Genomic DNA, 56,033 nt, shown 5'->3' on the forward strand with positions numbered 1-56,033 from the left:
AAGTTCGGCCATCGGCCCCGATGCCGTGCGCATCCCGTGGGAAAGCGGCGCGAAATCAAGCGGCTGCACCACCGTACGCGGGCGAACTCCTGTCGTGAAAGCCTGCTCCATCATGGTCAGCGCCCGCAGCGCGGTCGCGTCCATATCGACATGCGGATACGTATGGTACGCGGAGAGGATATCGACCGAACGGGTCAACGCCGGGTCCAGGCAGGCGTGCAGGTCGAAACTGACGGCCAGCAGCGGCTCCGGCCCGATCGCGTCACGCACCTTGGCGAGGAAGCTGTAGTCCGGCGAAAGATCATCCTCCGCCACCATCGCGCCGTGCAGCGAGAGGTAGACCCCGTCCCAGGGCTGCCCGGCCAGATCGGCGAGGATCTCGCCGGTGATGGTGTCGATCGCCTCCGCGGTCACCGGCCCCAGCGGCGGCGCGGAGGTGCAGCGCGAGACGGTGACCTCCCAGTCGGGATGGCTGTCCAGGAAGCTGACCAGCCCGCCGATCTCCGTCGCCGTGCCGCGCCCCGCCTCCAGTGCCGCAGGGCCCCGCGTCCACTCCCGCCGCTGGAAATCCTCCAGCGTGGTTTTCACCGGGTTGAAGGAATTGGCCTCGTGCCAGATGCGGGCAACGGCGATGCGACGGCGGGTCATGGGGCTCTCCGGACTGGGGGCGGTCAGAACCGCCGCTTGGGTATCTCGTTGGCGTAGATGTCGAGGCTCTGCAGGTGGCGGTCTGCCTCCTGCAGCGCGCGCACGGCGGCCTCCCGGTCCCGGTCGGCCAGCAGGCCGCAGAGCACCTCGGACACCGCGAGCGCGGGGGTCAGCGTATGGAAGAAGGTCGCGCTGTCGGTTGCGCAGATCACCACCTCGTCTGAGACGTTGCTGAGCGGCGAGACCTCGCTGTCGGTGATCGCGACCACGCCCATGCCCTTTTCCCGGGCCAGCCCGACGAGTTCGAGGGTCTGCTTGGCGTAGGGGCTGATGGAGATCACCAGCATCACGTCCCCAGGCCCCGCGCGGCGCATCCCGTCCACCCCGGTGCCTGCAGGCCCGTCGAGGTGCACCGTCTTCTCGCCCAGCAGGGTCATCACGTAGTGGAAGTGCCAGGCCACGGAATGACAGGAGCGCAGGCCAAGGACATAGATGCGCCCCGCGGCGGCCAGCGTGTCGGCCACCCGCTCAAGGCGGGCGAGGGACTCGGGCGCGTTCAGCCGGGCGATCTGCGCCGAGAGTGTCTGCACCATCCCATGCGCCAGGCCGCTGCCACTGGGGCCGTCCACGTCCCGGGCCTGCGCCCGTGCGGCAAAGCCATCGGCCTGCGACCGCAGCGCCTGGGAATACTGCGCCCGGATGTCGTCGTATCCGGGCAGGTCAAGGAACTTCGCCAGCCGGGTCATGGTCGCGGGCTGCACCCCGGCGTTGCGGGCCAGTTCCCGCATCGAGATCAGAGCCACCTCCTGCCCGTTCTCGAGGATATAGCGCGCGGCCTTCTGTAGCTGCGGCGACATCTCGTCGAACCGTGAGACGATCCGCTCCTTCAGCCCCTCATCCTGCAACATATGTTTCACCCTTCTGCCTCGGCTCTTTGCTTCACTCCTGCGTCACAACCGGGGAAGACGCAATATTTTCGACGCAAATTCGCATCTCGAACCGTCGGCGATTAAGATTTGGCCGTTTCACAAGAGATCGTAAAGCCCCAATCGTTTCGCCAACAAAATTTTTGAAACAGTTGTTGCATCGACTCGCCTCCTGGCTCTATCCACGGATCAGCCCGGGGCGACCCGGCGATTCTCAGGAACGACGAGACGCACCCATGACACGCCTTCTTCATCGCACCATCGGTTCCGACCTGCCCCGCGCCGTGGCTGGCCAGGGGGTCACCATCACCGACGCCGAAGGGCGCGTCTACATCGACGGCTCCGGCGGCGCCGCGGTGAGCTGCCTTGGCCACAACGACGCCGAGGTCATCGCCGCGATGACTGCCCAGATGGAGCGGATCTGCTACGCCCATACCTCGTTCTTCACCACCGACGCGGCGGAAAGCCTCGCCCTGCGCCTGACCTCCCATGCGCCCGACCCGCTCAACCACCTCTACATGGTGTCCGGCGGGTCCGAGGCGGTCGAGGCAGCGCTGAAGATGGCGCGGCAGTATTTCGTCGAGATCGGGCAACCCCAGCGGCGCCACATCATCGCGCGTCGGCAGAGCTACCACGGCAACACGCTGGGCGCGCTCGCCACCGGCGGCAACGCCATGCGCCGGGTCCAGTTCCAGCCGATCCTGCCGGAGACACACCATGTCTCGCCGGTTTACGCCTACCGTGATCAGCACGAGGGTGAGAGCCCCGAGACCTATGCCGCCCGTCTGGCCGATGAACTGGAGGCGAAGATCGTGGCGCTGGGCGCGGATCAGGTGATGGCCTTCGTGGCCGAGCCGGTGGTGGGCGCGACGCTGGGCGCGGTGCCGCCCGTCGCGGATTACTTCCAGCGGGTGCGCGAGATCTGCGACCGCTACGGCGTGCTGCTGATCCTCGACGAGGTGATGTGCGGCATGGGCCGGACCGGCAGCCTCTTCGCCTTCGAGCAGGAGGGCATCGTGCCCGACCTCGTGACCGTGGCCAAGGGTCTCGGCGGGGGCTTCCAGCCGGTGGGCGGCGTGCTGCTGGCCGACAGGATCTTCGAGGCCTTCCGCGACGGCTCGGGCCTGTTCCAGCATGGCCACACCTATATCGCGCATCCCATCGCCGCCGCCGCCGCCGACAAGGTGGTGGAGATCCTCACCCGTCCCGGGCTGATGACGCAGGTGCAGCGCCTTGGCGAGCGGCTGCAATCGGGGCTGGAAGAGCGCCTTGGCCAGTCGGCCTTTGTCGGGGACATCCGCGGCCGCGGGCTCTTCCGCGGGATCGAGATCGTGGCCGACCGGGACAGCAAGACGCCCTTCGATCCTGCCCTCAAGACCCACGCCCGGATCAAGAAGGCCGCCATGGCGCGCGGGCTGCTCTCCTATCCGATGGGCGGGACGATCGACGGCATCCACGGCGATCACGTGCTGCTGGCGCCGCCCTATATCTGCTCCGAGACGGAGATCGACCAGATCGCCGACCGGATTTCCGACGCGATCCTCGCGGTGACCGCCGACGTGGCGCGGGAGGCCTGAGCCATGCGCCGCATCGCCTTCGCCGGGTTCAACCTCGAGTCCGTCACCGCCGTGCCGCAGGTCTCCACCCGCGCCGATTTCGAGCGCGTGACCTATCGCGGGGCCGAGATCCCGGCGCAGTTCCGGGGCACCAACACGGTCGCGGGCGGTACGCTCAAGGTGCTGGAGGCCGCCGGGGCCGAGATGGTGCCCCTCTCCCATGCGCTGCTCGGCGCGCTTGGCCCTGCGGCGGACGACGCCATCACCGCCTTCGCGGATGAACTGGAGGCGGGGCTGAAGGCGAACGGGCCGCTCGACGGGCTGGTGCTCTACCTGCACGGCGCCTGCTGGGCCCCGGGCTTCGAGGATGTGGAACGCTACGTGATCGAACGTGCCCGCGCCGCCGCCCCCGATCTGCCCATTGCCGTGCCGCTGGACTATCACGGCAACGTGGATGCGCGGACCTTCGCGGCGGCGGATATCGCCGTGGCCTATCGCCATTCGCCCCATATCGACATGGGCGAGACCGGGGAGCGGGCGGCGACCGCCCTGCTGCGGCGGATCGAGACCGGCGTGAAACCGGGGCTCGCCGTGGCGCGTCCGGGCGTGGTGATCCCCTCGATCATGTCCGCCACCCGTCTGGAGCCGCTGGCCGGGATCATTGCCGCGGCCCGCGCGACGGAGGCTGCGGGCGATTGCGATATCTCGGTCATGGGGGGCTTTGCCTATGCCGACAGCCCCAACACCGGCATGTCGGTGATCTGCCTCGACTGGGACGGTCAGGCCGCCGCCGAGGCCAAGGCCGCCGCCCTGTCGGACCGGCTGTGGCAGGCTCGCGCGGCTCTGACGCAGGCGATCCCGGTCTGGTCCATGGAGGCCGCGCTGGAGCAGGCGGCGCAGGCGCGGGGCACCGGACGTCCCGTGGTGGTTCTCGAACACGCGGACCGGATGAACGACAGCACCCACCTGCTGCGCGCCATGCTGGCGCCCGCCATGGCGCCGAGGCTGGGCCGGGTCATGGTGCCCTTCCTCCTCGATCCCGAAAGCGCCGCCGCCGCCCATGCGGCCGGTGCGGGCGCCGAGATCCCCCTGAGCCTCGCAGGCAAAAGCGCACCGGAAACCGGCGGGCCGCTGGAGATCACCGCCCGTGTGCTCTGGACCGGCGATAAGCAGTTCGCGGTCTCGGGGCGCTACCAGCAGGGTGCGCCCGTGGACCTTGGCCTCACCGCGCTGATCGAGGTCGGCGACATCCGCATCTCGGTGGTCAGCCACTTCGCCTTCGCGGTGGACGGCGACCCCTTCTACATCTTCGGCGAGCGCCCCGAGGACTACGACGTGATCCTGCTGCGCTCGAAAACCCACTTCCGCGATTTCTACGAACCGGTGGCGGCGGAGATCCTCGTCACCGACACGCCCGACCTCGGGCCCGCCGACGTGCGCCTGATCCCCTTCGCCCAACTCGACACGGCCCGCGCCTACCCGTGGTGCGCGGATCCCGCGGCCTGAGCCGCCCTGAAAACCAACCAAGAAACGATCCTGAGACCGACAAGGAGACACCAATGAAACTGTTCAATATCAAGGCTCTCGGCGCTGCGGCGCTGCTGGCCAGCTCTGTCGCCGCCCTGCCCGCCTGGGCCGAGACGACCCTGACCGCCGTCATGCAGGCGCCGCTGCGCTCGCTCGACCCGCACCTGAGCACCGCGCAGATCGTGCGGACCCATGGCTTCATGGTCTTCGAGACCCTGCTGGGCATGGACGACCAGTACCAGCCGCAGCCGCAGATGGCCGACTACACCGTCTCGGATGACATGCTGACCTACACGCTGACCCTGCGCGACGGGCTGATGTGGCACGACGGCACCCCCGTCACCGCCGAGGATTGCGTCGCCTCGCTGAACCGCTGGTCGCAGCAGGACGGCTCCGCCAAGACGATGATGAAATATGTCGACAGCATCGAGGCGACCTCCGACAAGGAACTGGTCATCCACATGAAGTCGCCCTTCGGCCCGGTGCTGGAGCTGCTGGCGAAACCCTCGCCGATCCCCGCCTTCATGATGCCCAAGCGCCTCGCCGAGACCCCCATCGGCACCCAGATCCCCGAGGTCATCGGCTCCGGCCCGTTCAAGTTCGTGGCCGACGAATACCGCCCCGGCGATCAGGCGGTCTATGTGAAGAACGAGGATTACATCCCGCGCGACGAACCCGCCAGCTGGACGGCCGGCGCCAAGGTGGTGAACGTGGACAAGGTCGTCTGGCAGGCGATGCCCGACATGCAGACCTCGATCAACGCGATCCAGTCCGGCGACGTGGACCTGATCGAACAGGTCACCATCGACCTGCTGCCGCTGCTGGCGATGAACGAGGAGGTCGAGACCGGGATCCTGAACCCGCTCGGCGCGCAGGTCACCGGGCGCTTCAACCACCGGCTGCCGCCCTTCGATGATCCGCAGGTCCGCAAGGCGGTGATGTACGCGCTGGATCAGGAAACCATCATGCAGACGGCGATCGGCAACCCCGATTACTTCCAGCTCTGCGCCTCGATCTACGGCTGCGAAGTGCCGCTGGCCTCCGACGTGGGCGCCGAGTACCTCGAAGGCACCGCCGAGGAGCGCATGGCCAAGGCCAAGGAGATCCTCGCGGCCTCCGACTACGACGGCACCCCCGTCCTGATGATGCAGCCAACCGACCTGACCGTGCTGACCACCCAGCCCATCGTCGCCGCCGAACGGATGCGCGAGGCGGGCTTCACCGTCGAAGTGGCCTCGATGGACTGGTCCACGCTGCAATCGCGCAAGAACGGCTGGCAGCCGGTGAGCGAGGGCGGCTGGAACTTCTTCTTCACCTACTGGGGTGTCGCCGGGATCTGGAACCCGCTGGTGCATTCGCTGATCAACGGCTCGGGCGAGGACAACACCTGGGCCGGCTGGCCGGTGAACGCGCGGATGGAAGAGCTGCGCGCCGCCTACCTGACCGCGGGCACCGCCGAGGAGCAGAAGCAGATCGCCGAGGAGATCCAGCAGATCGCCTGGGACGACTCCTTCTACTTCAACGCGGGCGAGTTCAAGTCCGTCGCCGCATGGCGGACCGAGCTGCACGACATCCAGTCGGGCCCGATCACCCTCTTCTGGGGCGTGAGCAAGTAAACGCACCCGGATGACGCGGGCGGGCGGCTCCCCCTTCAGCCGCCCGCCCGTGCCCGTTTCCGACCCGCGCCCCGTTTCCGGCGGCGCCAAGAACCCAGCGGCGCAGTCCGCGCCCCTTCCACGCTCCCTCCGGAGACAGCGATGCTCACCTACTTCCTGCGCAGGCTGCTGATGGCCATCCCCGTGATGTTCTTCGTCGCGGTCTTCGTCTTCCTGCTGCTGCGCCTCACGCCGGGCGACCCGGCACAGGCCGTTGCCGGCGATCAGGCCTCCCTCGACCAGCTTGAACAGATCCGTGAAACCCTCGGCCTCAATGAACCGCTCTCGGTCCAGTTCCTGACCTGGATCGGCAACATGGCGCAGGGCGATTTCGGTCGTTCCCTGATCTCCGACCGCCCGGTGCTGGAGATGATCGGTCAACGCCTCGGGCCGACCGTGGCACTTGCGCTCGTGGCCATGGGGCTGACCCTGATCATCGCGCTGCCGATGGGCGTGCTGGCGGCCTGGCGCCACGGCGGGATGACCGACCGGCTCGTCATGGCGGTCTCGGTCATCGGCTTCTCGGTCCCGATCTTCGTCATCGGCTATATCCTGATCGGCATCTTCGCGGTGAACCTGCGGTGGTTCCCGGTGCAGGGCTACAAGGCGCTTGCCGACGGGCTCTGGCCCTTCGTGCACCGGATCTTCCTGCCCGGCCTCGCGCTTGCCTCGATCTACATCGCCCTGATCTCGCGGATGACGCGCGCCTCGATGCTGGAGGTCCTGCGCGAGGATTATGTCCGCACCGCCCGGGCCAAGGGCCTGCCGGAGAGCCTCGTCCTCTTCCGCCACGCGCTGCGCAATGCCGCGATCCCGATCCTGACCGTGGTGGGCACCGGCTTTGCCATGATGATCTCGGGGGTGGTGGTGACGGAAACCGTGTTCAACATTCCCGGTCTCGGGCGCCTCGTGGTCGACGCGGTGTTGGCCCGCGACTACCCGCTGATCCAGGCGATCATCCTGCTGACCGCCGGCACCTACGTCCTGATCAACCTGCTGATCGACCTCTCCTATGCGCTGACCGACCCGAGGATCCGTTACCAATGAGCCTGACGACAAGCGCCCCCGCCTCGCCGCGCAAGCGGCTGCTGGAAAACCCGCCGCACTGGACCACGGTGCTGGCCCTCATCGTGCTGCTGGCGATCATCGCCATGGCGCTCTTCGCGCCGCAGCTGGCCCATTTCGAGCCCACCAAGCTCAACGCCATGATGCGCCTGAAGCCCGCGGACGAAACCTACTGGATGGGCACCGACAGTTTCGGCCGCGATCTCTATTCCCGCGTCGTCTACGGCGCGCGGGTCTCGCTGCTGGTGGGCGCGGGCGTGGCCGTCGGAGCCATCGTCATCGGCCTGCCGCTGGGTCTGCTCGCCGGCTGGTTCCGGGGTCTCGACGCGGTCCTGATGCGGGCGATGGACGGGCTGATGGCCATTCCGGGCATCCTGCTGGCCATCGCCATCGTCGCCCTGACCAAGGCCGGGCTGACCACGGTGATCATCGCCATCATGCTGCCCGAGATCCCGCAGGTGGTGCGCCTCGTGCGGGCCCGCGTGCTGGCCACGCGGTCCGAGACCTTCGTCGAGGCGGCCGTCCTGCTGGGCACCCGCCCGATGCGGATCATCTGGCGCCACCTGCTGCCCTCGACGATCGCGCCGCTGATCGTGCAGGGCACCTACATCTACGCCTCCGCCATCCTGACCGAGGCCGCGCTCTCCTTCCTCGGCGTGGGCATCGGCACCGAGACGCCCACTTGGGGCAACATCATGGCCGAGGGGCGGCTCTACTTCGCGATGAACCCATGGCTGGTCTACTGGCCTGCCATCGTGCTCTCGCTCTGCATCCTGTCGATCAACCTGCTGGGCGATGCGCTCCGCGACCGGCTGGACCCCAAGATGAAAGGCCGTTCGTGATGACCGCCACGCCGCCCGTCCTCTCCGTCCGTGACCTGAAGGTCTCCACCATGGGCCGCCGCCCGGCGGAGATCCTCAAGGGCATTTCCTTCGACATCCATCCCGGCGAGACGCTCTGCCTCGTGGGGGAAAGCGGATCCGGCAAGTCGGTGACCTCGCTTGTGACCATGGACCTGCTGCCCCGGGGCGAGCTGGAGGTCACCTCCGGCACCGCCGCGCTGAACGGCGAGGATATCGTCACCGCCAGCCCCGCCCGCACCAAGGCGCTGCGCGGGGCCGAGATGGCGATGATCTTCCAGGAGCCGATGACCGCGCTGAACCCGGTACTGCCGATCGGCCTGCAGATGGACGAAATCTACAAGGCCCACACACGGATGCGCCCCGCCGAGCGCAAGACCGCCGCGCTGGAGGTCTTCGAGGCCGTGAGCCTGCCCGATCCGCCCCGGATCTACGACAGTTTCCCGCACCAGCTCTCCGGCGGGCAGCGCCAGCGGGTCATGATCGCCATGGCGCTTGCGCTGAAGCCGAAGCTCCTGATCGCGGACGAGCCGACGACCGCGCTCGACGTGACCACGCAGAAGCAGATCCTCGAGTTGATCCGCAAGTTGCAGGAGGAGATGAACACCGCCGTGCTCTTCATCACCCACGACATGGGCGTGGTGGTGGACATCGCGGACCGGGTCTGCGTGATGCGCCACGGCGAAGTGGTGGAGACCGGCGCGGTGGACCAGGTCCTCGGTGCCCCGCGCGAGGACTACACCCGCGCCCTGCTGGCGGCGGTGCCCTCGCTCACCCCGCGCCCGGCCCGCGCGCAACAGGCGCCCGAGCCGGTGCTGGAGCTGGAGGCGGTGAACAAGGTCTTTGCCTTCCGGCCCTTCCTCGACAAGCTGCTGCGCCGGCCCGGCCACCGGGTGCAGGCGGTCAGCGACGTGAGCTTCCGCCTCGACCGGGGGCGCACCCTCGGGATCGTCGGCGAAAGCGGGTCGGGCAAGTCCACCGTGGCGCGCTGCGTGCTGCGGCTGGAGGACCCGACCAGCGGCGCGATCCTCGTCAACGGCCATGACATCGCCCCGCTCGAGGGCCAGACCGCGCTGGAGCCGGCCCGCCGCGCCGTGCAGATGATCTTCCAGGACCCCAACCGCTCGCTCAACCCGCGGCTCACCACGGGCGACAGCCTGATCGAGGGCGCGCTGAACGCCGGAGAGCCGCGCGCCGAGGCCCTCCAACGGGCGGGCGAATTGCTGGAGGTGGTGGGCCTGCCCCGTGACGCGCTCGCGCGGTATCCGCACCAGTTCTCCGGCGGGCAGCGGCAGCGCATCGCCATTGCGCGCGCCCTGATGATGTCACCCGACGTGATCGTGGCGGACGAGGCGGTTTCGGCGCTCGACGTCTCGGTGCAGGCGCAGGTGCTGGACCTGCTGGCCGAGGTGCAGGCGAAGCGCAACCTTGCCGTGCTCTTCATCACCCACGACCTCCGGGTCGCGGCGCAGATCTGCGACGACGTGATGGTGATGCGCCGGGGCGAGGTTGTGGAATTCGGCCCCGCAGGGCAGGTTCTGGCCCACCCGCAACACGCCTACACCCGCGCCCTGCTGGAGGCCGCCCCCGGTCGTGACTGGGATTTCGCCACCGGCCGCCGCGTGACGGAGCCCGCATGATCCAAGCCCACCTCGTCCAGTTCGACGCGACGCCGCTCGACCCCGCCCGGAACTTCGCCCGCATGGCGGAGTGGATCACCGCCGAGGCCCGGGCCGGGGCGGAGGTGATCCTCTTTCCCGAACTCTCGAACACCGGCTACGTCGAACCGCTGGTGCCCGGCGGCCCGATCCTGGCCGATGTGCCGCATTATGGAGAGGCGCTCTGCGCTGCCTGCGCCGATCCCGCCGGCGAGGAGATCGCCCAGCTGGCCCGTCTGGCGGCAGAGCTCCGGGTGACCGTCGTCGCGGGCCTCGGCCTGCGCGAGGCCCGCCGCGCGGGGGTGATCCACAACGCCTCGGTCCTGATCACGCCCGAGGGGATCGCCGGCACCTACGTCAAGACCCACCAGTGGCAAAACGAGAAGCTCTATTTCACCCCCGGCGATGCCCTGCCCGTGTTCCCGGCGCTCGGCACCACGCTGGGGATGCAGATCTGCTACGACATCCGCTTTCCGGAAGTCACCCGCGCGCTTGCGGTTCAGGGGGCCGAAATCGTCACTTCCGTCTGGGCCTCCTTCGGGGCCGACGGCGCGCCGGTCGCGGACGAAGGGCTCTTCCTGCACCGGGCCTACACCCGGGCGGTCGAGAACGGGGTCTTCTTCCTGTCCTGCAACCGGGCCGGCCTGCACGGGGATCAGCGCTTCTTCGGGCGCTCCTGCGCGGTCGCGCCGGACGGGACCGTACTGGGCGCGCTCGACCATGACCGGGAGGACGTGCTGCGCGTCGCGCTCGACCTCGGCGCGGTGGCGCGCTATCGCAGTTTCACCGGCATCTGGGCCGATCAGCGGCCCGCGCTCTATGCCCGGTACCTGTCACCCGAGGAGACCACCCCATGACCAAGAGCCCCTGCCCGCCCATCACCGATGCCGACTGGCCCGAGGAGATCGCAGACCTGCGCGAAGGCTTCGCCGGGCAGCTCAACGTCTACCGGACCATGGCGCATCACCCGGCGCTGGTGACGGCATGGGCCCCGCTGCGGCAGCACGTGGTGAAGGACACCGCGCTTGGGCTGGAGCGCTCCGAGATCGTGATCCTGCGCACCGGCGTGCGGCTCGGCTCGCCCTACGAATGGGCCCATCACGTCAGCCGCGCCCGCAAGCTGGGGATGTCGGACGCCCGCATCGCCGCGGTCCGCGAGATGCCCGAGGGCGAGGACGGGCTGATCGTCCGCGCGGTGGATGCACTGATCGACGACAAGGGCCTTTCCCCCGAACAGGAGGAGGAACTGGCCGCCGCCATCGGGCGCACCGCCGTCTTCGACCTGATCGCGACGGTCGGCTTCTACTCGGTCCTCGGCTACATGCTGAACACCTACCGCACCCCCGTCGATCCCGCCATCGCCGCAGAGCTGGAGGCCGCCCCGCTCTGACGGCCCGCCTGCGCGACGCAGAGATGGCCCCTTTCCGGCCCTGATCCGACCCCGCCCGGCGCCTGCCGCGGCGGGGTTGTTTGTGCGCGAAAGAAAATTGCGCACCCTTGCGTTGCAGGGCCCGACTCCGTAGAAGTCGCTTGCCACGAGAGCGGCCCGGACCCCGGGCCGGGAGTTTGGGGAGACCTCCGCCGATGAGCAGCCACCAGGAACTTCGCGCCCTGACACCGGGGGATATCCGCGCCTGCAAGGGGGGCGATCCGCTGGTCTGTCTGACCGCCTATACCACGCCGGTGGCGCAGCTGGCGGATGCGGAGTGCGACCTCGTGCTGGTGGGCGACAGCGTGGGCATGGTGCTGCACGGGCTGCCGACCACCCTTGGCGTGACCATGGAGATGATGATCCTGCACGGTCAGGCCGTGGCGCGCGGCGTGAAACGCGCGCTCATGGTGGTGGACATGCCCTTTGCCTCCTACGAGGAAGGCCCGGCACAGGCCTATCGCAACGCCGCCCGCCTGATGGCCGAAACCGGCTGCGGCGCGGTCAAGCTGGAGGGCGGCCAGCACATGGCCGAGACGATCCACTTCCTGACGCAGCGCGGCATCCCGGTGATGGGCCACGTCGGGCTGACGCCCCAATCGGTCAACACGCTGGGGGGCTACCGGGTGCAGGGCAAGGGTGCGGATGCGACCCGCGTGATGCATGACGCGCAGGCGGTGGCACAGGCCGGAGCCTTCAGCGTGGTGCTGGAGAAGGTCCCGGCCCGGCTCGCGGACGAGATCACCGCCACCATCGACGTGCCCACCGTCGGCATCGGCGCCTCGGCCGGATGTGACGGGCAGATCCTCGTCATCGACGACATGCTGGGGCTCTTCGATGCCTTCAAGCCGAAATTCGTGAAACGCTATGCCGCGCTTGCCGATGACGCCCGCGCGGCGATCGCCGCCTATGCCGGGGAGGTCCGCGCACGGCGCTTCCCCGCAGCGGAACATATCTTCGAGGACCCGAGCAAATGATGATCATCCGCGACAAGGCTGAGCTGCGCAAACTGGTGCGCGAGTGGCATGGCCGGGGGGAGAAGATCGGCGTCGTGCCGACCATGGGCGCGCTCCATGCCGGGCACCTGAGCCTCGTGGATACCGCCAACGGACGGGCCGAGCGGGTGATCGTGACGCTCTTCGTGAACCCCAAACAGTTCAACAACCCCGAGGATCTGGCCAAGTATCCCCGGACCGAGGAGGACGATGCCCGGAAGCTCGCCCCCTACGGGATCGACGTGCTCTATGTGCCCGGGCCCGAGCAGATGTACCCCGAGGGCTTCTCGACCAGCATCTCGGTCGCAGGCGTCAGCGAGGGGCTCTGCGGCGCGGCGCGTCCGGGGCATTTCGACGGCGTGGCGACGGTGGTGACCAAGCTGCTGCTTCAGACCGGCGCGGATTTCGCCTTCTTCGGCGAGAAGGATTACCAGCAGTTGCAGGTGGTCAAGCGGCTGGCGGCGGACCTCGACATCGACGTGGAGATCATCGGCTGCCCCACGGTGCGCGAGCGCGACGGGCTGGCGATGTCCTCGCGCAACCTCCGGCTGGGCGACGGCGCCCGGGCCGAGGCGCCGGTGCTCCAGCGGGAGATGCAACGCGCGGCAGAGGCGATTGCCGACGGCATGGCCGCCGTCGAGGCGATGGCGGCGCTGCGGTCGGCGCTGGAGGCAGCGGGCTTCGGCGAGGTGGATTATGCCGAGGTGCGACGCGACGGCGACCTTGCGCTCGTGGAAGGCCAGCCGGACGGCGCGGCACGGGTCTTCGTGGCGGTCTGGCTGGACGGCGTGCGGCTGATCGACAACGTGGAGATCGGGGACCTGCGGTCGCTGGCGGCGGAGTGAGGTGACGGCCGTGGCCCGGTCGCGGGCTGCGCGGTGATCGGTCATCGCTGGCGATGAACGTCGCCGTTGCCGCGATACGCCCGGCCCGGATGCCTGCGCCCCCATCAAGAGAGATTACACAAAACGCCGCAAAGACAATGACTTAGGGCGAAAACTTCGGAGCGATGACTTGGCGCGCCACCTACGGGCGCAGGGTCTACACTGTCTCGCCCCCCTTCCATCACCCACCCGCCCGGCCGCAGGCCGGGCAGCGCCGTCCCGCCTCCCCCCCTTGGGGCGGCGCTATAGCGCCACCCCGCGGGACGGCGCTGCCCTACGTGGTAGATCGCGGGTCGGCGCTGCCCTTCGTGGTAGACCGCGGGTCGGCGCCGTCCTTTGTGGTAGATCGAGGGACGGCGTTGCCCTTTGTGGGAATTCGAGGACGAGGCATGCCAACCGGCATCCCCGCACCTGATCAGTAGACGTAAGGCGACTTCGTCAGCACTTCGTTCCCGTCCTTCCCGATGATCAGGATATCCTCGACGAAGGCCGATCCCACGCCTTCGTCGGCGAGGAAGGCCTCGACCCCGAAGACCATGTTCTCGCGCACCACGTCCTCCGGCTCCGACATCACGGTCGAGATCCGCGGCTGTTCGAAGCTCAGCCCGATGCCGTGGCCGTAGAAGGGGAAGTTCTTCATGATCGCAGACTCCGTGCCGCCGAAGGCCGCCGACAGCCGGTCCCCCTCCGCCGCCACATCGAGGAGCTTCACCCCCGGCCGCATCATGGCCGAGAGCGCCTGCACGATCTCTGCGGTCGCCTCCATCAGCCGGGCCTGCCGCGCGTTCGGCGTGCCGCAGACCGCCGTGCGGCCCGGGTCGAGGTAATAGCCTTGCTGGAAGGCCGCGTGCACCGTGCCCCGCACGAGGTCGCCCGGCGCGGGCGCATCGGCGGCAGAGCCGGTCAGGGGGAAGCGGTAGTCGTAATCCATCGTGTCGCCGTGGTTGGTGCCGATGGCCTGCACCCGGCCGCCGCGCGCAACGACGACACGGGCCGCCTCGCCCGCCGCCTCGCGCTCGATCCGGCCAGCCACCAGCGCCTGCATCAGCACGTCGGTCGCCTCGGTCGCCGCTTCGCCGGCAATCCGGTAGGTGTCGAGCTCGCGCGGGCTCTTGATCGCCCGGGCCCGGCGCACGAGGTCATCCACGTCGACCCATTCGATGTCGGGCGTGGCCGCGGCCAGCTGACGCCAGAACTTCACCGGCGCGAACCAGCTGCCGCAGAAGGCGACGCGGCCGGTGATGCCGCGTTCGTTCAGACGCCGGGCGATCGACAGGAACGGGTGGTTGTCGCAATAGACGCTCTCGACGCTCACCAGATCGCGGCGCGGCTCGGGCTCGTCGATGTGCAGCTCGGGCGCGTGGCCCTTCTGCAGGATGATCCCGGAAAAGGCCCTCGCCGACCAGAGGCGCGAGTCCATCCCGCCGCTGACCGAATAGTGGTTCGAGAGGTAGAGGATGTCCCCGCAGTTATCCATCGTGCCGCCCCCGCGGCCGATCACCACGGCGGCGTCGAAGCCGTCCCCGGTCATGATCTCTTCCACCCGGCTCCAGCGGGCTTCGTATTCGTCGAGGGGGAAATGGCGCAGCATGGTGGTCTCCTGCGAGGGGTCTTCGAAAGAAAAGGACGGGACAGGCCCGAGAGCCCGCCCCGCCAAGGTCATCCACGGGAGAGGATGTTCGCTTAGGGGAAGATGGTGCGGATCGGGTCCTTGGGGGCCACGTCCACGCCGATGAGCTCTTCCGTCAATGTCGCATAGGTGCCGTCGGCGATCATGTCAGCCAGTGCGCCGTTCACTGCCTTGGCGAGGTTCGGCTTGCCCATCTTGATCGCAAAGCCCTTCTGGACCGAGCTCACGGGCTCTTCCACCAGGCGCAGCGGCAGGTTCGAGGTCTGGATCGCGAAGGCCGCGGCCACCGCATCGGTGATGATCGCGTCGACCTGGCCGTTGGCGAGGTCCTGCATGGCGTCGGATTCCGCCTTGTAGGATTTCACCTCGGCGCCGAGCTCTTCGGCGATCTTGGTCCAGTTGGAGGCCACGAGGCCGCCGACGGTCTTGCCCGCCACCTGGTCGGGTGCGGTGATGTCGCTGTCCTCGCGGACCACGACACGGCCGCCGGATTCCAGCCAACCGTCGGAGAACATGACCTTCTGCTGGCGCTCTTCGGTGATGTCCATGGCGACCGAGACGATGTCGTACTGGTCGGCTTCCAGACCGATGAGCACGGATTCCCATTTCACGAGGACGGGCTTGTACTCGAGGCCGAGGCGCTTGGCGATTTCGCCCATGACGCGGATCTCGAGGCCGTCGAGCTCACCGCTGGGGGCGCGCATCGAGAACGGAGGATAGGTGCCCTCGGTCGCCGCCGACAGAACGCCGGGCTCCAGCAGTTCGAGGTCGCCGTCCTGCGCCTGTGCGGCGCCGAAGGGCAGAAGGAGGGTTGCGGCGAGGGCCGCAATCGTGTGCTTGATCATGGGTCGGTTCCCTGTTGGGTCGTCGGTTTCGGTTTCTTGTTCTCTGCGGGCGGAGGCACCCGCGTGGCACGGCGGCGAACCGCCGTACCGGTCGTCTGGGCCCTGAGCGTGGCGCTCAGTAGAGCCGGGCGTAGCGACGCTCGAAGAAGGCCGCCAGCTGGGTGAGGATCGTGGTGAGCACCAGGTAGATGATCGCCACCGCGATGTAGAAATCGAACGGCCGGAAGGTGGCCGAGATCAGCGTCTGCGCGTAGAGCGTGAGCTCCACCACCGTGATCGTGGAGAGAAGCGAGGTGTTCTTCAGGGTCGACAGCGCCTCGTTGGTGATCGACGGCAGGATGATCCGGGCCACCTGCGGCAGGATGATCGTGCGCATCGTGGCCCGCTGTGAAAAGCCGAGCGCGAGCGAGGATTCCGTCTGACCCTTGGGGATCGCCTGCAGGCCGGATCGAATGATTTCAGTCACATAGGCGCCGGAGTTGATGGCAAGCGCGAGGACACCGGCGGTATAGGGCGACAGCCGGATGCCAAGCTGCGGCATCCCGAAATAGACGATGAAGATCTGGATCAGCGCGGGCGTCCCCCGGATGAACCAGACGTAGAAGGCCGCGATGGCGCGGACCCAGCCGAGGTCCGACCGCTGGCCAAGGGCGGCGGCAAGGCCGAAGACCCAGCTCAGCACGATGGTCAGCAGCGTGAGCCAGAGCACCGTCCAGGCCGCGCTGAGGAAGCCCGGGCCGTAGACCTGGATGTCGTTCAGATAGCCGCTCATGGGATCAGCCCCTTCGCTGCGCCGGCCTGCGAAAGATCGTCATGCAGGATGGAGTGGAGGAACTGCCGCAGGCGCGGGCTTTCCGGATCGCGCAGCACCTTGGAGGGTGCCCCCTGCTCGCCGATCACGCCCCTGTCGAAGAACAGCACGCGCGAGGAGACATCGCGGGCAAAGGACATCTCGTGGGTCACCAGCAGCATGGTCATGCCTTCCTTGGCGAGCGAGGCCATGAGCATCAGCACCTCGTGCACCAGTTCCGGGTCGAGCGCCGAGGTCACCTCGTCGAAGAGCATCAGCCGGGGTTTCATGGCCAGCGCGCGGGCGATGGCCACCCGCTGCTGCTGACCGCCGGACAGACGCTGCGGCGAGCTGTCCTTCTTGTCGTAGAGCCCGATCCGGTCGAGCAGCGCGCCCGCGACCTCTTTCGCCTCGGCGCGGGACTGGCCGAGAACGTTCATCGGCGCGTGGATGACATTCTCCAGCACGGTCTTGTGGGGCCAGAGGTTGTAGCTCTGGAACACCATGCCGATCCGCGCCCGCAGCGCCTGCAGCTGCCGGGCCGAGGGGTAGTACCGCGAGTCCCGGTCGAAATCGAACTGCTGCCCGTCAAAATCCATCGTCCCCTTGTCGGCGGGTTCGATGGCATTGATCGAGCGTAGGAACGTGCTCTTGCCGGAGCCGCTGGCCCCGATGATCGACACCACCTCGCCCTTCGCCACGTCGAGGTCGATGCCCTTGAGCACCTCCAGATCCCCGAACGACTTGCGGATATTGCGCAGCTTCAGCAATGGGGCTGGCGCTTCTTCAGTCATGCCTGGTCCTTCTTTCGCCGGCCTGCTGCGAGAGACTCACCCCCGCGCCGGTCGCTTCGTTGTGCCAGCGGTATACTGAAAAATTCGCGCTATACACCCGTTCGGTATACCACTGGCACTTATCGGGCCGATTTTTCTGCGCTGCCGCACAAGAATTAGGCACTCCGGTCAGCGCCCTCCTCAGGGTTGTGCGAAGGGCGCAATGGTAACGCCGTTTTCCTCCAGCGCCGCCCGCAGCGTGCGGGCAATCTCGACCGCGCCGGGGGTATCGCCATGAACGCAGAGCGTGGCCGGTTCGACAGGAAGACGTGCGCCCCCGGTGGTCGGAATCACCCCGTTCACCACCATCTCCAGCACCTGGTCGAGGCTCTGCTGCGGGTCGTGGATCACCGCGCCCGGTTCGCTGCGCGGGGTCAGTTCGCCCGCATCAGTATAGGAGCGATCGGCGTAGATCTCGCAGGCCACGGCGAGGCCCAGCCTCTCCGCCGCCGCGTAGGTTTCAGAGTACGGCAGCGAAATGAAGGTCAGCGACGGGTCCACCGCATGGACCGCGCGCACGCAGAGCGCCGCGAGGTCCGGGTCCACTGCAGCCATGTTTCCAAGGGCCCCGTGGGTTTTCACATGGGTCATCCGGTGCCCCTCCACGGCGGCCATGCCCTGCATCGCGGCGATCTGGTAGATCAGCTGCGCCTCCAGATCCTCGGGCCGCTCGCCGCTGATCCGGCGCCGTCCGAAGCCGTAGAGATCGTTGAAGGAGGGATGCGCCCCGATGGAGACACCCGCCTCCTTCGCCATCCGGATCGTACGGCGCATCACCACCGGATCCCCGGCGTGGAAGCCACAGGCGATATTCGCCGTGCTCACCAACTCCAGCATGGCCGCATCCTCGCCCAGCTTGTAGGCGCCAAAGCTTTCGCCCATGTCGCAATTCAGGTCCAGTGTGCGGGTCATTTACTCTCTCCGGGTGGGGATGCACCGCCGGGTGCACAAGTTTCGATCAGACGCCGATTAGAACCAGCGGAACCGGGCGCCGCTCTTTCCAATCGAGTACAAGTGGTATACCGAAATGACAAGTCCGGGGCCTCCCGCCCCGAAGACACGCAAGAGACAGATGACTTCCACCCCTTCCTTCGCAGACACCGCCCGCCAAGGCCCCACCATTCTTCCGCTCGGTGACAGTGCCGTCAGCGTCGAGTTCGGCCGCAGCATCGACCCCGATCTCAACGAGGCGGTGATCGCCCTTGCCGCCGTGCTGGAAGAGGCGCCCTTCGAGGGGTTCGTCGAGGCGGTGCCGACCTATCGGTCGCTGGTGGTGATCTACGACCCGCTGACAGTTCCGGGCCGCGAGGTCGAGGCCCTGCTGCATGACAAGCTGACCGGGGGTGACCGCCCTGCCCGTCCGCGCAGGCTCTGGCGCATCCCCGTGCACTACGGTGGGCCCGCCGCACTCGACCTCGAAGACCTCGCGCGCGAGAAGAAGGTCGATGTGGAGGAGCTGATCGCGCTGCATTCCGGGGCCGAGTACCGGGTCTACATGATCGGCTTCGCGCCGGGGTTCGCCTACCTCGGCGGGCTGCCGGAGGCGCTGCACACGCCGCGCCTGCCGGTGCCGCGCCAGTTGATCCCCGCGGGGGCCATCGGCATCGGCGGCCAGCAGGCCTCGGTCAACTCCGTGCCCGGGCCCTCCGGCTGGCGCTTCATCGGCGAAACGCCGGTGCGCGCCTATGATCCGGACCGCGCGACGCCCTTCCTCTTTGCCGCGGGCGACGCCCTCCGCTTCACCCCCGTCAACGCGCAGGAGGCCGCCGATCTGGCCGCACGGCGCGACGCGGGCGAGGTGATCCTGACGGCGGAGGTGCTGCAATGAGCCTCACCGTTCTCTCGTCCTCCCCCATGCTCACGGTGCAGGACCGGGGCCGCCCCGGCTGGCGGCAATTCGGCGTCTCCGCCGCGGGGGCGATGGATCCCGGTGCGCTCCGGCTGGCCAATGCGCTCTGCGGAAACGATGCGGAGGCAGCGGCGCTGGAATTCGGCGGCTTCGGCGGCCGGTTCAAGACGGACCGCCCCCTGCGCTTCGCCGTCACCGGGGGCGCCTGCGAGATCCGCCTGGGCGAACGCCTGCTGCAACCGGACGAGAGCCACAGGCTGGAGCCGGGCGAGGTCCTCTCCATCGGCGCGCTGCGTGGCGCGACCTGGGGCTATGTCGCGTTCTCCGGCGGGATCGCGACACCGGAGGTGATGGGCGCACGCAGCACCCACCTGCGCTTCGGGGTTGGCGGGCTCGACGGGCGGCGGTTGCAGGACGGCGACGCCCTGCCCCTGCAGGAGGACGCGCCCGGGCCCCTGCTGCGAGCCCCTGCGCCTGTCCCGTCCCGCGCGGATCAGCCGATCCGCGTGCTGGCCGGTCCGCAGGACGATTATTTCGACGCGACCATACTCGCCCGTCTGGAATCCGAGGATTTTGCCCTCACCGCGCAGCGGGACCGCATGGCCAGTGTCCTCGACGGGCCCGACCTGCCCGCACGGGGCGGCCATGACATCATTTCCGACGGCACGATGCCCGGCGCGATCCAGGTGCCCGGCTCCGGCAAGCCCATCGTGCTGATGGCGGAATGCCAGACCACCGGCGGCTATCCCAAGATCGCCACCGTGATCACCGCAGACCGGCCCCGGCTGGCGCAGATGCCCACCGGCACGCGCTTCCGCTTTGCCCGCGTCACGCGCGAAGAGGCCGAGGCCGCGCTGCGGCAGGCCACCGGTGCGCTTCATGCGCGGATCGCAGCACTTGCAGAGAAGCCCGCCGATCCCTTCGCCTCGGACTACCTGTTGTCCTGCGACCTGGTGGGCGGCATCTTCGATCCCGAGGCCCTGATGGAGGGAGGACCGTCATGACCGCCACAGAGACCCTACCCGGCAACCGCGCCCGCGAGGCGCACCGGCGCATCCTGCACATGATCCTCGACGGGACGCTGAAACCCGGGGAGATCCTGCAGGAAGCGGCCCTCGGCGACCAGCTGGAGATGTCGCGCACCCCGGTCCGCGAGGCAATCAAGCGCATCCTCTCCGAGGGGCTGGCCGAGGTGCAGGGCCGCTTCACCCGGGTCCGGCGCCTGAGCCCCGCGGAGGTGGACGAGATCTTCTTCCTCCGCCTTGCGCTGGAGCCCGCCTGCGCCCGCGAGGCCATCGGAATCGCCCCCGAGGCGCTCGACCAGATGGAGGCGCGGATCATCTCTCTGATGCGGGCAGGCCCCGGGGAAGACGACGTGGAATGGTCCACCGACAACGCCTTCCACCGCATGATCTCGGACGCTGCGGGCAACCGCGCCATCGCCCGGCAGATCGCGGACCTGCACCGGCGGACCTGTATCTTCGACCATTCGCAGGTGCCCGCACGCTTCCTGAAGGGCTGCGCGGAACACCTTGATATCATTGACGCACTGCGCCACAGCGACGGCCCGAGGGCCGAGGCGGCGATGCGGCTGCACCTGACCGGCGCGCGCGATGCGATCTTCCGCCGCCTCGATGCCATAGAGACCGAAAGGGCCCAGACCGAATGAAATGCCTCATCGTTCAGCCGATCCATGAAGAGGGTCTGGAGATGCTCCGCGCCGCAGGCGTTGAACCGGTGCGCCCGGCCGCGACCGACGGCGCCTCGCTTGCCGAGGCCGTGCGGGGTTGCGATGCCGTGATCACCCGCGATGCGGGCTTCCCGGCGGCGGCCTTCGAGGGCGCGGACCGGCTGCAGGTGGTGGTGGTGCATGGCACGGGCCACGACGCGGTGGACAAGGTGGCCGCGGCCTCCAAGGGCGTGCTGGTGGCCAACACCCCCGGCGCCAATGCCCGCTCGGTCGCGGAACATGCGCTTGGCCTGATGCTGGCCGCCGCGCGTGGGATCGCCGGTGCGGATGCCGCCGAACGCGCCGGGCGGACCGGGTTCCGTGAAAGCCGCGACTTCGTCGAACTGGAGGGCAAGACCGCCCTGATCGTCGGCTGGGGCGCCATCGGCAGCCGTCTGGGCCGGATGCTGGACGCGGCCTTCGGGATGCGGGTGCTGGTCCACTCGCCCAATGCAAAGGACATCGGCGGGTTCGAACGCGCCGCCTCGCTGGAGGAAGGTCTGGCCGAAGCCGACGTGATCTCGCTCCACACGCCGATGAGCCCCGAGAAACACCACATGATCAACGCCGCGCGCCTCGCGCTCGTGAAACCGGGCGCGGTGCTGGTGAACGTCGCCCGCGCGGGCCTCGTGGACGAGGCCGCCCTCGCCGAGGCCATGGCCGCGGGCCGGATCGCGGGCGCGGGCCTCGACGTCTATTCCCACGATGCGCCCACTGGCCCGCTGGCGGAGCAGGCGGTGGTCTTCACCCCGCACCTCGGCGCCACCACCGAGGAAGCCCTTGCCCGCGTCGCCCGTGGCGCCGCCGGGCATGTGCTGACGGCGCTCTCGGGCCGACTGCCCGAGACGGTGCTGAACCCGGAAGTGCGGAGCGCGGCCCAGTGACGTCAAAGCCAGTGAGTTCGAAGCCCGTGATTGCCAAGCCCGCCGCAGACGCCCCCGCAACACCTCCGGGGACGCCCGCCCTCGATGCCGCCGCCTCGGCCGTGATCCACGAGACGATCACCCGGGGCCTTGCCTCGGTCAACGCGCTCTCGGAACCGGGGCCCGGCTGGACGCGGCCCTCCTACGGCGATCTGGAGTCCGAGGCCCACGGGCTGATCGAGGCCGAGTGCCTCGCCCTCGGCCTGACGGTCACGCGCGATGCGGCGGGCAACCTCTTTGCCCGGTTGCCGGGGCGCGACCCGCAGGCCTCGCCGCTCTACATCGGCTCCCACCTCGACACCGTGTCGATGGGCGGCGCCTATGACGGTCAGGCCGGGGTCGTGGGTGCGCTCGCCATCATTGCCGCGCTGAAGACGCAGGGCGTGACACCTGCCAGCGATCTGATCCTGATCATCACCCGGGCCGAGGAAAGCGTCTGGTTCCCGGTCTCCTACATCGGCTCGCGCGCCGCGCTTGGCCTGCTGCTGCCCGAGGATTTCGATGCGACCCGCGCTGACACCGGCCGCACGCTGGCACAGCACATGGCCGAACAGGGCTATGACGCCGAGGCGGTGCGCAACCTCACCCCGCCGCCGCCGGCGCGCTTCCTCGAATTCCACATCGAACAGGGTCCGGTGCTTTACGACGCGGGCGAGGCCTATGGCATCGTCACCGCCGTGCGCGGCGGGCTGCGCTATCGCAACGCCATGGTGAAGGGCACCTGGGCCCATTCCGGGGCCGCCCCCCGTCAGGGCCGCGCCGATGCAGTGGTGGCCCTGGCCGAACTGATCGTCGCCATGCAGGGCGTCTGGGACCGGATGCTGGCGGAGGGGCATGACCTGACCGTCACCTTCGGCAAGGTCGATGCCGCCTCCCCGGCCCATGCCATGGCCAAGGTCGCGGGCCACGCGGGCTTCGTGCTCGACATGCGCTCCGGCGATCCCGAGACGCTCGACGCCGCCGATGCCGCCTTCCGGGACGAGATCGCGCGGATCGAGGCGGCACACCCCGGCGTCACCTTCGACCTCGGCGCGCAGAGCCGCTCGAAACCCGCGCGCCTCGCCGACAGCATGGTGGAGTTCGTCGCCCGTGGTGCCGCCGCGCAGGGCGACAGCCCGCGCCGGATGCTCTCGGGTGGCGGCCATGACGCCGCCGCCTTCGCCACCGCCGGCTGGGACAGCGTGATGGTCTTCATCCGCAACTGGGACGGCTCCCACAACCCCGACGAGGGCATGGACGAGGCCGACCTCGTCCGCGCGGTCGAGGCGGTGACGCTGGCCGTGATCGGAGAGGCCGGATGAGCGGTGAAACCCTGTCCCAGAGCGCCTATCGCAGGCTGAAGGAGGATATCGTCGAGGGCCGTATCCCGGCGGAATCCGTGCTCTCGGAACGGGGTCTGGCCGACAGCCTCGGCATCTCGCGCACGCCGCTGCGCACCGCCGTCTCGCAGCTGGAGGCGGAGGGCGTGCTGGACCGGCTGCCCAACGGCGTGATCCTCGTCCGCTCGATCACCGTCGAGCAGCTGATGGAGATCGTGAAGATGCGCCAGTTGCTCGAAAGCGCCGCGGCGGGCCGCGCTGCGGGCTTCCCCATGACGCCGGACCTTGCCGCCAGCCGCGACGAGATGCAGGCCCTTGCCGAGGGCGAGGCCGTGGTCTTCGACCGGTTCTGGGAGAAGGACGAGGTCTTCCACATGGCCGTGGCCCGGGCCGCCCGGCTGGCGCTCTTGCCCGACATCCTCGTCGAACAGCGCGCCATCGCCCGGCGCTGCTCGCTCACCCGAACCTATGACAGTTTCCGCGATCAGGCCCGCGAGCACGTGGCGATTGCCGATGCCATCGCCGACGGCGACGCCCCGCGGGCCCATGCCGCCATGTGGCACCACTTCGACAACGTACGCGCCCGGTTCCTACAGACCTTCGGGGGCTAGCCCCCGCCCGAGATTTCAAACCCACCTGTTAAACAACAGCCACCACTCACGACCACAACCCCATGGAGACGTACATGAAATCGCTCTTCCACCTCGCCATTCACGTCAAGGACCTCGACGAGACCCGCGCCTTCTACGGCGGTGTCCTCGGCTGCGAGGAAGGCCGCTCGACCGACACCTGGGTCGACTTCGACTTCTTCGGCCACCAGCTCTCGTTCCACCTGGGCGAGCCCTTCCCGACCACCCGCACCGGCAAGGTCGGTGACCACATGGTGATGATGCCGCACATGGGTGCGGTGCTGGCGCTGGACGACTGGTTCGCCCTCGCGAAACGGCTGGAAGACGCGGGCATCGCCTTCGACATCCCGCCTGTCGTCCGCTTCGAGGGCGAGCCCGGCGAGCAGCGCACGATGTTCTTCTTCGATCCCTCGGGCAACCCGATCGAGATCAAGGGCTTCGCCGATTTCGCCGGTCTCTTCGCGAGCTGAGGACCCCATGACGATGATCACCCTCGCTGCCCGCATGGGCGGCGCCTACCGCATGAAGGCGGGCCAGACGGTCCGGATCGAGAACCCCTATGGCACACAGGCGGTGGACGCCTGGGCGCTTGCCGATGACGGGGCCGAGACCGGCGACGGCACGGTGCAATATTCCTCGATGGAGCACACCCGCTCGGTCAATTCCTCGATCTACGTGGACAAGGGGCTGGCCGTCATGGGGATGGACCGCCGGCCGCTCTTCACCATGGTGGAGGACACGACGCCCGGCCATCATGACACCCAGCTCTGCCCCTGCAACGGGCCGCTCTACGCGGACCTCGACCAACCGGCAGAGCATCGGTCCTGCGCGGGCAACTTCCACGATGCGCTCTCGCAAATCGGCCTCGCGATGCCCTTCACGCCCGCCTCGCTGAACCTCTTCATGCGGGTCGCCGTTGGCCCCGAGGGCGAGGTGCTGCGCCAGCTGCCCGAGGCCAGGCCCGGCGATCACGTGACGCTGCGCGCCGACCGGGACATCGTACTGGTGCTCTCTGCCTGTCCGCAGGACGTGACGCCGATCAACGGGCCCGACTGCATCCCGCGCGAGATCGTCCTGCACTTCAGCGAGGCCGCATGAGCACCGCCCCCACAGACAGCCTGAACGTCCCCCGCTTCGTCGGCGTGCCGACCTTCATGCGGCTTCCCTTGCGCGAAGAGGCCTCCGGCCTCGACGCCGCGATCCTCGGCCTGCCCTCGGACAGCGGCGCGCCGTTCCGGACCGGCGCGCGCATGGGGCCGAACGCGGTGCGGCAGGCCTCGATCATGCTGCGCCCGTTCAACCCCTACCGGGGCAATATCGACGTCTTCGACGTGCTGAAGATCGCCGACGTGGGCGATGCACCCGTGGTGCCCGGCTACGAGATGGAAACCCTCGACTGGCTGGAGCAGAGCGTGACCCGCGTGGTCGAGGCCGGGGCCGTGCCCTGCTGCATCGGCGGCGACCATTCCGTGACGCTGGCCGAACTGCGCGCGGTGGCGAAAAAGCACGGACCGCTGGCGCTCGTGCATTTCGACAGCCACACCGACACCTGGGACAAGTATTTCGCCGACAAGAAGTACTCCGCCGGGACGCCTTTCCTGCGCGCGGTCGAGGAAGGCATCGTCGATCCGCACCGCTCGATCCAGCTAGGGATGCGCGGCTCGCTCTTCCGCGACCGGGACATCACCCAGTCGCTGGACCTCGGCTACGAGGTGATGACCACCGACGACATCTTTGCCGCCGGACTGGAGGCCACCGCCGCGCGGATCTCCGAGCAGGTGAACGGCGCGCCTGTCTTCCTGACCTTCGACATGGATTTCGTCGATCCTTCCGCCGCGCCCGCCGTCGAAACGCCCGAGGCCGGCGGTCCCACGGCGCGCGAGACGCTGGCGCTGCTGCGCGCGATCAAGGGCCTCGACATCCGGGGCTGCGACGTGGTGGAGATCACGCCGACCTATGACGGGCCGGGGCAGATCACCTCGCTCCTCGGCGCGACGGTCATGGCCGAGATCCTCGCCATGATCGCCGAGGCTAAACAGGCCTGACCCCGCGCGGCCCGCGCCGGTGACAGCCAAACCCCGCGCCAAGGCATGCCCGGCGCGGGGATCACCGCAGCGGCGCGTGACGTCGCCTCTGGCCTTATGCCGCGCTGCGGCGTAAAAATAGGTCATGTGTCCTGCCCCAGTTCCGATTCCCACCGAATACAAGCGCCCCCACAGCCCGCTGGAGGATGTGCAGGGCTTCGCCATCGGCCTGCTGACCGCCTCGGTCGGGCTGGTGATCCTCTCCTCGCTGGGGTTCATCACCGGGCAGACGGCGGGGCTGGCGCTGATCATCTCCTACCTGACGGGCTGGTCCTTCGGCGTGGTCTTCTTCGCGGTGAACCTGCCGTTCTACGCCTTCGCGTGGAAACGGCTGGGGGCGGAGTTCACGCTGAAGAGCTTCTTCTGCGTCACCGCGCTCTCCGTCATGGTGGAATGGCTGCCGCGGGGCATGCAGTTCGAATACCTGAACCCGATCCTCGGCACGACGATCTTCGGCGTGCTCACCGGGTTCGGCCTCCTCGGCGTGTTCCGGCACAAGGGCTCCCTCGGCGGGCTCGGGGTGATCGCGCTGATGATCCAGGACCGGACCGGCTTCCGAGCGGGCTATGTGCAGCTGATCATCGACGCGGTGCTCTTCAGTGCCGCCTTCTTCCTTTTCGAGACACGGGTCGTGCTCTATTCCCTCTACGGGGCGTTGATCCTGAACGGCGTCATCGCCTTCAACCACCGCCGCGACCGGTATATCGCAGATTGAGGCAGAGATGAGCCAGACGACGGAGACGACCGACAAGACGGGCGCCGGGAAACAGAGCACCGGAAAGCAAGGCACGGGAAAGCAAGGCACTGGCAAGCACGGGCCGCTGGAAGACGCACAGGGCATCTTTTACGGCACCGTGATGGCGGCCTTCGGGATCGTGATGCTGACCCAGATGGGTCTGGTCACCGGCCAGACCGCAGGCCTCGCCGTGCTGCTCAGCTACGTGACGGGCCTCTCCTTCGGGACCGTCTTCTTCCTCGTGAACCTGCCGTTCTACTGGCTGGCCTTCCGCCGCATGGGCGTGCCCTTCACGCTGAAAACCTTCCTCTCGGTCGGGCTGCTCTCGCTCTTCGCGCAGTTGCTGCCCAAGGTCATCAGCTTCGACATGCTGCACCCGGCCGTGGGGGCGGTGATCTTCGGGCTGATCACCGGCTCGGCGCTGCTGGCGCTCTTCCGGCACGGGGCCTCGCTGGGGGGCGTCGGCGTGCTGGCGCTCTACCTGCAGGAAAAGACCGGCTTCCGGGCCGGGCTGACGCAGCTGCTCTTCGACCTCTGCGTCTTCACCTTCGCGCTCTTCGTGCTCGACCTGCCCTCGGTGCTCTACTCGCTGCTCGGGGCGGTGGTGATCAACTTCGTGATCGCGGTGAACCATCGGAAGGATTGGTACGTGGCGACCTGATCGGGCGGTGCGCTTGAAGAGAGCGCCGGGGGCTGTCTGCCCGTCTCCATCGGCGCTCGGACCGATGGCGCACCGATGGCGACCCCCGAGGATATTTGCGAACAGTGGATGAGGAGCGATGGCGCTCCTCTTCTTATTTCACATCAAAGCCTTAACCGACGTCATTCAGGCGTTTGATCAGGCTGGAGGTGTCCCAGCGGCCGCCGCCGAGCTTCTGCACGTCCTTGTAGAACTGGTCCACCAGCGCGGTGACGGGCAGCGAGGCGCCGATCTCGTCGGAGGTGTCGAGGCAGATGCCGAGGTCCTTGCGCATCCAGTTGACCGCGAAGCCGTGCTCGAACTCGTCCGCCAGCATGCTCTGGTAGCGGTTCACCATCTGCCACGAGCCAGCGGCCCCCTGGCTGATCACCTCGACCACGGCGGCGCCGTCGAGCCCGGCCTTCTGGGCGAAGTGGAGCGATTCCGAGAGACCCTGCACGAGGCCCGCGATGGCGATCTGGTTGCACATCTTGCACATCTGGCCCGCGCCGCTCTCGCCGAGGCGACGGCAGATCTTGGCGTAGGCCGCGATCACCGGCTCGGCCGCGTCGTAATGGGCCTGATCGCCGCCGCACATGACGGAGAGCACGCCGTTCTCGGCGCCCGCCTGCCCACCGGAGATCGGCGCGTCGACAAAGCCGAAGCCGGCCTCCTTGGCGATCGCGTAGAGCTCGGCCGTGACCTTGGCGGAGACGGTGGTGTGGTCGACCAGAATCGCGCCGGGTTTCATGCCAGCGAAGGCGCCCTCGGGACCGGCGCAGACGGCGCGCAGATCATCGTCGTTGCCGACACAGGTCATCACGAAATCGGCACCCTGCGCGGCCTCGGCCGGGGTCGAGGCGAAGGCCCCGCCGTGCTGCGCCACCCAGGCTTCGGCCTTGGCGGTCGTGCGATTGTAGACCGTGACGTCGTGCCCCTTGGCGGCCAGATGGCCCGCCATCGGATACCCCATCACGCCCAAGCCCAGAAATGCGATCTTTGCCATGGTCTTTCCCCTTGCATTCATCTGTCCTAAGAGTTCTGGAGACCGCGAACAGGAATGGCAAGCCGGGAGGCCGTAGAATTGGGGATCGTCTTTCGCTGGCTGCTGAGGATCGCAACAGCTTTGGTCGCCCTCGTGGCCCTCGGGGCTGTGGTGGTATACTTCCTCGCGGCACGCTCACTGCCCGAATACGACAAGACGCTGGTGGTGCCGGGCATCACCGCGGAGGTCGAGATCGTGCGCGACCACGCCAACGTGCCGCATATCTTCGGCAAGACAGATGAGGACGTCTACTATGCGCTCGGCTATGCCCATGCGCAGGACCGTCTGTGGCAGATGATCACCATGCGCCGCACGGTGCAGGGCCGGCTGAGCGAGATCTTCGGCCGCCGCACCCTGCGGATCGACCAGCTGATGCGGCGCTACGATTTCTACACGCTGGCGCGCGAGGCCTACCAGTATCAGGACGATGAGACCAAGGCCGCGCTGCGGGCCTATTCGGCGGGCGTGAACGCGCGTCTCCAGGAGGTGAACGAGGAGTCGCTGGGGCGCGGCGCGCCCGAGATGTTCCTCTTCGACGTGGCCGTGGCGCCCTGGACCCCGGCGGACAGCCTCGCGATGATCAAGCTGATGGCCGTCCAGCTCTCGGGGCAGATGGCGGACGAGGTGAAACGCGCCCGCGTCTCGCTGGCCCTGCCCGATCCGGACCGGATCCGGGACATCATGCCCGACGCGCCCGGCTCGGGCCTGACCGCCCTGCCCGAGTATGCCGCGCTCGCGCCCGGCCTGCCCGCCACGCTGGATTATGCCACCGACGATCCCGTGCCGCTCTTCCCGGACGAGCCGCTCTCGCCCTTCCCGAGCGAGGACCTCGCCGGGGCGTCGAACGCCTTTGCCGCCGCGCCGTCGCGCTCGGCCAGCGGCGGGACGCTGCTGGCCAATGATCCGCACCTCGGCTTCACAGCGCCGACGATCTGGTACCTCGCCCGGCTGGAGCTGCAATCGGGCGGCGTCATCGGCGCCACGATTCCGGGCATGCCGCCGGTCCTCATCGGGCGCTCGGCCAAGCTGGGCTGGGGGCTGACGTCCTCCTACCTCGACGATCAGGACCTGCACATCGAGGAGATCAACCCGCAGAACCCCGACCAGTACCGCACCCCGGACGGCTGGAAGAATTTCCGCACCCGGCGCACCATCGTCAACGTGAAGGACGACACCGCCGTCACCATGACGCTGGCCTGGACGGACAACGGTCCGGTGATGCCCTCCTCTCTCTACAGCCTCGGTGAGGTGACCCCGCCGGGCCACGTGATGTCGCTGAACTGGACCGCGCTTTCCGCCGAGGACCGCTCGATGACCGCGGCGCTGAAGCTGATGCAGGCGGGCTCGGTCCAGGAGGGCATCGACGCGGGCGAGGATTTCCTTGCGCCCTCGCAGAACCTGACGCTGGCCGACAAGGAGACCATCGCGCTCAAGACCATCGGGGCCATGCCGCGCCGGGACGCGGGCAGCGAGGCGCAGGGGCGGATGCCCTCGCGCGGCTGGGTCGAGGCGAACCGCTGGCAGGGCATGCTGCCCTATTCCGCCAACCCGGCCTTCGTCTCGCCTGCGGGGGGGATCCTCGGCAACACGAACAACAAGCTGCTGGACCGGCCCTTCCCGCTCCATGTCTCCTACAACTGGGGTGACACCCAGCGGGTGCATCGCTGGGAACGGCTGATGCAGTCGCGCGAGGTGCACACCCGCGACAGCTTCATCGAGGCGCAGCTCGACACCGTCTCCTACACCGCGCGGACCCTGCTGCCGCTGATCGGGCGCGACCTGTGGTTCACCGGCGAAGCGGCCCCCGACGGCACGCCCGAGCGGCTGCGCCAGCGGGCCCTGACCCTGCTGGCGGACTGGAACGGCGAGATGAACGAGCACATGCCCGAGCCGCTGCTCTATGCGGCCTGGCTGCGCGCGCTGCAGACCCGGCTGATCCAGGATGACCTCGGCCCGCTGGCGGACGAGTTCAGCCACGTGGACCCGATCTTCATCGAGCGGGTCTATCGCAACATCGACGGCGCCTCGGAGTGGTGCGACGTGCGCCAGTCCGCCCCGCACGAATCCTGCACCGAGATGGCGCGGCTGGCGCTCGACGATGCGCTCGTCTGGATCACCGATACCTTCGGCACCGCGCTGGAAAGCCTCCGCTGGGGCGACGTGCACCAGGCGACCCACGACCACCAGACGCTGAAGGACGTGCCGGTGCTGCGCTACTTCGTGAACATCCGCCAGAGCACCTCGGGCGGGGACAATACGCTGATGCGCGGGATGACCAAGGGCTACGGGCCCGATCCCTTCCTGAACGTCCATGGGGCGGGCTATCGCGGGGTTTATGACTTCGCCGATCCCGACAGCTCGGTCTTCATCCTGTCCACGGGGCAGTCCGGGCATTTCCTGTCGCGCTACTACGACGACATGGCGCAGCTCTGGCGGCGGGGGGAGTACATCCCGATGTCGCTGGATGCGAATCTGGCCCGGGCCGCGGCCGTGGGTGTGACGAAGCTGGAGCCGGCCGAGTGAGTGCGGGCTGAAACCGCGCAGCCTGAGACTGGGCATACTGAAAACGCGCGTCGCTCCGACGTACACCTCCGGCTGAGATCAGGATCTGCACCGCCGTACCGGCTCTCGACAAGGGCAGCGCCGGCCCGCGGGGTGGCGCTATAGCGCCGCCCCAGGGGGGCGGGTCGGCGCTGCCCGGCCTGAGGCCGGGCGGGACATTTCGAGGGGACCGCGAATAGGTGCATTAGGCAGTTAGGCAGTTGGAGCCCCCGGCAACGAAACCTAGCCCCTCAAACGTCCCGCTTTCGGAGAGCCCGGCGCCCCGCTCGCCAACCCGCACAAACAAGAAAGCCCGGCCAAATGGCCGGGCTTCTCGTCATCCAGATCAAGGCCTCACGCCCGTCCGAGCGCCTTCAGCCGGTTCTCCCGCAGCCGGGCGAAATCCTCGCCGGCGTGGTAGGACGACCGGGTCAGCGGCGTGGCCGAGACCATCAGGAAGCCCTTGCCCCAGGCCGCCTTCTCGTAGGCCTGGAATTCCTCGGGCGTCACGAAGCGTTCGACGGCATGGTGCTTGGGCGTCGGCTGCAGGTACTGGCCGATGGTCAGGAAATCGACCGAGGCCGCGCGCATGTCGTCCATGACCTGCAGCACCTCGGGACGTTTCTCGCCGAGGCCCGCCATGATGCCGGACTTGGTGAAGATCGTCGGGTCCAGCTCCTTCACCCGTTGCAGCAGCCGCAGCGAGTGGAAGTAGCGCGCGCCGGGGCGGACCTCTGTGTAGAGGCCCGGCACGGTCTCGAGGTTGTGGTTGAAGACGTCCGGTTTGGCCGCGACCACGGTTTCGAGCGCCGAGGCATCGCACTTCAGGAAGTCCGGCGTCAGGATCTCGATTGTCGTGTCGGGGGCGCGATGGCGCACGGCGCGGATCGTCTGGGCAAAATGCTCCGCCCCGCCATCGTCGAGGTCATCGCGGTCCACCGAGGTGATCACCACGTGGTTCAGGCCCAGCTTGGCCACCGCATGGGCCACCCGGCCCGGCTCGAAGGCGTCGAGCGCATCGGGGCGCCCGGTGGCGATGTTGCAGAAGGTGCAGCCGCGGGTGCAGATGTCGCCCATGATCATCATGGTGGCATGGCCCTGCGACCAGCACTCGCCGGCGTTGGGGCAGCCGGCCTCCTCGCAGACGGTGACCAGCTTGTTCTCCCGCATGATGTCGCGGGTGCGCTTGTAGCCCTCGCTGGTCGGCGCTTTCACGCGGATCCAGTCCGGCTTGCGAGGCTGGGCGTTGTCGGGGCGATGCGCCTTCTCGGGGTGACGCTGCTCGGGGATCTTGAGATCACGCACGGGGTTATGTCCGTTTCTGGCCGTGTCAATATTGCCGCCACCATACCGGAACTGGCGGCAGAGGCAAAGCGACGCGGCGCCGCAATGCACATGACGCAACGCAGCCCCGTCCTCAGCGCAAGGCGCGATATGCAGCCGCAGCATCACGCGGCAGGAAACCCTTGCCGATCAGGGCTCTACGCCGCCAAGTCCCGGGAAAAATTCAGGAAACCGCATTTCGCAGGCGCGGCAAAGACCTTGCGGCCAGTTTGGAACGATTTTAAGTTCCCGCCCATCCCATCATCCCCCACCATCCAATTGGAGGTTCAGACATGCAAGCTGGCGCAAAGCTTCCCGAGGTCACGTTCCGCACCCGCGTCCGTGACGAATCCATCGGCGGCCCGAATCCCTTCCGCTGGGAAGACAAGACCACCGCAGACTACTTCGGTGGCAAGCGCGTGATCCTCTTCTCGCTGCCCGGTGCCTTCACCCCCACCTGCTCGACCTACCAGCTGCCCGGCTTCGAGAACAACGCGGCCAAGTTCGCCGAACTCGGCGTGGACGAGATCTACTGCATGTCGGTCAACGACAGCTTCGTGATGAACCAGTGGGCCAAAGCCCAGGGCATCGAGAACGTGAAGGTCATCCCCGACGGCTCCGGTGAATTCACCCGCCGCGTCGGCATGCTGGTCCGCAAGGACAACCTCGGCTTCGGCCTGCGCTCCTGGCGCTATGCGGCGATCATCAAGGACGGTGTCGTCGAGGCATGGTTCGAAGAGCCCGGCATCTGCGACAACCACGGCGAAGACCCCTACGGCGTTTCCTCGCCCGAGAACCTGATGAAGTACCTCGAAGAGGCCAAGGCCGCCGCCTGAGCCCTGTTCTGAGACATCCTGACGGCCCGCCACCCCCCGGCGGGCCGTTTGCGTTTCATGGGCCGCCCACGCAGAGCCTGTCAGGGCGCAAGCCAAGACGGGCGCCTTGATAGGGGCCGAAGCGCCGCAGACGCACTGCCGCCGCCGATTGGCCCCACCATAAAAGCGCATTCATTTCAAAAACATATCCCGCGCGCCTGACGCCGGGCCGCGCGATCCATCCTGCGCTCAGGCCGCCTCCGGGGCGGTGCCGCCGCAGCGGACCTCCTGCACCAGCCCGTCGCCCACCTTGGCGAGGATATCGCCCAACTCGGTGAACCAGCCGTCATCGGGGCTGCTGCTGCGCCGGATCAGACCGATGGTGCGGAACGGCTCCGGCGCGGCGAAACGGTGCAGGGCCAGATCCTCCGCCTCCTCCCGCACGGCCAGCTCCGGCAAAAGCGTCAGCCCGAAGCCCGCCGCCACCAGCCGTGACAGCGTGGCCAGCGACGAAGCCCCCATGTTGATCTGCGCCGCGCTCCGGTCCCGGTGGCACACTTCCAGCGCCTGATCGGTCAGGCAGTGGCCGTCCTCCAGCAACAGCAGCTGCGTCGCGCCGATCTCGTCCGGGCGCAGGCTCTCGAGCCGCGTTCCGATGGAGGCCAGCCGCTGGGGGGAGCCCGCCAGCAGGAAGCGGTCCTCGAACAGCGGCCGCTCCACCACGTCGAGCCCACCGGAGGGGAGCGCCACCACCGCCGCATCCAGCTCGCCCACCGCGAGCGCCTGCAGCAGCCGGGCTGTCTTGCCCTCCTGCACCTGCACGTCGAGGGAGATGTCGCGCGCGCGCAGTTCGGCGAGCGCACCGGGCAGGATATAGGGCGCGATCGTCGGGATGATCCCCAGCCGGAGCTGCCCAGAAAGCCCCTGCTTCCAGCGTGCGGCCTCCTTCAGCGCCTGCATCTCGTCCAGCACCTTCTCGGCATGGGCGAGGATGATCCGGCCGAAGGGCGTCAGCACCACGTCCCGCGCCTGCCGCTCCACCAGAGCCCCGCCGAGTGCGGCCTCCATCTCGCGGATCTGCACGGAGAGAGCGGGTTGCGAGACATGGACCACCGCCGCCGCGCGACCGAAGTTGCGCTGCTCTGCGAGGGCCTTGAAATACAGCAATTGACGCAGGGATATATTCATAGGTTTTTCTTATCACAGCAGTAGGATTTGGCAATTGGAACCTATGGCCGAGACGCTAGTTGGTAGTGAACCGCAAAGAAGGAGCACGCCATGAGCGATCGCAAGCGTCTGACGACCACAGCCGGTTCCCCGATGCCGACCAACGAATACAGCATGACCGCCGGCAAGCGCGGCCCGGTGCTCATGCAGGATTACCAGCTGATCGAAAAGCTGGCGCACCAGAACCGCGAGCGCATCCCCGAACGCGTGGTCCACGCCAAGGGCTGGGGCGCTATGGGCACGCTGACGATCACCAATGACATTTCCAAGTACACCTGCGCCAAGATCTTCTCGGACGTCGGCAAGAAGACCGAGGTGCTGGCCCGCTGGTCCACCGTGGCCGGTGAACAGGGCGCCGCCGATGCGGAACGCGATGTGCGCGGCTTCTCCCTGAAGTTCTACACCGAGGAAGGCAACTGGGACCTCGTGGGCAACAACACGCCCGTCTTCTTCGTGCGCGACGCCTACAAGTTCCCCGATTTCATCCGCACCCAGAAGCGCCACCCCAAGACGAACCTGCGCTCCCCCGAGGCGATGTTCGACTTCTGGGCCGCGCAGCCTGAATCCGTGCACCAGGTGACGATCCTGATGTCCGACCGCGGCATTCCCGCCAACCCGGCGCGGATGAACGGCTATGGCTCTCATACCTTCTCGCTCTGGAACGACAAGGGAGAGCGGTTCTGGGTCAAGTTCCACTTCAAGACCATGATGGGCCACAAGACCTACACCAACGAACAGGCCGAGGAGATCATCGGCAAGACCCGCGAGAGCTATCAGGAAGACCTCTACAACATGATCGAGGAGGGTAACTTCCCGAAATGGCGCATGATGATTCAGGTCATGCCGGAAGAGGACGCGGGCAAGCAGCCCTACAACCCCTTCGACCTGACGAAGGTCTGGCCCCATGACGACTATCCGCTGATCGAGGTCGGCGAGCTGGAAATGAACGAGAACCCGGAAAACTACTTCATGTATGTCGAGAACGCGGCCTACAGCCCGTCGAACATCGTGCCGGGCATCGGCTTCAGCCCCGACAAGATGCTGCAGGGCCGGATCTTCGCCTATGCGGATGCGCACCGCTATCGCCTCGGCACCCATTACGAGCAGCTGCCGGCGAACCATGCCAAGGCGGCCAAGGACGTGAACTTCTACCACAAGGACGGGTCGATGCGCTTCTTCCCGCCCAAGACCGGCCACGTGGACGCCTATTACGAGCCGAACCAGTACGACGAGGCGGCCGTGGCCGATCCCTCCGTGGCCGAGCCGCCGCTGAAGATCGACGGCGACGCGGACCGCTACGATCCTGCCGACCCGGATGCGGATTACGTCCAGCCCCGCGCGCTCTATGCCGAGGTGCTTTCGGACGACGAGCGCAAGCGGTTGCACCTGAACATGGCCCGCGCCATGGCGCCCTGTTCGGACACCGTGAAGGAGCGGTGGTACGCGGTGCTCGGCAAGGTCTCGCCCGATTACGAGGCCGGCGTGCGCAAGGCGGCGGACGATCTCGAGGCGGGCAACATCGACGACTACCCGGGCATCCCGGTCACCGACGACACGCCGGTCCGCGCCGCGGAGTGACCGGCCCGAGGATCCCGATGCCCGGCGTGGCGGACGGATGATGGGAGAAGGCCCCGGAGCAGTGCTTCGGGGCCTTTGGTCTGTCTGGGCGTGCTGTGCGGGGGGCAGGTTGGCGCGATCAGCCTGGCTGACCCTTTGTGCGATGCGATCAGCCTGTCAGCGCGCTTGTCCGGCGCGACCAGCCGGTCGGCAACGTGTAGACCACGCCTGTTTGGTCAGGAACGGTCGGGCCTGTGCGGTAGCCGCTACCCTCTCCCCAAGTCCTGCGCGCTCTCCGGCGCGGGCGGTGCAACCGGCGCGGTCGGGACGCAGAGCGCGACCGACGGCAGACTCTTCTGCGCGGCCCGAGCATCCGCCGATCAAGAGCTCAACGCCAGCCTCACCTGCGCGTACAGGTTGCGGGGATGCTCGCGCCTTGCCCCGGCGCGCCGCCCTGCCCGGTCATCGGCGCCTCCCACGAGAGTTCGCCGAGCCCCGTGGCATCCATGCGGAACTGGACCCGCGCCATCGGTCCGCTGCCGCGACTGCGCCAGATGCCGAACCCTGCGAAGGACTGCGCGGGGCCACCGGCCTCGGCCAGGGTGCCGCGGGCAAAGAAGGTCGCGTCGGGATGGGTGGTCAGCTGCACCTCCAGCACCCGGGCGGCGGGCCCCGTGCCGGTGCCACGGCAGTGCCACGCCCCGACGACGGCGGCATCGGAGGCCCCCGCAGGAGGCACCGGCAGGCACAGCGCCCCCGATCCGAGGGCGAGGCCCAGGGCCGTGGCGGCAGGAAGACGGCGGGAAGTCATGGCTCAAATATCCTGTCGGTCCCGGGAAGAAGACACCTCCCCGGAAAAGGCGGCTGGCCGGAGGATAGAGGCCGCGATGCGGCGCCTGCAACCCCCGGAACGCGGGGACGCGGCGGCCTGCCGATGGACAGGCCCGTCCTGCCCGGTCTATCACCGAGACATCCTTGCCGGAGAGCCAGATGACGACCGTCCAGCCAGACGCCGGAGCCCCCTCCGAAGACCGCCCCCTGCGGCGGGTTCAGGAATACCTCAAGCAGATCGTCTATGGCGGCAATGACGGCATCGTCACCACCTTCGCCATCGTGGCGGGCTTTGCCGGCGCCGGGGCCGAGGGCACGGGCCGGATCGGCGGGCTCGCGGTGCTGGTCTTCGGCCTCGCGAACCTCTTTGCCGATGCGGTCTCCATGGGGATGGGGGATTTTCTCTCCGACCGGGCGCGGGCCGATCTCTATCGCGGGCGGCTGGGGAAGGCGCGCCGGACGCTGCGGGCCGATCCCCGGGCCGCGATCCGCGCTGTCTCCGAGGCGCTGCGCAGCCGCGGCCTGCCGGACGCCGAAGCCGCAGAGGTCGGCGCCATCCTGGCCCGCCATCCCGATACGGCGGCGGATCTGCACCTGACCATCACCGAGGGCATGACGCCTCCGGACGAGCGGCATCCCTTCCTCTCCGGGCTGGTGACCTTCTGCAGTTTCGTCCTCTTCGGCTCGGTCCCGCTGCTGCCCTACCTCGTGCGGGAGGCGGACACGCACGCCTTTACACTGTCTCTCACCGGCGCGGCCCTGGCGCTCGCCGGGCTGGGGCTGCTGCGGTGGTATGCGACCGGGCTGAGCCTGCTGCGTTCAGTGGGCGAAACCCTCGCGGTCGGCGCGGTCTGCGCCCTGGTGGCCTATGGCGTGGGGTTCCTCGTCGGGGCCTGATCGTCGCGCATTTCGCAACAATCGGAGCGACAGATCACGACTGTCGTAGTCCAAGCCCAGCCAGACGTCTCCCGACCCGCTCGTTCAGCCGATCAGCCCGCCCCGGTCGCCAAGCCGCTCGTAATGCGCCTTCAACCGCTGCAACGCGATCCGCAGCACGATCTTGCCCGACCGCGCGGACCAGCCCATGCGGCGCTCGGCGCTTTCAAGCCCTTCGAGGTGGCAGCAGCAGCGCAGGGCCACATCGCCGAGGCCGGGCCCCAGCTCACGCAGCGCGCCGCTCACACGGGCGCGGGCGGCCTCGGCCCCGCGCAGACCGTCGAGGTCCGGCACACCGCCGGAGGTGCCCGCGGTCAGGAAACGATCCCAGTTCTGGGTCGTGCGCGGCTCCATCTGAGCCAGTTCGAAATCCTCGCGCAGGCGCTCACCGGCGCGGACAAGATCGAGCGAGAGAAACGGTGTCCCGTCGCGGTCCCGTCTGCGCGCGAGCGCCGCCACGGGGCTGTCGATCCCCGCGTAGCGCAGCCGGCGCGCCGCCTCTTCCGGCCCATCAAACCCCTGCTGTGCTTCGGAAAACCCCGTGGCCGCCGCGGGCCCGTCGATCATTTCCCGCAGCGCCGCCCGGCCGGCTGCGGTGATCCTGTAGCGCGCGATCCGGCCCGGGGCCTCGCAGGCGATCCAGTCCTTCAGCGCCATGGCCTGCGCCAGTTCCCGGTCCACCACCGCCCGGCGCAGGGTCCCGCCATCGGGCTGGTCGCGCACCACGATGGCCTTCTCCATGTCCTGTGCCACCGCCAGCACGGCCCCTGCCTCGCAGAGACGGCGCAACACGCGGCGGCCCTCCCGTTTCAGGGTCTCGTCGTCCGGGGTCGCCGGGTCGGGTGCGATCGCCTTGTGTATCATGGTTGTCTTCCCTTCTGATCCGCCCGCGCGTTCCGCCGGGCCCGGGCCGGCGTTGCTGCCGCCCCCTCCAAGGCGATCCAGCGCCTCGTCCACCAGCAGATCGTCCCTGAGTGTCTCGATGCGCCGGATCTGGCGCAGCACGGTGGAGGCGTGGCAGCCCCCCAGCCGTGCCAGGGCTCGGATCGACTGCCCCCCCTCCGTATGCGCGATATAGCGCCGCGCCGAGACCGGCACCCATGCCGGGAAAGGCCCGCAGCCCGCAGGCCCGATGCTGTCCATTGTCATTCTGTCCCCCAGTTGCTGTCCCCGCCCTCTGCCGGAGCGGGTGATTTACCCCCAGAATTATCCACAGAGTAGAAATTCAATGGTTTCCGGATGGTTAACAGTCACCATCCCCAGGCATCATTGTTTCAATAAGATAAATAAACCTTTTCCGCCCGCGCGACCCTCCGCCCGCCGCCGCAACGCCCCTGCGGCCCATGTCACCATGATCCCCAGGTGCGCCCTGCACCGGTAGAGGAGGTAACGACATGCAGGATATCTGGACCCGTCTGACCGGGCTGCGCCGTCCGCGGCTGTTGATGCGCGCGGCACGGATCGCGGCGCGGGACTACCGCCGGACGCCGCACCTGCGCCGCCTGCTGGGGATCGAGGCCCCGGGCACGGGTCCGGCGCTGGTGCATCTGATGGAGGTCGAGGCCGAGATCAACCACAGCCGGCGGATCGGCGACGCGGCCTATTCGGTGCAGCGCCATGTGGAGGTCCTCAGCGCCCTCGTGGCGGAGGCCCGGCTCTACCGCGCGCAGGATGACCTGCCCGCCTGAGCACAGCGCCCCGGCCCGCCCGGACGGGCGAGATCACGAGACGCTGCCATGAAGAAAACCGTCCCGCCCCCTGCGGGGCCGGACGCAGGAGCGGAGCCCCCGGCCAGACGCCGGGGACCGGCTCACATGAAGGCGTCGGGCATCTCGGCCTTGCGCCGCGCGATATAGGCGCTCAGGGCCTCTGCCACCCCCGGGTCCATCCCGGGCTGCTGGTAGCTGTCGAGCATCTTCTGAACCCGCGCAGCGGCCAGCATCTGGCTGTCGCGGGCACCTTCCTCGTCCCAGGTCTCGAAGGGCTTGTAGTCCAGCACCTCGGTCCGCCAGAAGGCGGTCTGGAAGTTGCGCTGCGTGTGGCCACAGCCCAGGTAATGGCCCCCCGGCCCGACCTCGCGGATCGCGTCCATGGCCTGCGCTTCCTCGTCGTGGGACACGCCCGCCGCCATCCGGTGCAACATGCCCAGCTGATCGGCGTCCAGCACGAACTTCTCGAAGGACGAGACGAGGCCCCCTTCCAGCCAGCCGCAGGCGTGGAGCATGAAGTTCACGCCCCCCAGCAGCGCCGCGTTCAGCGTGTTCGCCGTCTCGTAGGCCGCCTGGGCATCGGGCAGCTTGGAGCCACACAGCCCCCCGCCCGACCGGAACGGCAGCCCCATGCGCCGGGCCAGCTGGCCCGCGCCATAGAGGATCTGGCTCGCCTCCGGGGTGCCGAAGGTCGGCGCGCCCGAGTTCATGTCGATCGAGGTCACGAAGGCCCCGAAGATCACCGGGGCACCGGGGCGGATCAGCTGCGAATAGGCGATACCCGCCATGACCTCGGCCAGGACCTGGGTCAGCGTTCCCACGACCGAGACCGGCGCCATGGCCCCGCCGACGATGAAGGGGCTGATGATCGCGCCCTGGTTGTTACGGGCATAGACCTCCAGCGCGCCCATCATCACGTCGTCGAAGGTCAGCGGCGAGTTGATGTTGATGAGCGAGGTCATCACCGTGTTCTGCTGCACGAACTCCTCACCGAAGAGGATATTGCACATGTCCACGCAATCCTGCGCCCGGCTCGGCTCGGTCACGGAGCCCATGAAGGGCTTGTCGGACAGGGTCATATGGGCGTGCAGCATGTCGAAATGCCGCTTGTTCACCGGCACATCGGTCGGTTCGCAGACCGTGCCGCCGGAATGGTGCAGCCACTTCGACATGTAGCCCAGTTTCACGAACTTGCGGAAATCCTCCATCGTCGCGTAGCGGCGGCCGCCGTCCAGATCGCGCACGAAGGGCGGGCCATAGACTGGCGCCAGCACGAGGCCCTTGCCGCCGATCTCGACGTTGCGCTCGGGGTTGCGGGCGTGCTGGGTGAAACGCGCGGGCGCCGTGGCACAGAGCTTGCGCGCCAGACCGCGGGGGATATGCACCCGCTCGCCCCGGACATCGGCCCCGGCATTGCGCCACAGGTCCAGCGCGCCGGGGTTGTTGACGAAGTTGACGCCGATCTCTTCCAGCACCGTTTCGGCGTTGGTCTCGATGATCTCCAGCGCCTCGTCCGAGAACATGTCGAGGTTGGGAATGTTGCGCTCGATGTAGCGCGCGGTGTCGAACTTGACCGAGGTCCGCTCGGCCCGGCGGGCCGCGCCGCCGCCTCCACGGGTCCGTCTGCGTTGGCTCACTTCAGTCATGGCGCGAATCTCCCATCCCGGAATTGCCTTCCCTTGTAGCCCCGCGTTCCGGGCCGCTGATCCCCAAGAACGGCATCAATGGTTGAAAAACGACACCTGACCCGAGGCTTGCGCCCCCGCGCCAACCGGCTAAAGAGACGCTTTCCCTTACCGTGCACGGGCCTCTTGCCTGATGCGCCCGAGCCGAATAAACGGAGCCATGAGCCAGACATCCCATGACCGCCTCCTGATCATCGACTTCGGCAGCCAGGTGACGCAGCTGATTGCGCGTCGTCTGCGGGAGCTGAACGTCTATTGTGAAATCCACCCCTACCAGAACGTCACCGACGCGTTCCTGGCCGAGTTCGCGCCCAAGGCCGTGATCTTCTCGGGCGGGCCCGACTCGGTGGTGCGCGAGGGCTCGCCCCGCCCGCCGAAAAGCGTCTATGACCTCGGCGTGCCGATCCTTGGCATCTGCTATGGCCAACAGGTCATGATGCAGGACCTCGGCGGCATGGTCGAAGCGGGCGAAAGCCACACCGCCGAATTCGGCCGCGCCTACGTGACCCCGACCGACGACCGGATCGACCTGCTGAACGGCTGGTTCCTCGACGGCGCGGGCCGCGAGCAGGTCTGGATGAGCCACGGCGACCACGTCAGCAAGATCGCCCCGGGCTTCGAAGTCTACGGCACCTCGCCCGGCGCGCCCTTCGCCATCACCGCCGACCTCGCGCGCCGCTTCTACGCCGTGCAGTTCCACCCCGAGGTGCACCACACCCCGAACGGTGCGACGCTGTATGAGAACTTCGTGCGCGACGCGGGCTTCACCGGCGACTGGACCATGGCCGCCTACCGCGAAGAGATGATCGCCAAGATCCGCGAACAGGTGGGCTCCTCCCACGTGATCTGCGGCCTCTCCGGTGGCGTCGACAGCTCGGTCACCGCAATCCTGCTGCACGAAGCGATCGGCGAGCAGCTGACCTGCGTGTTCGTGGATCACGGGTTGCTGCGGCTCAACGAGGCGACCGAAGTCGTCAAGATGTTCCGCGACAACTACAACATCAAGCTGATCCACGCGGATGAGAGCGACCTGTTCCTCGGCGCGCTCGAAGGCGTCAGCGACCCGGAAGTGAAGCGCAAGACCATCGGCAAGCTCTTCATCGACGTGTTCCAGAAGTACGCTTCCCAGATCGAGGATGCGACCTTCCTCGCGCAGGGCACGCTCTACCCGGACGTGATCGAGTCGGTCTCCTTCTCGGGCGGTCCCTCGGTCACCATCAAGTCGCACCACAACGTGGGCGGCCTGCCGGAGAAGATGGGTCTGAAACTGGTCGAGCCGCTGCGAGAGCTCTTCAAGGACGAGGTCCGCGCGCTCGGCACCGAACTGGGCCTGCCGTCCAGCTTCATCGGCCGCCACCCGTTCCCCGGGCCGGGCCTCGCGATCCGCTGCCCCGGCGAGATCACCCGCGAAAAGCTGGAGATCCTGCGCAAGGCCGACGCGGTCTACATCGACCAGATCCGCAAGCACGGTCTCTATGACGAGATCTGGCAGGCCTTCGCCGCGATCCTGCCGATGCGCACCGTGGGCGTCATGGGCGACGGCCGGACCTACGACTATGGCCTTGCGCTGCGCGCCGTGACCTCCGTCGACGGCATGACCGCCGATTACTACCCCTTCACCCATGACTTCCTGGGCGAGACCTCGACCCGGATCATCAACGAGGTGAAAGGCGTGAACCGCGTGTTCTACGATTGCACCTCGAAGCCCCCGGGGACGATCGAGCTGGAGTGATCCGGCCACCGGACCGAAACAGGAAACGCCGCGGACCCGATCCGCGGCGTTTTTCGTTCTCGGCCTGCCACTCCCGCGACGCCTTTTTCGGGGCCGATTGATCATAGGGTGAGCGCCGCGCCTATGGCAGAAGCGCAACAGAAGAGCGGCGCGAAAATCCGCATTTCACGCGCAATTTCAGCATCTTAAACCGCACTTCAAAACCAGAACATCAGCCCGCCGCGCGACCTCCTTTGCCAAGCAGCGCTCCCAAGCGGACCATCCGCGGGTATAGAGGATCTGAAACCACGAGCGGTGCCCGAATGTCGAACTTCCTGCTGCGCGATCCAGACTGCATCCTGATCCACATCCCCAAGACCGGCGGTTCCTCGATCCGGCGCGGGGTCTGGCAGGGGCGCTACGACGGGCCTGCCTTCGGCGAGATCCCCGCCGACTGGCCGCAGGTCTTCCGCTTTGCCTTCGTGCGCCATCCGCTCGACCGCTTCCTGTCGGCCTATGCGGATTTCACCCAGATCCGGGGCTACAGGGGCGACATGGAGACCTTCGCCGCGATCACCATGGACGAGAGCATCGACTACGGCGAGGAGCGCGCGGGCCGCAAGCAGCGCATCCGGCACCACACGATCCCGCAGACCCATCCGTTCAACTGCCTGCAGCTCGCCGACGAGATCTATCGCTACGAGGATTACGCCGCCGAAGTGGCCCGCCTCGCCGCCCGCACCGGCGTCGAGTTCGGGGAGCTGGCGCACCGCCGCAAGACGCAGCACGCAGGCTGGGAGGCGCAGATCCCCGTGGCGCTGCGCGCGCCGCTCACCGCCTTCTACGCCGAAGATTTCACCCGGCTCGGCTATCCGCTGCCCTGAGGTCGCGGCGGGCCATTGCCCCTTGCCTCTGCCTGTCGCAATTTGCGAAGAAGGAAGCCCCGAACCGAAAGGGCGCCGCATGGCCGACCGAGACCCGATCCTCACGCGCTGCGAATCCCACGGGCTGCGCATGACCGAGCAACGCCGCATCATCGCGGGCGTGCTGGACAGTTCGCGCGATCACCCGGACGTGGAGGAACTCTATGCCCGCGCCTCGGCCCGCGACCCGCGGATCTCGCTGGCGACGGTCTACCGGACGGTGAAGCTCTTCGAGGAATCGGGCATCCTCGAGAAGGTCGATTTCGGCGATGGCCGCGCGCGCTACGAAGACGCCGAGCGCGCGCATCACGACCACCTGATCGACATGACCACCGGCAAGGTGATCGAATTCGTCGATCCCGAGATCGAGGCCTTGCAGGAAAAGATCGCCGCCAAGCTGGGCTACAAGCTCAAGGGCCACCGGCTGGAGCTCTACGGCGTGCCGCTGACACGATCCGAGGACGACTGACGCCACGCCCGGCGTCAGACCGCGAGGTCACCGAGAGGTGCGCACCCGGAGATCGGTCAACCCGCGCAGTTTGACGGCATCCCGCGCAGTGCACCGGACCCGCCCCCGCAGTCCCGTTCACAAAGCTGGCATCTGATCCGGGAGCAGGCTATCAGGCGGCATGGCCCGCACCGGCCACGCCCCCTCATCCCTCCGGAGCCTCCCCATGCAGAACCTGCGCGGCATCCTCTATGTCGTCCTCGCCATGCTCATCTTCACCATCGAGGACGGGTTCAACAAGGCGCTCAGCGAGACGCTGCCCGCAGGGCAGATCGTCCTGCTGCTCGGCATCGGGGGCACTCTGATCTTCCTCGTGGCCAGCCTCGTCGGCCGCCAGCCCTTCCGGCGGGCCGAGGTGCTGCATCCCGTGACCCTCGTGCGCTCCGCCTCGGAGGGTGTGGCGACCATGGCCTTCGTGGTCTCGCTGGCGCTGGTGCCGATCTCGACCGTCGCCTCGGTCTTCCAGGCAGCCCCGCTGGCGATCACGCTGGGGGCCGCGCTCTTCCTCGGCGAAAAGGTCGGCTGGCGGCGCTGGACGGCTGTGCTGGTGGGCTTTGCCGGCGTCCTCGTGATCATCCGCCCCGGCATGGCGGGGTTCCAGCCGCAGGCCCTCGTGGTGCTGCTGGCGGTGACCGGCATCGCCGTGCGCGACCTCTGCTCGCGCCGCCTGCCCGCGGGCCTGCCCTCCACCGTGGCCTCGGCGCTCGGCTTCAGTGCGCTGATCCCCGCGGCCCTCGGCCTGACGCTGGTGACGGGCACGGGTTTCGTCGCCATGGACGGGCGCGAATGGCTCTACATGGCCGCCGCCATCGTCACCTTCGCGGTGGCCTACTACTTCCTCGTCAGCGCCACGCGGCTCGGCGATGCCTCGGCGCTCACGCCCTTCCGCTACACCCGGCTGATCTTCACGCTGATTCTGGGCGCGGCGGTCTTCGGCGAACGTCCCGACCTGCCGACCTACATCGGCGCAACGATGATTATCGGCTCGGGGCTCTATACCTACCTCCGCGAACGGCGGCTGGCGCGCAGCACGCTCAAACGCAAGCCGACGGACGGGATTGTCTGACGCAAACATCCCCCTGTTGGCGCTAACCCCGCCGCGCCCGCCTTTCCAAGCGGCAGGGCGCAGACTAAAAGCGCGATCAAAGGCTTGGACAGAGGGATACAGCCCAATGAGCACGATTATCGACATTCACGCCCGCGAGATCCTCGACAGCCGCGGCAACCCCACGGTCGAAGTGGACGTGATCCTCGAAGACGGCACCCTGGGCCGCGCGGCAGTGCCCTCGGGTGCCTCCACCGGCGCCTACGAGGCGGTCGAGAAGCGCGACGGTGACAAGTCCCGCTACATGGGCAAGGGCGTGCTGGACGCCGTCGCCTCGGTCAACGGCGAGATCGCCGAAGCTCTCGTCGGCATGGACGCGACCGAACAGGTCGGCCTCGACATGGCGATGATCGAACTGGACGGCACCGAGAACAAGGGCCGCCTCGGCGCCAACGCCATCCTCGGCGTCTCGCTGGCCGCAGCCCGCGCCGCAGCCGACTTCACCTCGCAGCCGCTCTACCGCTACATCGGCGGCACCTCGGCCCGCGTCCTGCCCGTCCCGATGATGAACATCATCAACGGCGGCGAACATGCCGACAACCCGATCGATATCCAGGAATTCATGATCATGCCCGTGGCCGCGGAGAACATCCGCGACGCCGTGCGCATGGGCTCGGAAGTCTTCCACACCCTGAAGAAAGAGCTCTCGGCCGCCGGCATGTCCACCGGTCTGGGTGACGAGGGCGGCTTTGCCCCCGAACTGGGCTCGACCACCGACGCGCTCGATTTCATCCTGAAGTCGATCGAAAAGGCCGGCTACAAGCCCGGCGAGGACATCTACCTCGCCCTCGACTGCGCCTCGACCGAGTACTTCAAGGACGGTGCCTACGTCATGAAGGGCGAAGGCAAGACGCTGACCTCGGCCGAGAACGTCGAGTACCTGCAGAAGCTCTGCGCCGCCTACCCGATCATCTCGATCGAGGACGGCATGGCCGAGGATGACTGGGACGGCTGGAAGATGCTGACCGACGCGCTTGGCGACACGGTGCAGCTGGTGGGCGACGACCTCTTCGTGACCAACCCGGCCCGCCTGGCCGACGGCATCAAGCGCGGCGTGGCGAACTCCATGCTGGTCAAGGTGAACCAGATCGGCTCGCTGACCGAAACCCTGAAGGCCGTCGATATGGCCCACCGCGCGCGCTACACCAACGTGATGTCGCACCGCTCGGGCGAGACCGAGGACAGCACCATCGCCGACCTCGCCGTGGCCACCAACTGCGGCCAGATCAAGACCGGCTCGCTGGCGCGCTCCGACCGGCTGGCGAAGTACAACCAGCTGATCCGGATCGAGGAAATGCTGGGTGAAACCGCCGAGTACGCCGGCCGTTCGATCCTCAAGTGATCCAGCCCTTCGGCTGAGAGGCCGACACGGAACGACAAAGGGCGCCCCGACCGGGGCGCCCTTTTTCATCTTGATGCGGGCCCTAAGGCCCTGACCTCAGGCGAGAAGGTCGTAGGTTGCGCCATTGACCGACAGGTTGATCTGGTCCTGCGCGGCGCCATCGACGAGGGCCCAGAGGATCTGACCGGTGGGCCGGTAGATCACGAAGGCCTCCTCGACACCGGCGGTCCCGGCGTTCGCGGTCTCGGTGAAGTTCACCTGGAAATCATCCGCCGAGGCCCCGGTGCCACCGAAGACAAGCGTGTCGCCCTCAGCAGCGTCGTAGTCCTGCACCCAGTCGGAGCCATGGCCTTCGACACCGAGGTGATAGAACCGGTCCGCGCCTGCTCCGCCGTTCAGGCGGTCATGGCCGAAGCCCCCGTTAAGGAAGTCATCACCGTCGCCGCCGAAGAGCGCGTCACCCCAGGTCCCCCCGGTCAGCACGTCGTTGCCGGCGCCGCCGATCACCGTGTCGGCACCATAGCCGCCGTTGATCGTGTCATTCCCCGCGTCGCCGCGCAGCTCGTCGTTGCCATAGCCGCCGTCGATGAAATCGTCGCCGTCGCCGCCATAGATCACATCGCGCAGATCGGCTTCGGTGGCGCCGCCATAGATGACATCGTTGCCCGCGCCGCCGGACACCGTATCGCTGCCGTCACCCGCATAGATCGTATCGTTGCCGCCGTTGCCGTGGATCAGGTCATCGCCACTGCCGCCGTTGAGCAGGCTCGACTCTTCGCCGTCATTGATGTTCACGGCGTCCGTCCCGTAGGAGATGTCGTCGAAGGACGACAGCGGGATCGAGCGGTCATCCATGATCGTCTCCATCTCGGTGACGCTGTTCATGAAGGACATCAGATCGCGCACGGAGGAAAACTCCGGCAGCGAGTCGCCCGAGACTTCGAGCAGGAACTCGTGGTGACCGAAGCCCTGGTTGTAGTCCGCCAGCTCGAAGAGCAGGATCTGCGACTGGTTCCCATTGCCCCAGGTCAGGTCATAGAATTCGATCCGGACATCGTTCTGGCCATAGAATGTGTCGCCGACGCTGAATTCCGTGGGGAACGGATCGAGGCGGATGATGTATTCCCCTGCCGCGTAGGAATACCGGGTCTCGTAATCCAGTGCCGTGACCGTCCCATCGAAGGTAAACGTCATTTCCTGGGCCGCGAGCCCGATAACGTCGTTCTGATCCGTTTCGCCATAGTAGATGCTTTGGCCGAGCAGCGTGAAAGTCGTCATTCTGAGTTTCCGAAGATATTGATTTACTTGGAGATATTAGAAGTGACGCGGAAAACTCACCTTCACAACCCTAGATGGAGGAAATTTACCTCACGCTCCTTCTGGTATGGCACTTGGGCCTCACCCCCATTCCGGGGGGGGGTGCGCCCTGCCGGGAATTGGGCACGCGCCCAATAATTTAACGGGTCGTTCGGCGCGACATGGACATTCTTTTGCGAATTCCCGGGGACGGACGTAACAATGGACACGGCAATGCCATGCAAAATACTCAGCGGGGACACGCCTCCATGACCACCCTCACCGCCGACGAGATCATTTCCCGCCTCGACCTCAGCCCCCATCCCGAGGGCGGCTATTTCCGCCAGACCTGGATCGCCGGGGCTGAGGACGATGAGCGCCCTGCGGGCACCTGCATCTATTTCCTCCTCAAGGCCGGAGAGAGCAGCCATTGGCACCGGGTCGATGCCGTGGAGATTTGGCACTACTACGCCGGCGCGCCGCTGATCCTGCGCATCGCCGCCGATGCTGCGGGCCCGGCCACGGCGCTTCGCCTTGGCCCGGACCTGCTGGCTGGCGAGGCGCCGCAGGGCATCGTGCCCGAAGGCCACTGGCAGGCCGCGGCCACCACGGGCGACTGGACGCTGGTCGGCTGCACCGTTTCGCCCGCCTTCCGCTTCGAGGGCTTCGAACTGGCCGCACCGGGGTTCGACATTCCGCAGGGTTGATCGGCGGGCGCAGCCTCGGCCAGCCTCACGGGCGGCGCGGCGGGTTTCGTCCCATGACAGGGCGCACCAACCGGCAGGCACGCGCGGGATGGCTTAGAAGGACACGGTGGCGGCGTCTCTCCGCCTTTTGAGCGCGCCCCTTGCCCCGCAGCCTTTGGCGCGCGCCAGCCTGCGTAGCTTGCGACCGCGCATGACCCATGGACTCCGCCATTCCATCTTGGCGTGGCGTGAAAATATTCACCAAAATTTCCACATTAAATCAATTAGTTGACTCGAACTCGCCGATGATCCACTGACCGACTGATAAAAAAACATTCTCAAGTTGAAACTCTCTGGGCGCCTCCCGCGTGGATGGAAGCACTACAGGCAGGAAGAAGTCTCCTGTCGCAGAGAGGTGTACGAGTCATGATTGCCAGAAAGGTAAAAGCGCCGCCGAAACCGCGGCCGTCCATTATCCCGATCGTCGCGAAATACATGACGGTCGTGCTGTGCCTGTGCATTGCAGGTGCTGCGCTCGCGGAGCCTACCGCAGCGCCAACAGTCCCTCTCCAGACGCAGGTTTCAGGCGTCGTCGATGCAGCCGAGGCTCAAAGCATCCCCTTGTGAGCCAAGGTTGCGCCCCGCACGGCGTTGCCCCGGTCGCCCAAGTCGCGGCCGGGGCATTTTTATCCAACGGTTCCTGATCCCACGGTTTTAGATCTCGGGGGCAGCTTGTCTCGCAGTCGGGGAACCCTGCCTCAGCCCTCGGGGCCACCGGCCCGGAAATAGCCGGCCAGCATGGCGGTGGAACCGTCGAGCGCCACGCCGCGGTCCTCGCCTTCCAGCACCGGCTGCAGCGAGAGCGCCAGTTCCTTGCCCAGCTCCACCCCCCACTGGTCGTAGGAGTTGATGCCCAGCATCACCCCCTCGACGAAGACGCGGTGCTCGTAAAGCGCCACGATCTGGCCCAGCCGATAGGGCGTGAGCTGCGGATAGATCAGCGTCGTCGAGGGACGGTTGCCCGGGAAGACCCGGTGCCGCGCCTGACGCTCCAGCTCCTCGCCCTCCAGCCCCTTGGCCGCCATCATCTCCCGCGCCGTGTCGAGGGAGCGGCCGGTCATCAGCGCCTGCGACTGTGCAAGGCAGTTGGCCACCAGCAGCAGGTGCTGATGCGCGAGGTCCTCTTCCTGCCCGCGCGCGGCCAGCAGGAATTCGCAGGGCACCACCCGGGTGCCCTGATGGATCAGCTGGTAGAAGGCGTGCTGCCCGTTGGTGCCCGGTTCGCCCCAGACGACGGGGCCCGCGTTCACCGTGAGGTCGCTGCCGTCCATGGCCACGGACTTGCCGTTGCTCTCCATCTCCAGCTGCTGCAGGTAGGCCGGCAGGCGCACCAGCCGCTGGTCATAGGGCAGCACGGCCCGGGTGCCATGACCTTGCCCCTGATTGTGCCAGATCCCCACGAGCGCCAGCAGCACCGGCAGGTTTTCCGAGAACTTGGCGGTGAGGAAATGCTGGTCCATCGACTCGCCGCCTGCAAGGAAGGCGCGGAAATCCTGAGGCCCCACGGCCAGCATGACGGAAAGGCCGATCGGCCCCCAGACCGAGTAGCGCCCGCCGACCCAATCCTCGAAGCCGAAGACCCGGGAGGCGTCGATGCCCCACTCCGCCGTCTTCTCGAGGTTCGAGGAGAGGGCGGCGAACTGCGCCCCGGTATCGGTCACCGCCTCCGCCATCCAGAGGCGCGCGGTCTCGGCATTGGTCATCGTCTCGATGGTGGTGAAGGTCTTGGAGGCGACGATCACCAGCGTCGTCTCGGGGTTCAGCCCCTGCAGCGTGTCGTGGACATGCGCCCCGTCCACGTTGGAGACGAAATGCACCCGCGGCCCGTCGCAATAGGGCGCAAGCGCCAGCGCCGCCATCGCCGGGCCGAGGTCGGAACCGCCGATGCCGATGTTCACCACGTCGGTGATCTTGCCACCCTGCCCGGTGAACCGACCCGTGCGGACCTCCTCGGCAAAGGCCTCCATCCGGGCCAGCGTGTCCAGCACGCCGGGCATGACGTCCTCGCCGTCCACCTCGACCCTGCGGCCCGAGAGGTTGCGCAGCGCGGTGTGGAGCACGGCCCGGCCCTCGGTCTCGTTGATCTTCGCGCCCCAGAACATGGCATCGCGGCGCTCGGCCACATGGGTGGCGCGGGCCATGTCCAGCAGGGTCCGCCGGGTCTCCACATCGATGTTGGTCTTGGAATAGTCGAAAATCATCCCCTCGAAGGCAGCCGAAAATTCGGTCGCCCGGGCGGGGTCTTCGTCGAAAAGCGTCGTGATCCGGCGGTCCGCCGTGGCGGCGGCGAGGGTTTCAAGCTTTGCCCACATCAATGAAAATCCCGTAAAAAGCTATGGTGATCAATCTGCGTAGTGAACCTGCGCCCCGTCGAGGATCGCGGCCACCGGGGCCTTGAAGGGCGGCAGCTTGCGTGCGGCCTCCATGGCGGCCTTCTTCTCGGCGCCCATGATCAGCAGGTGGGTCGACATCGCCCCCTGCAGCACCGGCGCGGTCATGGTGATCCGGGGCTCGCCCGCGCCCTCGGCGCGCATCGGCAGCAGCAGCGGCGCCTTGGCCGAAAGCCCCTCCTCCAGCCGGTCGGCCCCGGGGAAGAGCGAGGCGGTGTGCATGTCCGTCCCCATCCCCAGCAGCAGGACGGTCAGCGGCAGATGCGGCTTCAGGCTTTCAGAGAGTGCCTCAAGCGCCTCCTCGGGCGTGTCCACCGGCTGGTAGAGCGGCAGCAGCGTGGCGGCGGCGGCCCGGTTGACCATCAGCCGCTCGCGCACCAGCCTCGTGTTCGAGCGCGGGCTGTCCACCGGCACCCAGCGTTCGTCGCTCAGCACCACGTCCACCCGGCTCCAGTCGAGCGCCACATCGCAGAGCGCATCGAAGACCGGCCCCGGCGAGGTGCCGCCCGGCACCGCCAGCGTCACCCGCTCCTCGTGGCGCAGGGCCGCCGTCAGTTCGCTTGCGATCGTGTCGGCCAGTGACAGCGCCAGCAGGTCGCGGTCGGGGTAGTCGTTCAGCTTCATGGCCGGATCTCCCGCCAGCGCCGCCCGTCGCGGAACATCAGCGCAAGGCTGTCGTCGGGGCCGGAGGAGCCGGTGTCATAGGGCTGCGGCTCGTCGCGGCGCGTCTCCCAGTCCTCGATGATCGGATCGGTCCAGGCCCAGGCGGCCTCAACCTCGTCACCGCGCATGAACAGCGTCTGGTTGCCCCGGATCACGTCCATGATCAGCCGTTCGTAGGCGTCCGGCACATCCTCGGCATCGGGGCCGAGCGCATCGGCAAAGGTCATGTCGAGCGGCACATCCACGAGGCGCATCCCCCCCGGACCCGGCTCCTTGATGGTGACGCCCAGGTCCATGCCCTCGTTCGGTTGCAGGCGGATCGTCAGGATGTTGCGGTGCCGTCCGGCCTCGGGCCCGAAGATCGAATGCGGGGTTTCCTTGAACACCACCGCGATCTCCGAGGTCCGTGCCCGCAGACGCTTGCCGGTGCGCAGGTAGAAGGGCGTGCCCGCCCACCGCCAGTTCGAGATCTTCAGCTTCATCGCCACGAAGCTTTCGGTCCGGCTGTCGGGATGGCCGACGTGGGCGCGATAGCCGGGCAGTTCCTCGGTTTCGGAATACTGGCCGCGCACGATGTCGCCCGGCTCGACCGGATCGAGGGCGCGGATCACCTTCAGCTTCTCGTCGCGCACCGCGTCCGGGTCGAACTTCGCCGGCGGCTCCATCGCGATGAGGCAAAGCAGCTGCATCAGGTGGTTCTGCATCATGTCGCGCATCGCGCCGGAGCGGTCGTAGTAATCGCCCCGCCCGCCGACGCCCACCGTCTCGGCCACGGTGATCTGGATGTGATCGACGTATTGCGAGTTCCACAGCGGCTCGAACAGCATGTTGCCGAAGCGGACCGCCATGAGGTTCTGCACCGTCTCCTTGCCCAAATAATGGTCGATCCGGTAGAGCTGGCTTTCGTGGAAATGCTGCGCGAGGCTCTCGTTCAGCGCCCTGGCCGAGGCGAGATCGCGCCCGAAGGGTTTCTCGATCACGATGCGGCTGTCAGGGGTGGCCATGCCGAAGCGATGCAGCCGCTCCGCCAGTTCGCCGAAGAGCCTAGGTGCCACGGAGAAGTAGAAGGCCGTCACCTTGTCGGCTTCCAGCAGCTTGGCCAGATCTGCCCACCCATCCTCGCCGAGCGCGTCGATGGTCACGAAGTCCAGCGTCTCGAGGAAGGCGGTCAGTTCCTTGGGATCGTAGGACTTGCCGTCACCGAATTCCTCGATCGCCTCGCGTGTGAACTGACGATAGCCGGCCGCGTCCAGATCGGCGCGCGCCGCGCCGATGACCCGGCTGCCCGGCCCCATCTGCCCCGCCACGAAGCGCCGGAACAGCGCCGGCAGGATCTTGCGCCGTGCCAGATCGCCCGTGCCGCCAAAGATCACGAGGTCGAACGTATCGACCGGAATGACTCTCGAGACCATGAAACTCCTCCTTTATGCCCGATCAGGGCACCCGGATTGAGCAAATACCAATCTTCTGAGCAATTGCCAATCTTCCACCATCCGCCTGCGGCGGTCTTGGGGCGAGCCTAGCAGATTGCTGCGCTCGCACAACGCCCAAGCCGTGCCCAATCCGTGCCCGAGCCGCGCCTAGACCATGCGGGATGATCTGCATCTCACGCCTTCGTTTTCAAGGGCTTGCTCACCTGTCCGCCACCGACGGACATTTTCACACCGGTGGTCGTGGGACAGGAGGTGGGCAGCCCCCGCGCGACCCGCACGGCAAGGTAGGCGAAGGCCTGCGCCTCCAGCATGTCCCCGTCGAGGCCGACCTCCTCCACCGCCATCACCGGACATTCGAGCGAGACCGAAAGCATCTCCATCAGCACCGGGTTGCGCCGCCCGCCGCCGGTGACCAGCACCTTCTCGGGCGGGGTCGGGCAATGTTCCATCGCGCGCATGACAGCTGCGGCCGACATGGCCGTGAGCGTGGCGGCGGCATCGGCATCGCCCAACTCCTTCACCAGCCCGACCATGTCGCCGAACGCATTCCGGTCCAAAGACTTGGGCGGGATGCGACTGAAGTAGGGATCGTCGAGGAAGAGCTCCAACGCGCCCTCCACCACGGTGCCCTGCGCGGCCAGCCTGCCGTCCCGGTCGAAGGGCTCGCCCCGCCGGGCCTGCATGAAGTCGTTGAGCGGTGCATTGGCGGGCCCGGTGTCGAAGGCCAGCAGCGCGCCCTCCGTCTCCGGCTTGGCAAAGCCGGGATCGACATAGGTGATGTTCCCGACGCCGCCCATGTTCAGGAAGGCCACAGGGGCCTTGGCCCCGATGTACTTCGCACAGGCGAAGTGGAAGAAGGGTGCCAGCGGCGCGCCCTCGCCCCCCAGCTGCACGTCGGTCGACCGGAAGTCCCAGACCACGGGCACCTGCAAGAGCTCCGCCAGCTCTGCCCCGTCGCCCGCCTGGTGCGTCCCGCGCCCGCGCGGCTCATGCATCAGGGTCTGACCATGGAAGCCCACGATATCCACATGCGCAAACCGGCTCAGAAGCCCCGCGTGGGCCTCCATGATAACCTGTGTCGCCGCCGCTACGTCATCTTCCCACCAGAGCCCGAGGGCCGCGCTCAGCACCGCCCGCTGCTCCGTGGTGTATTCAACGTAATCGCTTGGCCCGAATGCGAAAATCTGCTCGCCATCGGTCTCCACCACGGCCGCGTCCACCCCGTCCAGCGAGGTGCCCGACATGGCCCCGAGAGCGCGCATCCGCAGCGCCCCGGTCCTGGGCTTCAACATGGTCTTTTCCTTTGCCTGCCTGCCGCCTATACAGTGCCGCGCAACCAAACCCGGGACAAGAGCCATGACATACCATCCCAAGTCGGACTTCCTGAACGTCATGATCGAGCGCGGCTTCCTCGCCGACTGCACCGATTATCAGGGTCTTGATGACGCCCTCATCGACGGCGTCGTCCCGGGCTATATCGGCTATGATGCCACCGCGGCCTCGCTGCACGTGGGCCACCTGCTCAATATCATGATGCTGCGCTGGTTCCAGAAGACCGGCGGCAAGCCGATCACCCTGATGGGCGGCGGCACCACCAAGGTGGGCGATCCCTCGTTCCGCTCCGACGAGCGCCCCCTGCTGGGCCCGGACCAGATCGACGCCAACATCGCCGGGATGCAGCAGGTCTTTGCCAAGTACCTCTCCTACGGCGAGGGCGCGGGCGATGCGCTGATGCTGAACAACGCGGAATGGCTCGACGGGCTGAACTACCTCGAGTTCCTGCGCGACATCGGGCGGCATTTCTCGGTCAACCGGATGCTCTCGTTCGAAAGCGTGAAATCGCGCCTCGACCGCGAGCAGTCGCTCTCCTTCCTGGAATTCAACTACATGATCCTCCAGGCCTATGACTTCCTCGAGCTGAACCGCCGCTACGGCTGCCTGCTGCAGATGGGCGGCTCGGACCAGTGGGGCAATATCGTCAACGGGATCGATCTGACCCGCCGGGTGCTGGATCACGAGATCTACGGCCTGACGACCCCGCTGCTGACCACCTCGGACGGCCGCAAGATGGGCAAGAGCCAGGGCGGCGCCATCTGGCTGAACGCCGACATGCTCTCCTCCTACGAGTTCTGGCAGTTCTGGCGCAACACCACCGATGCCGACGTGGGCCGCTTCCTGAAACTCTACAGCGAGTTGCCGGTCGAGGAATGCGACCGCCTCGGCGCGCTCGGCGGGTCCGAGATCAACGAGGCCAAGAAGATCCTCGCCAACGAGGTCACCGCCCTGCTGCACGGTGCCGAAGCCGCCGCCGCGGCCGAGGCCACCGCGCGCGAGGTCTTCGAGAAGGGCGGCACGGGCGACGACCTGCCCACGCTGGAGTTGAGCCCGGCCGAACTGTCGGAGGGGATCTCCATCGTCCAGCTGATCGTCCGCACCGGGCTCGCCAAGTCCGGCAAGGAGGCCAAGCGCCTGATCACCGACAACGGCGCCCGTCTCGACGATGCGCCGCTCACAGACGCGGGCCTGATGCTCGACGCGGCGGCGCTCACTTCGCCGATCAAGCTCTCTGCCGGCAAGAAGCGCCACGCGCTCGTCAAACTGGCCGACTGACCCGGGAACCGACAGGGATCGGGGGGTGCACCGCCCCCCATCCTCCCCGAGGCGCCCTCCTCCGAACGCGCCCGGCACCGCTTCATCTTTCCCGAAATACTCCGGGGGAATTGCGCCGCCCCGCGGCGCAAGGGGGCAGCGCCCCCAAATTTCTTCCAAGAAATTTGCGAAGATCTTTCGAAATCGCCTGGGTCGCGCCACCCCGCCGGCCCGCACAGCCTCGAGGCCCCCTCAAGGTCCCACGCCCGGCAAAGCGCGCAGCCGCCCCAACTTCCCCCTTTAAATCCCCTGCGCCCCGGCCTATATCTGCCCTGTCGCTTCGGCGACTATGGACATAAACGCGCTCGTAATAAGCGGCTCGGACCCGGGGGCGGTACCCGGCGGCTCC

The 56,033-nt window shown here is 67.5% G+C and carries 52 protein-coding genes and 1 other RNA gene (2 of these 53 cut by a window edge); 35 read left to right on the forward strand and 18 right to left on the reverse strand.

The genetic code is table 11. From position 1 onward, the window contains the following. Both ACX9MO_RS18420 and ACX9MO_RS18425 read right to left on the reverse strand, forming a co-directional pair. Window positions 1-648: the start of a M81 family metallopeptidase gene (locus ACX9MO_RS18420; RefSeq protein WP_462212897.1), read on the reverse strand. The gene continues 849 nt to the left of window position 1, outside the view; 648 of the gene's 1,497 nt are visible here — the first part of the coding sequence; the start codon lies at window positions 646-648; its stop codon lies off the left edge, out of view. 23 nt (window positions 649-671) lie between these two features. Next, window positions 672-1,556, reverse strand: a complete 885-nt coding sequence (locus tag ACX9MO_RS18425) for a MurR/RpiR family transcriptional regulator (RefSeq protein ID WP_462212898.1) — start codon at window positions 1,554-1,556, stop codon at window positions 672-674. Window positions 1,557-1,810: 254 nt separating this feature from the next. Here ACX9MO_RS18425 and ACX9MO_RS18430 point away from each other — a divergent pair, with 254 nt between their 5' ends. The 10 genes from ACX9MO_RS18430 to panC all read left to right on the forward strand — a co-directional run bounded on the left by ACX9MO_RS18430 (window position 1,811) and on the right by panC (window position 13,164). Continuing rightward, on the forward strand, window positions 1,811-3,151 hold the full coding sequence (locus ACX9MO_RS18430; RefSeq protein WP_462212899.1) for an aspartate aminotransferase family protein: 1,341 nt from the start codon (window positions 1,811-1,813) through the stop codon (window positions 3,149-3,151). A 3-nt stretch (window positions 3,152-3,154) separates the two neighbouring features. Next, the gene (locus tag ACX9MO_RS18435) at window positions 3,155-4,636 is read left to right on the forward strand and encodes a M81 family metallopeptidase (RefSeq protein WP_462212900.1); all 1,482 of its coding nucleotides are present in this window, start codon (window positions 3,155-3,157) and stop codon (window positions 4,634-4,636) included. A gap of 53 nt (window positions 4,637-4,689) precedes the next feature. Next, window positions 4,690-6,273, forward strand: coding sequence for an ABC transporter substrate-binding protein (locus ACX9MO_RS18440; RefSeq protein WP_222490027.1), 1,584 nt, complete (start codon window positions 4,690-4,692; stop codon window positions 6,271-6,273). A 141-nt stretch (window positions 6,274-6,414) separates the two neighbouring features. Further along, on the forward strand, window positions 6,415-7,359 hold the full coding sequence (locus ACX9MO_RS18445) for an ABC transporter permease (protein ID WP_462212901.1): 945 nt from the start codon (window positions 6,415-6,417) through the stop codon (window positions 7,357-7,359). After that, complete coding sequence (locus tag ACX9MO_RS18450; RefSeq protein ID WP_261397854.1) at window positions 7,356-8,219, forward strand: ABC transporter permease; 864 nt, start codon at window positions 7,356-7,358, stop codon at window positions 8,217-8,219. Before ACX9MO_RS18445 ends, ACX9MO_RS18450 begins: the two co-directional genes overlap by 4 nt. Next, window positions 8,219-9,877, forward strand: coding sequence for an ABC transporter ATP-binding protein (locus ACX9MO_RS18455; RefSeq protein WP_462212902.1), 1,659 nt, complete (start codon window positions 8,219-8,221; stop codon window positions 9,875-9,877). Before ACX9MO_RS18450 ends, ACX9MO_RS18455 begins: the two co-directional genes overlap by 1 nt. Next, window positions 9,874-10,752: a carbon-nitrogen hydrolase family protein gene (locus ACX9MO_RS18460; protein WP_462212903.1), complete on the forward strand. Its 879-nt coding sequence runs from the start codon at window positions 9,874-9,876 to the stop codon at window positions 10,750-10,752. The genes ACX9MO_RS18455 and ACX9MO_RS18460 overlap by 4 nt, the downstream gene beginning before the upstream one ends. Further along, window positions 10,749-11,285 carry a carboxymuconolactone decarboxylase family protein gene (locus ACX9MO_RS18465; RefSeq protein WP_462212904.1) on the forward strand — a complete coding sequence of 179 codons (537 nt, stop codon included), beginning with the start codon at window positions 10,749-10,751 and terminating at the stop codon, window positions 11,283-11,285. Before ACX9MO_RS18460 ends, ACX9MO_RS18465 begins: the two co-directional genes overlap by 4 nt. 194 nt (window positions 11,286-11,479) lie before the next feature. After that, window positions 11,480-12,301 carry a 3-methyl-2-oxobutanoate hydroxymethyltransferase gene (gene panB / locus ACX9MO_RS18470; protein ID WP_462212905.1) on the forward strand — a complete coding sequence of 274 codons (822 nt, stop codon included), beginning with the start codon at window positions 11,480-11,482 and terminating at the stop codon, window positions 12,299-12,301. Next, on the forward strand, window positions 12,298-13,164 hold the full coding sequence (gene panC / locus ACX9MO_RS18475) for a pantoate--beta-alanine ligase (protein WP_462212906.1): 867 nt from the start codon (window positions 12,298-12,300) through the stop codon (window positions 13,162-13,164). The genes panB and panC overlap by 4 nt, the downstream gene beginning before the upstream one ends. Before the next feature lie 454 nt (window positions 13,165-13,618). On the opposite strand, the gene ACX9MO_RS18480 is transcribed toward panC, so the two are convergent. The 5 genes from ACX9MO_RS18480 to ACX9MO_RS18500 form a co-directional block, all read right to left on the reverse strand. Continuing rightward, window positions 13,619-14,794 (reverse strand): M24 family metallopeptidase, encoded by a 1,176-nt coding sequence (locus tag ACX9MO_RS18480; RefSeq protein WP_462212907.1) that lies wholly within the window; start codon window positions 14,792-14,794, stop codon window positions 13,619-13,621. 92 nt (window positions 14,795-14,886) lie between these two features. Then, window positions 14,887-15,678, reverse strand: coding sequence for a transporter substrate-binding domain-containing protein (locus ACX9MO_RS18485; RefSeq protein WP_222490035.1), 792 nt, complete (start codon window positions 15,676-15,678; stop codon window positions 14,887-14,889). 115 nt (window positions 15,679-15,793) lie between these two features. Beyond that, window positions 15,794-16,450: an amino acid ABC transporter permease gene (locus ACX9MO_RS18490; protein WP_462212908.1), complete on the reverse strand. Its 657-nt coding sequence runs from the start codon at window positions 16,448-16,450 to the stop codon at window positions 15,794-15,796. Further along, on the reverse strand, window positions 16,447-17,262 hold the full coding sequence (locus ACX9MO_RS18495; RefSeq protein ID WP_462212909.1) for an amino acid ABC transporter ATP-binding protein: 816 nt from the start codon (window positions 17,260-17,262) through the stop codon (window positions 16,447-16,449). The genes ACX9MO_RS18490 and ACX9MO_RS18495 overlap by 4 nt, the downstream gene beginning before the upstream one ends. Before the next feature lie 180 nt (window positions 17,263-17,442). After that, window positions 17,443-18,213: a LamB/YcsF family protein gene (locus ACX9MO_RS18500; protein WP_462212910.1), complete on the reverse strand. Its 771-nt coding sequence runs from the start codon at window positions 18,211-18,213 to the stop codon at window positions 17,443-17,445. Window positions 18,214-18,373: 160 nt separating this feature from the next. Here ACX9MO_RS18500 and pxpB point away from each other — a divergent pair, with 160 nt between their 5' ends. The 11 genes from pxpB (at window position 18,374) to ACX9MO_RS18555 (ending at window position 27,231) form a co-directional block, all read left to right on the forward strand. Beyond that, complete coding sequence (gene pxpB / locus ACX9MO_RS18505; protein ID WP_462212911.1) at window positions 18,374-19,129, forward strand: 5-oxoprolinase subunit PxpB; 756 nt, start codon at window positions 18,374-18,376, stop codon at window positions 19,127-19,129. After that, window positions 19,126-20,154 carry a 5-oxoprolinase subunit C family protein gene (locus ACX9MO_RS18510; protein WP_462212912.1) on the forward strand — a complete coding sequence of 343 codons (1,029 nt, stop codon included), beginning with the start codon at window positions 19,126-19,128 and terminating at the stop codon, window positions 20,152-20,154. The genes pxpB and ACX9MO_RS18510 overlap by 4 nt, the downstream gene beginning before the upstream one ends. After that, window positions 20,151-20,819 carry a GntR family transcriptional regulator gene (locus ACX9MO_RS18515; RefSeq protein ID WP_462212913.1) on the forward strand — a complete coding sequence of 223 codons (669 nt, stop codon included), beginning with the start codon at window positions 20,151-20,153 and terminating at the stop codon, window positions 20,817-20,819. Before ACX9MO_RS18510 ends, ACX9MO_RS18515 begins: the two co-directional genes overlap by 4 nt. Next, complete coding sequence (locus ACX9MO_RS18520) at window positions 20,816-21,763, forward strand: NAD(P)-dependent oxidoreductase (protein ID WP_462212914.1); 948 nt, start codon at window positions 20,816-20,818, stop codon at window positions 21,761-21,763. The genes ACX9MO_RS18515 and ACX9MO_RS18520 overlap by 4 nt, the downstream gene beginning before the upstream one ends. A gap of 11 nt (window positions 21,764-21,774) precedes the next feature. Beyond that, window positions 21,775-23,103: a hydantoinase/carbamoylase family amidase gene (locus ACX9MO_RS18525; protein ID WP_462212915.1), complete on the forward strand. Its 1,329-nt coding sequence runs from the start codon at window positions 21,775-21,777 to the stop codon at window positions 23,101-23,103. Continuing rightward, window positions 23,100-23,732: a GntR family transcriptional regulator gene (locus tag ACX9MO_RS18530; protein WP_224821790.1), complete on the forward strand. Its 633-nt coding sequence runs from the start codon at window positions 23,100-23,102 to the stop codon at window positions 23,730-23,732. The genes ACX9MO_RS18525 and ACX9MO_RS18530 overlap by 4 nt, the downstream gene beginning before the upstream one ends. A gap of 74 nt (window positions 23,733-23,806) precedes the next feature. Then, window positions 23,807-24,220, forward strand: coding sequence for a VOC family protein (locus ACX9MO_RS18535; RefSeq protein ID WP_222490043.1), 414 nt, complete (start codon window positions 23,807-23,809; stop codon window positions 24,218-24,220). Window positions 24,221-24,227: 7 nt separating this feature from the next. Beyond that, the gene (locus tag ACX9MO_RS18540; RefSeq protein ID WP_462212916.1) at window positions 24,228-24,848 is read left to right on the forward strand and encodes a DUF1989 domain-containing protein; all 621 of its coding nucleotides are present in this window, start codon (window positions 24,228-24,230) and stop codon (window positions 24,846-24,848) included. Then, window positions 24,845-25,795, forward strand: coding sequence for an agmatinase (gene speB / locus ACX9MO_RS18545; RefSeq protein ID WP_462212917.1), 951 nt, complete (start codon window positions 24,845-24,847; stop codon window positions 25,793-25,795). The genes ACX9MO_RS18540 and speB overlap by 4 nt, the downstream gene beginning before the upstream one ends. Before the next feature lie 124 nt (window positions 25,796-25,919). Further along, on the forward strand, window positions 25,920-26,549 hold the full coding sequence (locus ACX9MO_RS18550) for a YitT family protein (protein WP_462212918.1): 630 nt from the start codon (window positions 25,920-25,922) through the stop codon (window positions 26,547-26,549). Window positions 26,550-26,556: 7 nt separating this feature from the next. Beyond that, complete coding sequence (locus ACX9MO_RS18555) at window positions 26,557-27,231, forward strand: YitT family protein (RefSeq protein ID WP_462212919.1); 675 nt, start codon at window positions 26,557-26,559, stop codon at window positions 27,229-27,231. A gap of 151 nt (window positions 27,232-27,382) precedes the next feature. Here the strand turns inward: ACX9MO_RS18555 and ACX9MO_RS18560 are convergent, their stop codons facing one another. Next, window positions 27,383-28,255 (reverse strand): NAD(P)-dependent oxidoreductase, encoded by an 873-nt coding sequence (locus tag ACX9MO_RS18560; protein ID WP_462212920.1) that lies wholly within the window; start codon window positions 28,253-28,255, stop codon window positions 27,383-27,385. A gap of 78 nt (window positions 28,256-28,333) precedes the next feature. Here ACX9MO_RS18560 and ACX9MO_RS18565 point away from each other — a divergent pair, with 78 nt between their 5' ends. Continuing rightward, window positions 28,334-30,817: a penicillin acylase family protein gene (locus ACX9MO_RS18565; RefSeq protein ID WP_462214479.1), complete on the forward strand. Its 2,484-nt coding sequence runs from the start codon at window positions 28,334-28,336 to the stop codon at window positions 30,815-30,817. 372 nt (window positions 30,818-31,189) lie between these two features. Here the strand turns inward: ACX9MO_RS18565 and lipA are convergent, their stop codons facing one another. Beyond that, on the reverse strand, window positions 31,190-32,140 hold the full coding sequence (gene lipA, locus ACX9MO_RS18570; RefSeq protein WP_315900424.1) for a lipoyl synthase: 951 nt from the start codon (window positions 32,138-32,140) through the stop codon (window positions 31,190-31,192). A 311-nt stretch (window positions 32,141-32,451) separates the two neighbouring features. Here lipA and ACX9MO_RS18575 point away from each other — a divergent pair, with 311 nt between their 5' ends. After that, window positions 32,452-32,994, forward strand: coding sequence for a peroxiredoxin (locus tag ACX9MO_RS18575; RefSeq protein WP_222490050.1), 543 nt, complete (start codon window positions 32,452-32,454; stop codon window positions 32,992-32,994). Window positions 32,995-33,222: 228 nt separating this feature from the next. Here ACX9MO_RS18575 and ACX9MO_RS18580 read toward each other — a convergent pair whose 3' ends face one another. Next, a complete protein-coding gene (locus ACX9MO_RS18580; RefSeq protein ID WP_462212921.1) occupies window positions 33,223-34,161 on the reverse strand; it encodes a LysR substrate-binding domain-containing protein in 939 nt (312 codons plus the stop codon). Between the two features lie 90 nt (window positions 34,162-34,251). On the opposite strand from ACX9MO_RS18580, the gene ACX9MO_RS18585 reads away from it, so the two are divergent. Next, window positions 34,252-35,778 (forward strand): catalase, encoded by a 1,527-nt coding sequence (locus ACX9MO_RS18585; RefSeq protein ID WP_462212922.1) that lies wholly within the window; start codon window positions 34,252-34,254, stop codon window positions 35,776-35,778. A gap of 379 nt (window positions 35,779-36,157) precedes the next feature. Here the strand turns inward: ACX9MO_RS18585 and ACX9MO_RS18590 are convergent, their stop codons facing one another. Beyond that, on the reverse strand, window positions 36,158-36,568 hold the full coding sequence (locus ACX9MO_RS18590) for a hypothetical protein (RefSeq protein ID WP_462212923.1): 411 nt from the start codon (window positions 36,566-36,568) through the stop codon (window positions 36,158-36,160). A 179-nt stretch (window positions 36,569-36,747) separates the two neighbouring features. Between ACX9MO_RS18590 and ACX9MO_RS18595 the strand changes: the two genes are divergently transcribed. Beyond that, the gene (locus ACX9MO_RS18595; RefSeq protein WP_222490054.1) at window positions 36,748-37,485 is read left to right on the forward strand and encodes a VIT1/CCC1 transporter family protein; all 738 of its coding nucleotides are present in this window, start codon (window positions 36,748-36,750) and stop codon (window positions 37,483-37,485) included. Between the two features lie 84 nt (window positions 37,486-37,569). On the opposite strand, the gene ACX9MO_RS18600 is transcribed toward ACX9MO_RS18595, so the two are convergent. Beyond that, entirely contained in the window at window positions 37,570-38,673 is a 1,104-nt protein-coding gene (locus tag ACX9MO_RS18600; protein ID WP_462212924.1) for a DUF6456 domain-containing protein, read from the reverse strand. Between the two features lie 245 nt (window positions 38,674-38,918). Between ACX9MO_RS18600 and ACX9MO_RS18605 the strand changes: the two genes are divergently transcribed. Then, a complete protein-coding gene (locus tag ACX9MO_RS18605; RefSeq protein WP_462212925.1) occupies window positions 38,919-39,212 on the forward strand; it encodes a DUF6477 family protein in 294 nt (97 codons plus the stop codon). 122 nt (window positions 39,213-39,334) lie between these two features. On the opposite strand, the gene ACX9MO_RS18610 is transcribed toward ACX9MO_RS18605, so the two are convergent. Continuing rightward, window positions 39,335-40,879: a trimethylamine methyltransferase family protein gene (locus tag ACX9MO_RS18610; RefSeq protein ID WP_462212926.1), complete on the reverse strand. Its 1,545-nt coding sequence runs from the start codon at window positions 40,877-40,879 to the stop codon at window positions 39,335-39,337. A gap of 199 nt (window positions 40,880-41,078) precedes the next feature. Here ACX9MO_RS18610 and guaA point away from each other — a divergent pair, with 199 nt between their 5' ends. The 5 genes from guaA (at window position 41,079) to eno (ending at window position 46,507) form a co-directional block, all read left to right on the forward strand. Then, on the forward strand, window positions 41,079-42,650 hold the full coding sequence (guaA, locus tag ACX9MO_RS18615; protein WP_462212927.1) for a glutamine-hydrolyzing GMP synthase: 1,572 nt from the start codon (window positions 41,079-41,081) through the stop codon (window positions 42,648-42,650). A 302-nt stretch (window positions 42,651-42,952) separates the two neighbouring features. Continuing rightward, window positions 42,953-43,513, forward strand: coding sequence for a sulfotransferase family 2 domain-containing protein (locus ACX9MO_RS18620; RefSeq protein ID WP_462212928.1), 561 nt, complete (start codon window positions 42,953-42,955; stop codon window positions 43,511-43,513). A gap of 79 nt (window positions 43,514-43,592) precedes the next feature. Continuing rightward, window positions 43,593-44,021, forward strand: a complete 429-nt coding sequence (locus ACX9MO_RS18625) for a Fur family transcriptional regulator (RefSeq protein WP_462212929.1) — start codon at window positions 43,593-43,595, stop codon at window positions 44,019-44,021. Window positions 44,022-44,226: 205 nt separating this feature from the next. Next, entirely contained in the window at window positions 44,227-45,126 is a 900-nt protein-coding gene (locus ACX9MO_RS18630; protein WP_462212930.1) for a DMT family transporter, read from the forward strand. Window positions 45,127-45,232: 106 nt separating this feature from the next. Next, window positions 45,233-46,507, forward strand: a complete 1,275-nt coding sequence (eno, locus tag ACX9MO_RS18635; protein ID WP_222490061.1) for a phosphopyruvate hydratase — start codon at window positions 45,233-45,235, stop codon at window positions 46,505-46,507. A 96-nt stretch (window positions 46,508-46,603) separates the two neighbouring features. On the opposite strand, the gene ACX9MO_RS18640 is transcribed toward eno, so the two are convergent. Next, window positions 46,604-47,785: a calcium-binding protein gene (locus ACX9MO_RS18640; RefSeq protein WP_462212931.1), complete on the reverse strand. Its 1,182-nt coding sequence runs from the start codon at window positions 47,783-47,785 to the stop codon at window positions 46,604-46,606. Between the two features lie 287 nt (window positions 47,786-48,072). On the opposite strand from ACX9MO_RS18640, the gene ACX9MO_RS18645 reads away from it, so the two are divergent. Together ACX9MO_RS18645 and ACX9MO_RS18650 are read left to right on the forward strand one after the other, a co-directional pair. Next, window positions 48,073-48,510 carry a cupin domain-containing protein gene (locus ACX9MO_RS18645; RefSeq protein WP_462212932.1) on the forward strand — a complete coding sequence of 146 codons (438 nt, stop codon included), beginning with the start codon at window positions 48,073-48,075 and terminating at the stop codon, window positions 48,508-48,510. Between the two features lie 405 nt (window positions 48,511-48,915). Beyond that, window positions 48,916-49,116 carry a hypothetical protein gene (locus ACX9MO_RS18650; protein ID WP_222490064.1) on the forward strand — a complete coding sequence of 67 codons (201 nt, stop codon included), beginning with the start codon at window positions 48,916-48,918 and terminating at the stop codon, window positions 49,114-49,116. Window positions 49,117-49,247: 131 nt separating this feature from the next. On the opposite strand, the gene pgi is transcribed toward ACX9MO_RS18650, so the two are convergent. The 4 genes from pgi to ACX9MO_RS18670 form a co-directional block, all read right to left on the reverse strand. After that, window positions 49,248-50,861, reverse strand: a complete 1,614-nt coding sequence (gene pgi, locus ACX9MO_RS18655; protein ID WP_462212933.1) for a glucose-6-phosphate isomerase — start codon at window positions 50,859-50,861, stop codon at window positions 49,248-49,250. Between the two features lie 30 nt (window positions 50,862-50,891). Then, window positions 50,892-51,563, reverse strand: coding sequence for a 6-phosphogluconolactonase (gene pgl, locus ACX9MO_RS18660; protein WP_462212934.1), 672 nt, complete (start codon window positions 51,561-51,563; stop codon window positions 50,892-50,894). Continuing rightward, a complete protein-coding gene (zwf, locus tag ACX9MO_RS18665) occupies window positions 51,560-53,014 on the reverse strand; it encodes a glucose-6-phosphate dehydrogenase (protein ID WP_222490067.1) in 1,455 nt (484 codons plus the stop codon). The genes pgl and zwf overlap by 4 nt, the downstream gene beginning before the upstream one ends. Before the next feature lie 194 nt (window positions 53,015-53,208). Further along, window positions 53,209-54,327 (reverse strand): anhydro-N-acetylmuramic acid kinase, encoded by a 1,119-nt coding sequence (locus ACX9MO_RS18670; protein WP_462212935.1) that lies wholly within the window; start codon window positions 54,325-54,327, stop codon window positions 53,209-53,211. 64 nt (window positions 54,328-54,391) lie between these two features. Between ACX9MO_RS18670 and tyrS the strand changes: the two genes are divergently transcribed. Then, window positions 54,392-55,645, forward strand: coding sequence for a tyrosine--tRNA ligase (gene tyrS / locus ACX9MO_RS18675; RefSeq protein ID WP_462212936.1), 1,254 nt, complete (start codon window positions 54,392-54,394; stop codon window positions 55,643-55,645). A gap of 274 nt (window positions 55,646-55,919) precedes the next feature. After that, window positions 55,920-56,033: a transfer-messenger RNA gene (ssrA, locus tag ACX9MO_RS18680) on the forward strand (it continues 238 nt past the right edge of the window).

The organism is Pseudooceanicola profundus, from assembly GCF_054919315.1.

Excerpts from the sequence above, each read along its gene's own strand:
- ACX9MO_RS18670 (WP_462212935.1), bottom strand. The coding sequence starts at position 54,327 with ATGTTGAAGCCCAGGACCGGGGCGCTGCGGATGCGCGCTCTCGGGGCC.
- guaA (WP_462212927.1), top strand. The coding sequence starts at position 41,079 with ATGAGCCAGACATCCCATGACCGCCTCCTGATCATCGACTTCGGCAGC.
- ACX9MO_RS18550 (WP_462212918.1), top strand. The coding sequence starts at position 25,920 with ATGTGTCCTGCCCCAGTTCCGATTCCCACCGAATACAAGCGCCCCCAC.
- ACX9MO_RS18425 (WP_462212898.1), bottom strand. The coding sequence starts at position 1,556 with ATGTTGCAGGATGAGGGGCTGAAGGAGCGGATCGTCTCACGGTTCGAC.
- ACX9MO_RS18490 (WP_462212908.1), bottom strand. The coding sequence starts at position 16,450 with ATGAGCGGCTATCTGAACGACATCCAGGTCTACGGCCCGGGCTTCCTC.
- ACX9MO_RS18435 (WP_462212900.1), top strand. The coding sequence starts at position 3,155 with ATGCGCCGCATCGCCTTCGCCGGGTTCAACCTCGAGTCCGTCACCGCC.
- ACX9MO_RS18620 (WP_462212928.1), top strand. The coding sequence starts at position 42,953 with ATGTCGAACTTCCTGCTGCGCGATCCAGACTGCATCCTGATCCACATC.
- pgl (WP_462212934.1), bottom strand. The coding sequence starts at position 51,563 with ATGAAGCTGAACGACTACCCCGACCGCGACCTGCTGGCGCTGTCACTG.
- pgi (WP_462212933.1), bottom strand. The coding sequence starts at position 50,861 with ATGTGGGCAAAGCTTGAAACCCTCGCCGCCGCCACGGCGGACCGCCGG.
- speB (WP_462212917.1), top strand. The coding sequence starts at position 24,845 with ATGAGCACCGCCCCCACAGACAGCCTGAACGTCCCCCGCTTCGTCGGC.
- ACX9MO_RS18510 (WP_462212912.1), top strand. The coding sequence starts at position 19,126 with ATGAGCCTCACCGTTCTCTCGTCCTCCCCCATGCTCACGGTGCAGGAC.
- ACX9MO_RS18540 (WP_462212916.1), top strand. The coding sequence starts at position 24,228 with ATGACGATGATCACCCTCGCTGCCCGCATGGGCGGCGCCTACCGCATG.
- pxpB (WP_462212911.1), top strand. The coding sequence starts at position 18,374 with ATGACTTCCACCCCTTCCTTCGCAGACACCGCCCGCCAAGGCCCCACC.
- ACX9MO_RS18445 (WP_462212901.1), top strand. The coding sequence starts at position 6,415 with ATGCTCACCTACTTCCTGCGCAGGCTGCTGATGGCCATCCCCGTGATG.
- ACX9MO_RS18610 (WP_462212926.1), bottom strand. The coding sequence starts at position 40,879 with ATGACTGAAGTGAGCCAACGCAGACGGACCCGTGGAGGCGGCGGCGCG.
- ACX9MO_RS18485 (WP_222490035.1), bottom strand. The coding sequence starts at position 15,678 with ATGATCAAGCACACGATTGCGGCCCTCGCCGCAACCCTCCTTCTGCCC.
- eno (WP_222490061.1), top strand. The coding sequence starts at position 45,233 with ATGAGCACGATTATCGACATTCACGCCCGCGAGATCCTCGACAGCCGC.
- ACX9MO_RS18530 (WP_224821790.1), top strand. The coding sequence starts at position 23,100 with ATGAGCGGTGAAACCCTGTCCCAGAGCGCCTATCGCAGGCTGAAGGAG.
- ACX9MO_RS18450 (WP_261397854.1), top strand. The coding sequence starts at position 7,356 with ATGAGCCTGACGACAAGCGCCCCCGCCTCGCCGCGCAAGCGGCTGCTG.
- ACX9MO_RS18500 (WP_462212910.1), bottom strand. The coding sequence starts at position 18,213 with ATGACCCGCACACTGGACCTGAATTGCGACATGGGCGAAAGCTTTGGC.
- panB (WP_462212905.1), top strand. The coding sequence starts at position 11,480 with ATGAGCAGCCACCAGGAACTTCGCGCCCTGACACCGGGGGATATCCGC.
- ACX9MO_RS18555 (WP_462212919.1), top strand. The coding sequence starts at position 26,557 with ATGAGCCAGACGACGGAGACGACCGACAAGACGGGCGCCGGGAAACAG.
- ACX9MO_RS18460 (WP_462212903.1), top strand. The coding sequence starts at position 9,874 with ATGATCCAAGCCCACCTCGTCCAGTTCGACGCGACGCCGCTCGACCCC.
- zwf (WP_222490067.1), bottom strand. The coding sequence starts at position 53,014 with ATGGTCTCGAGAGTCATTCCGGTCGATACGTTCGACCTCGTGATCTTT.
- ACX9MO_RS18630 (WP_462212930.1), top strand. The coding sequence starts at position 44,227 with ATGCAGAACCTGCGCGGCATCCTCTATGTCGTCCTCGCCATGCTCATC.
- ACX9MO_RS18580 (WP_462212921.1), bottom strand. The coding sequence starts at position 34,161 with ATGAATATATCCCTGCGTCAATTGCTGTATTTCAAGGCCCTCGCAGAG.
- ACX9MO_RS18495 (WP_462212909.1), bottom strand. The coding sequence starts at position 17,262 with ATGACTGAAGAAGCGCCAGCCCCATTGCTGAAGCTGCGCAATATCCGC.
- ACX9MO_RS18560 (WP_462212920.1), bottom strand. The coding sequence starts at position 28,255 with ATGGCAAAGATCGCATTTCTGGGCTTGGGCGTGATGGGGTATCCGATG.
- ACX9MO_RS18625 (WP_462212929.1), top strand. The coding sequence starts at position 43,593 with ATGGCCGACCGAGACCCGATCCTCACGCGCTGCGAATCCCACGGGCTG.
- ACX9MO_RS18430 (WP_462212899.1), top strand. The coding sequence starts at position 1,811 with ATGACACGCCTTCTTCATCGCACCATCGGTTCCGACCTGCCCCGCGCC.
- panC (WP_462212906.1), top strand. The coding sequence starts at position 12,298 with ATGATGATCATCCGCGACAAGGCTGAGCTGCGCAAACTGGTGCGCGAG.
- ACX9MO_RS18575 (WP_222490050.1), top strand. The coding sequence starts at position 32,452 with ATGCAAGCTGGCGCAAAGCTTCCCGAGGTCACGTTCCGCACCCGCGTC.
- ACX9MO_RS18515 (WP_462212913.1), top strand. The coding sequence starts at position 20,151 with ATGACCGCCACAGAGACCCTACCCGGCAACCGCGCCCGCGAGGCGCAC.
- ACX9MO_RS18640 (WP_462212931.1), bottom strand. The coding sequence starts at position 47,785 with ATGACGACTTTCACGCTGCTCGGCCAAAGCATCTACTATGGCGAAACG.
- tyrS (WP_462212936.1), top strand. The coding sequence starts at position 54,392 with ATGACATACCATCCCAAGTCGGACTTCCTGAACGTCATGATCGAGCGC.
- ACX9MO_RS18440 (WP_222490027.1), top strand. The coding sequence starts at position 4,690 with ATGAAACTGTTCAATATCAAGGCTCTCGGCGCTGCGGCGCTGCTGGCC.
- ACX9MO_RS18600 (WP_462212924.1), bottom strand. The coding sequence starts at position 38,673 with ATGACAATGGACAGCATCGGGCCTGCGGGCTGCGGGCCTTTCCCGGCA.
- ACX9MO_RS18645 (WP_462212932.1), top strand. The coding sequence starts at position 48,073 with ATGACCACCCTCACCGCCGACGAGATCATTTCCCGCCTCGACCTCAGC.
- ACX9MO_RS18585 (WP_462212922.1), top strand. The coding sequence starts at position 34,252 with ATGAGCGATCGCAAGCGTCTGACGACCACAGCCGGTTCCCCGATGCCG.
- ACX9MO_RS18605 (WP_462212925.1), top strand. The coding sequence starts at position 38,919 with ATGCAGGATATCTGGACCCGTCTGACCGGGCTGCGCCGTCCGCGGCTG.
- ACX9MO_RS18535 (WP_222490043.1), top strand. The coding sequence starts at position 23,807 with ATGAAATCGCTCTTCCACCTCGCCATTCACGTCAAGGACCTCGACGAG.
- ACX9MO_RS18480 (WP_462212907.1), bottom strand. The coding sequence starts at position 14,794 with ATGCTGCGCCATTTCCCCCTCGACGAATACGAAGCCCGCTGGAGCCGG.
- ACX9MO_RS18520 (WP_462212914.1), top strand. The coding sequence starts at position 20,816 with ATGAAATGCCTCATCGTTCAGCCGATCCATGAAGAGGGTCTGGAGATG.
- ACX9MO_RS18595 (WP_222490054.1), top strand. The coding sequence starts at position 36,748 with ATGACGACCGTCCAGCCAGACGCCGGAGCCCCCTCCGAAGACCGCCCC.
- ACX9MO_RS18650 (WP_222490064.1), top strand. The coding sequence starts at position 48,916 with ATGATTGCCAGAAAGGTAAAAGCGCCGCCGAAACCGCGGCCGTCCATT.
- ACX9MO_RS18465 (WP_462212904.1), top strand. The coding sequence starts at position 10,749 with ATGACCAAGAGCCCCTGCCCGCCCATCACCGATGCCGACTGGCCCGAG.
- ACX9MO_RS18590 (WP_462212923.1), bottom strand. The coding sequence starts at position 36,568 with ATGACTTCCCGCCGTCTTCCTGCCGCCACGGCCCTGGGCCTCGCCCTC.
- ACX9MO_RS18455 (WP_462212902.1), top strand. The coding sequence starts at position 8,219 with ATGACCGCCACGCCGCCCGTCCTCTCCGTCCGTGACCTGAAGGTCTCC.